This is a genomic window from Haloferax sp. Q22, from assembly GCF_001482285.1.
Classification (GTDB): Archaea; Halobacteriota; Halobacteria; order Halobacteriales; family Haloferacaceae; genus Haloferax.
Genome location: NZ_LOEP01000005.1, coordinates 55,008 through 110,750, shown reverse-complemented (window position 1 = coordinate 110,750; position 55,743 = coordinate 55,008). Strand labels below are relative to the sequence as shown.

General features: G+C 67.6%; 54 protein-coding genes (2 of these 54 running past the window's edge). 24 read left to right on the top strand and 30 right to left on the bottom strand.

Annotated elements, in window-relative coordinates; all coding sequences use genetic code 11:
• Positions 1 to 875 carry the 3' portion of an NOG1 family protein gene (locus tag AM590_RS01480; RefSeq protein WP_058825894.1) on the top strand. Its footprint begins 103 nt before the window's first position, so 875 of the gene's 978 nt are visible here — the last part of the coding sequence; its start codon lies beyond the left edge, outside the window; its stop codon occupies positions 873 to 875.
• Between the two features lie 141 nt (positions 876 to 1,016).
• Here AM590_RS01480 and AM590_RS01475 read toward each other — a convergent pair whose 3' ends face one another.
• The 4 genes from AM590_RS01475 to AM590_RS01460 all read right to left on the bottom strand — a co-directional run bounded on the left by AM590_RS01475 (position 1,017) and on the right by AM590_RS01460 (position 4,706).
• Positions 1,017 to 1,751, bottom strand: a complete 735-nt coding sequence (locus AM590_RS01475; RefSeq protein WP_058825893.1) for an SIMPL domain-containing protein — start codon at positions 1,749 to 1,751, stop codon at positions 1,017 to 1,019.
• Between the two features lie 138 nt (positions 1,752 to 1,889).
• Positions 1,890 to 3,194 carry a TIGR00341 family protein gene (locus AM590_RS01470; RefSeq protein WP_058825892.1) on the bottom strand — a complete coding sequence of 435 codons (1,305 nt, stop codon included), beginning with the start codon at positions 3,192 to 3,194 and terminating at the stop codon, positions 1,890 to 1,892.
• A 42-nt stretch (positions 3,195 to 3,236) separates the two neighbouring features.
• Complete coding sequence (locus AM590_RS01465; RefSeq protein WP_058825891.1) at positions 3,237 to 3,959, bottom strand: 5-formyltetrahydrofolate cyclo-ligase; 723 nt, start codon at positions 3,957 to 3,959, stop codon at positions 3,237 to 3,239.
• A gap of 84 nt (positions 3,960 to 4,043) precedes the next feature.
• The gene (locus AM590_RS01460; RefSeq protein WP_058825890.1) at positions 4,044 to 4,706 is read right to left on the bottom strand and encodes a helix-turn-helix domain-containing protein; all 663 of its coding nucleotides are present in this window, start codon (positions 4,704 to 4,706) and stop codon (positions 4,044 to 4,046) included.
• 478 nt (positions 4,707 to 5,184) lie between these two features.
• Here AM590_RS01460 and AM590_RS01455 point away from each other — a divergent pair, with 478 nt between their 5' ends.
• The gene (locus AM590_RS01455) at positions 5,185 to 5,517 is read left to right on the top strand and encodes a hypothetical protein (RefSeq protein WP_058825889.1); all 333 of its coding nucleotides are present in this window, start codon (positions 5,185 to 5,187) and stop codon (positions 5,515 to 5,517) included.
• 139 nt (positions 5,518 to 5,656) lie between these two features.
• The gene (engB, locus tag AM590_RS01450; RefSeq protein WP_058825888.1) at positions 5,657 to 6,274 is read left to right on the top strand and encodes a GTP-binding protein EngB; all 618 of its coding nucleotides are present in this window, start codon (positions 5,657 to 5,659) and stop codon (positions 6,272 to 6,274) included.
• A 54-nt stretch (positions 6,275 to 6,328) separates the two neighbouring features.
• Here the strand turns inward: engB and ddh are convergent, their stop codons facing one another.
• The 10 genes from ddh to AM590_RS01400 form a co-directional block, all read right to left on the bottom strand.
• Positions 6,329 to 7,255, bottom strand: a complete 927-nt coding sequence (gene ddh / locus AM590_RS01445; RefSeq protein WP_058825887.1) for a D-2-hydroxyacid dehydrogenase — start codon at positions 7,253 to 7,255, stop codon at positions 6,329 to 6,331.
• Positions 7,256 to 7,356: 101 nt separating this feature from the next.
• Positions 7,357 to 8,127: a DUF3179 domain-containing (seleno)protein gene (locus AM590_RS01440; RefSeq protein WP_058825886.1), complete on the bottom strand. Its 771-nt coding sequence runs from the start codon at positions 8,125 to 8,127 to the stop codon at positions 7,357 to 7,359.
• Positions 8,128 to 8,246: 119 nt separating this feature from the next.
• Complete coding sequence (locus tag AM590_RS01435) at positions 8,247 to 9,305, bottom strand: TrmB family transcriptional regulator (protein WP_058825885.1); 1,059 nt, start codon at positions 9,303 to 9,305, stop codon at positions 8,247 to 8,249.
• A gap of 122 nt (positions 9,306 to 9,427) precedes the next feature.
• On the bottom strand, positions 9,428 to 9,883 hold the full coding sequence (locus tag AM590_RS01430) for a universal stress protein (protein WP_058825884.1): 456 nt from the start codon (positions 9,881 to 9,883) through the stop codon (positions 9,428 to 9,430).
• 32 nt (positions 9,884 to 9,915) lie between these two features.
• The gene (locus AM590_RS01425) at positions 9,916 to 10,122 is read right to left on the bottom strand and encodes a hypothetical protein (RefSeq protein WP_050459284.1); all 207 of its coding nucleotides are present in this window, start codon (positions 10,120 to 10,122) and stop codon (positions 9,916 to 9,918) included.
• Between the two features lie 30 nt (positions 10,123 to 10,152).
• The gene (locus tag AM590_RS01420; protein ID WP_058825883.1) at positions 10,153 to 11,313 is read right to left on the bottom strand and encodes an ABC transporter ATP-binding protein; all 1,161 of its coding nucleotides are present in this window, start codon (positions 11,311 to 11,313) and stop codon (positions 10,153 to 10,155) included.
• A complete protein-coding gene (locus AM590_RS01415) occupies positions 11,310 to 12,362 on the bottom strand; it encodes an ABC transporter ATP-binding protein (protein WP_058825882.1) in 1,053 nt (350 codons plus the stop codon). The genes AM590_RS01420 and AM590_RS01415 overlap by 4 nt, the downstream gene beginning before the upstream one ends.
• A 1-nt stretch (position 12,363) precedes the next feature.
• A complete protein-coding gene (locus AM590_RS01410; RefSeq protein WP_253805810.1) occupies positions 12,364 to 13,344 on the bottom strand; it encodes an ABC transporter permease in 981 nt (326 codons plus the stop codon).
• A 172-nt stretch (positions 13,345 to 13,516) separates the two neighbouring features.
• Positions 13,517 to 14,527 carry an ABC transporter permease gene (locus tag AM590_RS01405; protein WP_050459288.1) on the bottom strand — a complete coding sequence of 337 codons (1,011 nt, stop codon included), beginning with the start codon at positions 14,525 to 14,527 and terminating at the stop codon, positions 13,517 to 13,519.
• A 9-nt stretch (positions 14,528 to 14,536) separates the two neighbouring features.
• Complete coding sequence (locus AM590_RS01400; RefSeq protein WP_058825880.1) at positions 14,537 to 16,414, bottom strand: ABC transporter substrate-binding protein; 1,878 nt, start codon at positions 16,412 to 16,414, stop codon at positions 14,537 to 14,539.
• A 261-nt stretch (positions 16,415 to 16,675) separates the two neighbouring features.
• Between AM590_RS01400 and AM590_RS01395 the strand changes: the two genes are divergently transcribed.
• Positions 16,676 to 18,388, top strand: coding sequence for an alpha-glucosidase (locus AM590_RS01395; protein WP_058825879.1), 1,713 nt, complete (start codon positions 16,676 to 16,678; stop codon positions 18,386 to 18,388).
• Complete coding sequence (locus AM590_RS01390; protein WP_058825878.1) at positions 18,385 to 20,097, top strand: alpha-glucosidase; 1,713 nt, start codon at positions 18,385 to 18,387, stop codon at positions 20,095 to 20,097. The genes AM590_RS01395 and AM590_RS01390 overlap by 4 nt, the downstream gene beginning before the upstream one ends.
• Before the next feature lie 249 nt (positions 20,098 to 20,346).
• On the opposite strand, the gene AM590_RS01385 is transcribed toward AM590_RS01390, so the two are convergent.
• The gene (locus AM590_RS01385) at positions 20,347 to 21,606 is read right to left on the bottom strand and encodes an NUDIX domain-containing protein (protein WP_058825877.1); all 1,260 of its coding nucleotides are present in this window, start codon (positions 21,604 to 21,606) and stop codon (positions 20,347 to 20,349) included.
• Positions 21,607 to 21,666: 60 nt separating this feature from the next.
• Between AM590_RS01385 and AM590_RS01380 the strand changes: the two genes are divergently transcribed.
• The 3 genes from AM590_RS01380 (at position 21,667) to AM590_RS01370 (ending at position 24,069) form a co-directional block, all read left to right on the top strand.
• The gene (locus AM590_RS01380) at positions 21,667 to 22,161 is read left to right on the top strand and encodes a metallophosphoesterase family protein (protein WP_058825876.1); all 495 of its coding nucleotides are present in this window, start codon (positions 21,667 to 21,669) and stop codon (positions 22,159 to 22,161) included.
• 135 nt (positions 22,162 to 22,296) lie between these two features.
• Positions 22,297 to 23,052 carry a coenzyme F420-0:L-glutamate ligase gene (locus tag AM590_RS01375; RefSeq protein WP_058825875.1) on the top strand — a complete coding sequence of 252 codons (756 nt, stop codon included), beginning with the start codon at positions 22,297 to 22,299 and terminating at the stop codon, positions 23,050 to 23,052.
• A 30-nt stretch (positions 23,053 to 23,082) separates the two neighbouring features.
• Positions 23,083 to 24,069: a 5,10-methylenetetrahydromethanopterin reductase gene (locus AM590_RS01370; RefSeq protein WP_058825874.1), complete on the top strand. Its 987-nt coding sequence runs from the start codon at positions 23,083 to 23,085 to the stop codon at positions 24,067 to 24,069.
• Here AM590_RS01370 and AM590_RS01365 read toward each other — a convergent pair.
• Positions 24,023 to 24,259, bottom strand: coding sequence for a hypothetical protein (locus AM590_RS01365; RefSeq protein ID WP_058825873.1), 237 nt, complete (start codon positions 24,257 to 24,259; stop codon positions 24,023 to 24,025). The genes AM590_RS01370 and AM590_RS01365 overlap by 47 nt on opposite strands.
• A 153-nt stretch (positions 24,260 to 24,412) precedes the next feature.
• Between AM590_RS01365 and AM590_RS01360 the strand changes: the two genes are divergently transcribed.
• The gene (locus tag AM590_RS01360) at positions 24,413 to 24,790 is read left to right on the top strand and encodes a hypothetical protein (protein ID WP_058825872.1); all 378 of its coding nucleotides are present in this window, start codon (positions 24,413 to 24,415) and stop codon (positions 24,788 to 24,790) included.
• A gap of 123 nt (positions 24,791 to 24,913) precedes the next feature.
• Here AM590_RS01360 and mutL read toward each other — a convergent pair whose 3' ends face one another.
• Both mutL and mutS read right to left on the bottom strand, forming a co-directional pair.
• A complete protein-coding gene (gene mutL, locus AM590_RS01355) occupies positions 24,914 to 26,605 on the bottom strand; it encodes a DNA mismatch repair endonuclease MutL (RefSeq protein ID WP_058825871.1) in 1,692 nt (563 codons plus the stop codon).
• Entirely contained in the window at positions 26,602 to 29,370 is a 2,769-nt protein-coding gene (gene mutS, locus AM590_RS01350; protein WP_058825870.1) for a DNA mismatch repair protein MutS, read from the bottom strand. The genes mutL and mutS overlap by 4 nt, the downstream gene beginning before the upstream one ends.
• Before the next feature lie 184 nt (positions 29,371 to 29,554).
• Here mutS and AM590_RS01345 point away from each other — a divergent pair, with 184 nt between their 5' ends.
• The 6 genes from AM590_RS01345 (at position 29,555) to yciH (ending at position 36,725) form a co-directional block, all read left to right on the top strand.
• Positions 29,555 to 30,511, top strand: coding sequence for a MoxR family ATPase (locus tag AM590_RS01345; RefSeq protein WP_058825869.1), 957 nt, complete (start codon positions 29,555 to 29,557; stop codon positions 30,509 to 30,511).
• Positions 30,512 to 30,516: 5 nt separating this feature from the next.
• The gene (locus AM590_RS01340; protein ID WP_058825868.1) at positions 30,517 to 31,545 is read left to right on the top strand and encodes a DUF58 domain-containing protein; all 1,029 of its coding nucleotides are present in this window, start codon (positions 30,517 to 30,519) and stop codon (positions 31,543 to 31,545) included.
• 31 nt (positions 31,546 to 31,576) lie between these two features.
• Positions 31,577 to 33,877, top strand: coding sequence for a transglutaminase domain-containing protein (locus AM590_RS01335; RefSeq protein ID WP_058825867.1), 2,301 nt, complete (start codon positions 31,577 to 31,579; stop codon positions 33,875 to 33,877).
• Positions 33,878 to 33,929: 52 nt separating this feature from the next.
• A complete protein-coding gene (locus AM590_RS01330) occupies positions 33,930 to 35,195 on the top strand; it encodes a hypothetical protein (protein ID WP_058825866.1) in 1,266 nt (421 codons plus the stop codon).
• Between the two features lie 147 nt (positions 35,196 to 35,342).
• The gene (locus tag AM590_RS01325) at positions 35,343 to 36,365 is read left to right on the top strand and encodes a hypothetical protein (protein WP_058825865.1); all 1,023 of its coding nucleotides are present in this window, start codon (positions 35,343 to 35,345) and stop codon (positions 36,363 to 36,365) included.
• A 66-nt stretch (positions 36,366 to 36,431) separates the two neighbouring features.
• On the top strand, positions 36,432 to 36,725 hold the full coding sequence (gene yciH, locus AM590_RS01320; RefSeq protein WP_004976316.1) for a stress response translation initiation inhibitor YciH: 294 nt from the start codon (positions 36,432 to 36,434) through the stop codon (positions 36,723 to 36,725).
• Positions 36,726 to 36,848: 123 nt separating this feature from the next.
• On the opposite strand, the gene AM590_RS01315 is transcribed toward yciH, so the two are convergent.
• The 8 genes from AM590_RS01315 to AM590_RS01280 form a co-directional block, all read right to left on the bottom strand.
• Positions 36,849 to 37,199 carry a rhodanese-like domain-containing protein gene (locus AM590_RS01315; protein ID WP_058825864.1) on the bottom strand — a complete coding sequence of 117 codons (351 nt, stop codon included), beginning with the start codon at positions 37,197 to 37,199 and terminating at the stop codon, positions 36,849 to 36,851.
• Positions 37,200 to 37,763, bottom strand: coding sequence for an NUDIX hydrolase (locus AM590_RS01310; protein ID WP_058825863.1), 564 nt, complete (start codon positions 37,761 to 37,763; stop codon positions 37,200 to 37,202).
• Positions 37,760 to 38,272 (bottom strand): DUF5809 family protein, encoded by a 513-nt coding sequence (locus AM590_RS01305; RefSeq protein ID WP_058825862.1) that lies wholly within the window; start codon positions 38,270 to 38,272, stop codon positions 37,760 to 37,762. The genes AM590_RS01310 and AM590_RS01305 overlap by 4 nt, the downstream gene beginning before the upstream one ends.
• Positions 38,273 to 38,296: 24 nt before the next feature.
• A complete protein-coding gene (locus AM590_RS01300) occupies positions 38,297 to 38,800 on the bottom strand; it encodes a DUF5810 domain-containing protein (protein WP_058825861.1) in 504 nt (167 codons plus the stop codon).
• A 251-nt stretch (positions 38,801 to 39,051) separates the two neighbouring features.
• A complete protein-coding gene (locus AM590_RS01295; RefSeq protein WP_058825860.1) occupies positions 39,052 to 39,399 on the bottom strand; it encodes a HalOD1 output domain-containing protein in 348 nt (115 codons plus the stop codon).
• A 161-nt stretch (positions 39,400 to 39,560) separates the two neighbouring features.
• Positions 39,561 to 42,773, bottom strand: coding sequence for a bacterio-opsin activator domain-containing protein (locus tag AM590_RS01290; protein WP_058825859.1), 3,213 nt, complete (start codon positions 42,771 to 42,773; stop codon positions 39,561 to 39,563).
• Positions 42,774 to 42,855: 82 nt separating this feature from the next.
• Positions 42,856 to 43,344 carry a ribosomal protein S18-alanine N-acetyltransferase gene (gene rimI / locus AM590_RS01285; protein WP_004976308.1) on the bottom strand — a complete coding sequence of 163 codons (489 nt, stop codon included), beginning with the start codon at positions 43,342 to 43,344 and terminating at the stop codon, positions 42,856 to 42,858.
• 177 nt (positions 43,345 to 43,521) lie between these two features.
• Positions 43,522 to 45,489: an aconitate hydratase gene (locus AM590_RS01280; RefSeq protein ID WP_058825858.1), complete on the bottom strand. Its 1,968-nt coding sequence runs from the start codon at positions 45,487 to 45,489 to the stop codon at positions 43,522 to 43,524.
• A 272-nt stretch (positions 45,490 to 45,761) separates the two neighbouring features.
• On the opposite strand from AM590_RS01280, the gene AM590_RS01275 reads away from it, so the two are divergent.
• The 6 genes from AM590_RS01275 (at position 45,762) to AM590_RS20685 (ending at position 50,205) form a co-directional block, all read left to right on the top strand.
• Positions 45,762 to 46,235 carry a deoxyuridine 5'-triphosphate nucleotidohydrolase gene (locus tag AM590_RS01275; protein WP_058825857.1) on the top strand — a complete coding sequence of 158 codons (474 nt, stop codon included), beginning with the start codon at positions 45,762 to 45,764 and terminating at the stop codon, positions 46,233 to 46,235.
• Between the two features lie 398 nt (positions 46,236 to 46,633).
• Positions 46,634 to 47,872: a proteasome-activating nucleotidase Pan2 gene (gene pan2, locus AM590_RS01270; protein ID WP_008096396.1), complete on the top strand. Its 1,239-nt coding sequence runs from the start codon at positions 46,634 to 46,636 to the stop codon at positions 47,870 to 47,872.
• Between the two features lie 94 nt (positions 47,873 to 47,966).
• On the top strand, positions 47,967 to 48,440 hold the full coding sequence (locus AM590_RS01265) for a pyruvoyl-dependent arginine decarboxylase (RefSeq protein ID WP_058825856.1): 474 nt from the start codon (positions 47,967 to 47,969) through the stop codon (positions 48,438 to 48,440).
• Positions 48,441 to 48,533: 93 nt separating this feature from the next.
• Positions 48,534 to 49,379 carry a sensor histidine kinase KdpD gene (locus AM590_RS01260; protein WP_082677631.1) on the top strand — a complete coding sequence of 282 codons (846 nt, stop codon included), beginning with the start codon at positions 48,534 to 48,536 and terminating at the stop codon, positions 49,377 to 49,379.
• Positions 49,380 to 49,477: 98 nt separating this feature from the next.
• The gene (locus tag AM590_RS01255; RefSeq protein WP_042661733.1) at positions 49,478 to 49,861 is read left to right on the top strand and encodes a DUF5811 family protein; all 384 of its coding nucleotides are present in this window, start codon (positions 49,478 to 49,480) and stop codon (positions 49,859 to 49,861) included.
• A gap of 182 nt (positions 49,862 to 50,043) precedes the next feature.
• On the top strand, positions 50,044 to 50,205 hold the full coding sequence (locus AM590_RS20685) for a hypothetical protein (protein ID WP_172795730.1): 162 nt from the start codon (positions 50,044 to 50,046) through the stop codon (positions 50,203 to 50,205).
• A gap of 29 nt (positions 50,206 to 50,234) precedes the next feature.
• On the opposite strand, the gene AM590_RS01250 is transcribed toward AM590_RS20685, so the two are convergent.
• Together AM590_RS01250 and infB are read right to left on the bottom strand one after the other, a co-directional pair.
• Complete coding sequence (locus tag AM590_RS01250; protein ID WP_058825855.1) at positions 50,235 to 50,558, bottom strand: hypothetical protein; 324 nt, start codon at positions 50,556 to 50,558, stop codon at positions 50,235 to 50,237.
• A 117-nt stretch (positions 50,559 to 50,675) separates the two neighbouring features.
• Entirely contained in the window at positions 50,676 to 52,478 is a 1,803-nt protein-coding gene (infB, locus tag AM590_RS01245) for a translation initiation factor IF-2 (protein WP_058825854.1), read from the bottom strand.
• Between the two features lie 200 nt (positions 52,479 to 52,678).
• On the opposite strand from infB, the gene AM590_RS01240 reads away from it, so the two are divergent.
• On the top strand, positions 52,679 to 52,924 hold the full coding sequence (locus AM590_RS01240) for a PRC-barrel domain-containing protein (protein ID WP_004976296.1): 246 nt from the start codon (positions 52,679 to 52,681) through the stop codon (positions 52,922 to 52,924).
• A gap of 18 nt (positions 52,925 to 52,942) precedes the next feature.
• Positions 52,943 to 53,401: an NOB1 family endonuclease gene (locus tag AM590_RS01235; RefSeq protein WP_058825853.1), complete on the top strand. Its 459-nt coding sequence runs from the start codon at positions 52,943 to 52,945 to the stop codon at positions 53,399 to 53,401.
• 45 nt (positions 53,402 to 53,446) lie between these two features.
• Here AM590_RS01235 and AM590_RS01230 read toward each other — a convergent pair whose 3' ends face one another.
• Together AM590_RS01230 and AM590_RS01225 are read right to left on the bottom strand one after the other, a co-directional pair.
• Positions 53,447 to 54,184, bottom strand: coding sequence for a CPBP family intramembrane glutamic endopeptidase (locus AM590_RS01230; protein ID WP_058825852.1), 738 nt, complete (start codon positions 54,182 to 54,184; stop codon positions 53,447 to 53,449).
• A gap of 62 nt (positions 54,185 to 54,246) precedes the next feature.
• Positions 54,247 to 55,539 carry a hypothetical protein gene (locus AM590_RS01225; RefSeq protein WP_058825851.1) on the bottom strand — a complete coding sequence of 431 codons (1,293 nt, stop codon included), beginning with the start codon at positions 55,537 to 55,539 and terminating at the stop codon, positions 54,247 to 54,249.
• Between the two features lie 72 nt (positions 55,540 to 55,611).
• On the opposite strand from AM590_RS01225, the gene AM590_RS01220 reads away from it, so the two are divergent.
• Positions 55,612 to 55,743, top strand: partial view of a hypothetical protein gene (locus AM590_RS01220; protein WP_058825850.1) — the 5' end (the start) only. It continues 402 nt past the right edge of the window; 132 of the gene's 534 nt are visible here — the first part of the coding sequence; it begins with the start codon at positions 55,612 to 55,614; the stop codon falls past the right edge of the window.

Sequence of the window (55,743 nt, the reverse complement as noted above, 5' to 3'; positions counted from 1 at the left end):
AGGCTCAGCAGTCGATGCTCCAGACGGCGTCGAACATCCTTTCCGACAACCTCGAGAACATCGTCGTCGAGTGGCCCGACTTCGAGACGGTTGACCCCTTCTACTACGAACTCGCCGACGCCATCGTCGACGTTGACGAGGTCCGAAAGAGTCTCTCGGAAGTGATGTGGGCCTCCCGGCAGGTCGACAACATCGCCCGCGAGTACCAGCCGAAGCTCCGCAAGACCGACGCGGACCTCGCGCGAAAGCACCGAAAGCAGGCGTTCGCTCGCATGGCGAGCGTCGTCGAGGAGGTCGAAGACGACCTGCTCCGCATCGGCGAGGCGCGCGACGCCCTGAAAGACCTCCCCGACATCCGCCCGGGCGAACCGGCAATCGTCGTCGCCGGTTACCCGAACGTCGGCAAGTCCTCGTTCGTCAACGACGTGACCCGCGCGTCGAACGAAATCGCCCGCTACCCCTTCACGACGAAGGGCGTCCAAATCGGGCACTTCGACCGCGACCGCATCCGCTACCAGATTATCGACACGCCGGGGCTGCTCGACCGGCCCGAAGACGAGCGCAACGACATCGAGCGGCAGGCCGTGAGCGCCCTCGAACACCTCGCGGACGCCGTCATCTTCGTCGCCGACGCCAGCGGGGCGTGTGGCTACCCCATCGAGTCGCAACTCGAACTCCGCGACGCCGTGAAGGCGCGCTTCGAGGAGCGCGACATCCCCGTCCTCACCGTCTGTAACAAGAGCGACCGCTCGACCGACATGGAGGCCGACCTCTACATGAGCGTCGAGACGGGCGAGAACGTCGAGGCCGTCCTCGACGCTGCGGTCGAGGCCATCGGGTTCGAACCCGACATCCCGCCGTCGCGCAACGAGTAAGCGACGCGGGATTTTTCGGTTCTGTCGGTTCTGTCTTGCCGCAGTACCTCGACGGGAGAGCCGCGGCTACGGGGTAGCTATCGGAGAAATGAGGGCGCGGGTGGGTTGAACCGCGAGTTCAGTCAGCGGGGCGTGGGGTGCTTACTCGGCTTCGTAGACCATCTGGACGGTCGCCGAGACGGTCACGGGGCCGGGCGAGAGTTCGGTCGACCCGGAGGCGCGGGCGGCGTCCTCGGCGTAGGCGACCGGGTACGGGCCGGGTGAGGCGCTGCCGCCGACGGTGGCGGTGTGGACGCCCGTGACGGTCAGGCCGGAGGCGCTGGCGACCGCGTCGGCGTCGGCCTTCGCGGAGTCGACGGCGCGGGTCAGGGCCTCTTCGCGGAGTTCGGCGCGCTTCTCGTCGGTCAGCGTGAAGGCGACGCCGCGGATTTCGCTGGCACCGGCACCGACCGCGAGGTCGATGACTTCACCGGCGCGGTCGGGGGCGACCTCGACGCGGAGGGTGTGGGTGGCGCGGTAGCCGAGGAGTTCGCGCTCTTGGCCGCTGTAATCGTACTCGGGGTAGATGTTGAAGCCGGTCGTCTGGATGGCGTCCTCGGCGATACCGGCGTCGGTGAGGGCGGCGCGGACGGCGGCCACGTCGTCGGCGACGGTGCCGCGGGCCTCATCCGCCGAGTCGGCGGTGGTCGTCACGGCGATGGAGACCACGGCGAGGTCGGCGTCGGCGGTCACTTCGCCGGTGCCGGTCGTGGAGATGGTCGTCGCGTTGGTCGCGTCTACGCCGCCGTCGGTCGTCGCCTGTAGGGGTGCCGAGAGACAGCCCGCGAGGAGGACGAGGCCAACGAGGAATATCGGAGCAATCGTGCGTCGTTGCATACCCATCGTACGTCGGTTCAGCTATTCAAGCCGCGCTAGAGACAAAGAGCGACTGTAGCCTTCGAGACGGGGGACAACGCGCCCGGCGCGTGCCGGCTGGTCGCACGGCGACGCGCCGAGAGCGAGGGTAAACTCGACCTACTCCACGACGGCGACGTAACGCACTTCGACGTCGATTTCGCCGGTGGCCCACGGCGACAGCGGCTCGGGGGCGACGGCGTTCACCCGCCTCGTGAGTTCGCGTTCGACCATCGGTGGGTCGGAGGCCGGGTCGTAGCCGACGGTCACGACGACGCCGTCCGGCTCTTGGAGCGGCCCGCTGTCGTACTGCAGTTCCATCGACAGCAGCCGGGCGTCGGTGTCCGAGAGCGCGTCCTCGATGGCGTCGCGCGCGTCGGACTGGAAGTCGGCGTTCCGGTAGGTCGTGTAGGTGACCGCGCCGAGGAACGACGAGAGGACGAGCAGTCCGACCCCGATGACGACGATACGGAACAGGGCGGCCCGGCGGGCCTCGTCGCGGCGAATCCAACGTTCCGGCCGGTAGCCCTGCTGCCAGAGGACGCCGATGGCGACGAAGTTGACGGAGAGGATGTTGACGAGGACGAGGATGGCCGAGCCGACGACGGCCTCGGGCGCGCCCCACGCGATGCCGATGCCGACGACGGCGGTCGGCGGGACCAACGCGGCGGCTATCATGACGCCGACGAGCGCGGTTGAGACGCCGGAAGAGAGCGAAATAGCGCCCGCAGCCCCCGCGCCGAGCGCGATGACGAGCGACAGCACGTCGGGCGCGAGGCGCTCGTCCACCTCGGGAATCGACAGCACCTCCGCGGGCGACAGCGGGACCGCCCCGGTCTGCCTGAGCAGGAAGGCGAAGACGGCGGCCGCGCCGACCGCGAGGAGGCCGCCGAGCGCCTGTAGGCGAACCCCGCGGACGAACATCTCGTCGTCGTCGACGACGGTGCCGACGCTCGCGGACATCGCGGGCCCGACGAGCGGGGCGATGACCATCGAGCCGACGACCACGGCCGGCGAGTCGAGAAGCAGGCCCGCGGTGGCGACGAGCGCAGAGATGACCGTCATGAGCACGTAGGTCGGCACCGACGGCGCGAGGTCCGCGGCCTTCGAGGCCAACTCCTCGCGGGCGATGCGGTCGCCGTTCTCGTCGTCTTCCTCGTACTGCTCGCGCAGTTGGTCGAACCGCTTCGAGGCGACCGTCTCGGCGGCGACGACGACGGTGTAGGCGTCGCGCTCGACGCCCGCCTCGCGGAGTCGCGCCAACACCGGTTCGACGGCCTCCTTGGGGACCGGGAAGGTGACGACGGCGACGAAGCCCCGCCCGGAGGTCTCTTCGGAGACGGCGTAGTCCACGCCCTCCTCGTCGAGCGTCCGCAGGACGGCCTCGCGCTTGCCGGTCGGCACCAACACCTGTACGAGTCGCACGGCCTCACGTCGGCCCGGGCGGTGAAATAAGCAGGGGCTCGGCTACGCGTCCGACTCGTCGTGCAACCGTCGGAGGACGGGCATCTCGTCGAGGCGTTCGTCGGGGAGCGCGTCCCAGTCGATGCCCGTCGGGCGCGGATACGGGGTCTCGGTTCGGACCAGCCGTTCGGGAGTGACGACGAGGTCCATCGGCACGTCGTGGGCGTCCGGCACCGGCAGGTCGTCGCGGACCTGTCGCTCGTGGACCGTCGTCGCCACGGTCGTCTCCGCGGAGACGGCTCCCAGCCCTCGCAACACCGCGTATTCGAGGTCGCTGAATCCCTCGCCCTTCCCGACGCGAGCGCCCGCCTCGGAGACGGCGACCGACCCCGAGACGACGAGGTCGATGGGCGGCAGAGCGTCGGGACCGACTTTGTCGGCGTAGGTCTCGACGTGCGAGACGGTCGGCGCGCTGTCGAGGTGTTCGTCGTCGATGCGGGCGGGGTCGAGCTCGTAGAAGCACTTCTCGTCGCGGAGCCGCGGGACGGCCATGTAGACGGTCTTGCCCTCGCGGAGCGCCCGCCGCCTGACGGGGAGTTGCGGGGCGTCCGGATTGGCCTTCACGGCGTCGGCGTCGGCCCACTCGGGCGTTGCCGCGAGTCGCTCGGCGGCCGCGCTCGCGTCGGCGAAGTTCGGAATGCGGCCGTGCGGCGGGAAGGGGAACCGGGCCGCGCCCGACGATTCGAGGTCGTCCCACACCGTCGTTCGGAGCGTCGCTTTGTCCATCGCGTCGCCGTCGCGTACTCGCGGCGGACCAATAGCTCCCCCGTTCGGGCCGCGGGCGAACCGTGTCTCGGCGCGAGCAGCCGCCTATGAGAGGTCGGCCGCCGACTGCGACAACAGTACCTTCCGCAGGACGGTATCGGCCCCGCGGCGGACGCGCTCGGAGGCGGCCTGCGGGCTGATTCCGAGTCGTTCGGCCACCTCGCTGAGCGTGGTCTGCCGCGGCACCTCGAAGTAGCCCTCCGAGACGGCGGTGACGAGCGCCTCCTGTTGTTCGTTGGTGATGTCGAAGTTGTAGACGCCCGGTTCGCCCTCCGCGAGGGTGTAGATGCGCTCGACGTGGAACTCCAGTCCCTCCTCCTGACAGCGGTTGTGGAACTCGGTCAGCCCGGTGTGGTCACTGAACCGGAGGCGGAACGTCCACGGGTCGTTGCCGTGGGCTTCGAGAATCGTCGCCTCGCTGTCTGTGAGAATCCGGGTCAGACTCGACGTGGTCCCACCCCAACTGACTCTGTACAACACGCGGTTTTCGACGCGGGCGACCGCGGTCAGCTCGTCGACGATGCTGTTGTCTCGAACGGCGCGTTCGAACGCCTCGAAGTCGGTGCCGCGCGCCCAAAAGAACGGCATGACCTCACCGCCGGTCGGGACGACGCGCTCTAGCTCGATGTGGACGCCGTTCGACACGGCGGTGACCCTCCCGAGGTCGAAGCTCTCAGAGTCGATCGTCAACTCGACGATTACGGCCATTACTGGCTGCCATTTCGCCGCCGCCGTATTGAACTCCCTTGTCAAGACACTGCTAAAAATCGGGTGTTGGGTTGTTCTGGGAGCCGGTATTCACTCCATTCAGCTAGTATTCCGCCCGAAAGAACTCGCTCGTGACCAGATTCGGTTCATAACATGTAACGGAGGTTCCGATTGGCTACTTCAATGACCGGACTGTGAAAGCAGAAAGAGAATGCTGACTTGCTAGCTATGCTCTCTCGGGGGACGTAGTTGTGAACGCACACAGACATCGACAGCCGTACGCCGCCCGACCGCGTCGTGATGGCGCAGAGGCGTACGGACGTGTGAGTGACGGGCCGCGCTCTCGACGGTACCGGTATCGGGTGGTGTCCACCGGGTGCCCGGAGCGGGGCCTTCCGGCGACTCGCGGGAGACGCTTTGCCTCGGCGTCTCGCGCCCGTCGCGCGACGCCTGTTCGGATCCAACGGGGGTCGTGCCGATGGTAGCCGCGACATCCCCCCGCCTCGACGAGGCGTTCGACGCCCTCGGAAACGTCCATCGGCGGCAGTTGCTGATGGGCCTGCGCCGACGGAGACGCGCGCGCCTCGAAGCGGCAACGCGGGACGCGGCCGTTGGTGGCGGCTGCGACCGCGACCGACTGAAGGTGGAACTGTTCCACGTTCATCTGCCGAAACTCGCTGACGCCGGCTTCGTCGAGTGGAATCGCCATCTCGGTTCCGTCGCGCGCGGCCCTCGATTCGACGAAATCGAGCCGCTGTTGCGATTTCTCGACGAGAACGCGGGCGAGTTCTCGGCGAGCGGCTGTGACTGACGCGGCCGCCTCATTCACGCGTCGTCGGCGAGCCGTCGTGGGGGCGACTCGCCCGGAGACGTGATTTTTTCGACGCCGACGCCTCGCAGCGCGGCGTCCGTACCGCCCACCTTATCCGTCACGGCGGCGAACCGCCGGTATGTTCGAAGACCGACCGAACCGCGACGAAATCGTCCTCGTCGGGCGGTCGAACGTGGGGAAGTCCACCCTGATGCGAGAGCTGACGGGTCACAGCAAGTTCACGACGGGGAAGAAGCCCGGCGTCACCCGCAAACCCAACCACTTCGACTGGAACGCGGAGCACTTCATGTTCACCGACCTCCCCGGGTTCGGCTTCATGTCCGGCGTCGACCGCGACACCCGCGAGGCAATCAAGACCGACGTCGTCCAGTACATCGAGGAGCACGCGGACGACATCCTCGCGGCGGTCCTCGTCGTCGACGGGAAAAGCGTCATCGACATCATCGACCGCCACACCACCGAGGACTCCATCCCCCACGACGTGGAGATGTTCTTCTTCCTCGATGAACTCGACATCCCGACCGTGGTCGCGGTCAACAAGATGGACAAGGTCGACGACCGCGACGAGCGCCTGAACGACCTCTGTGACCGCCTCGGTCTCTTCCCGCCGTGGAAGCAGTGGCGGAACGTCATCGCGCCCATCACGGCCAAGCGCGGCGACATCTCGCACCTCGAAGAGGCCCTGCGGTCGCACCTCCACGAACAGGGCCGCGACGACCTGTTCAAGTTCCTCTGAGCGGCTCGCCGACGCGCCGGCCGTTTCGCCCCCGGTTCGGACCACGGCGGCCCCTCACACCACGCGGTTCGTGAGCGATTCGCCGGCGGCTATCTTCTCGACGTTCTCCCGCACGAGCGCCGCGATGTCCTCGTGGTACTTCCCCGTCGCGGCGCTCACGTGCGGCGTGACGAGCACCTCGTCGAAGCTCCACAGCGGCGACTCCGCGGGGAGCGGTTCCTCGGCGAACACGTCGAGCGCCGCGCCCGCGATGTCGCCGTCGTCGAGCGCCGCCACGAGGTCGTCTTCGTCGACGACGGGCCCGCGCGCGACGTTCACGAGGTAGGCGTCCTCGCGCATCGCCTCGAACGCCGGCGCGTCGACCATGCCCGTCGTCTCATCCGTCAGCGGTAGCGCCAGCACGACGAACCGGGCGTCGGCGATAGCCTCGTGGAACCGGTCGGGCGTGAACACGGTCGAGACGTTCTCGACCGGGTCGCCGGAGCGCCGGACGCCGACGACCTCCATGCCGAGGGCGGCCGCGCGGTCGGCGACGCCGCGCCCGAGCGTGCCGAGCCCGACGACGCAGACGCGCTCGCCGTCGAGGGTGAACGGTTCTTTGTAGCGGGGCAGATCCCACTCCCGGTCGCGCTGGGCGTCGCGGTAGGCGTGGAGGCGGCGGGCGAGCGTCAGCATGTAGGCGACGACAGTCTCGCCGACCGTCGTCCCGTGGACGCCGGTGCTGTTCGTGAGCGCCGTCCCGGCCGCCTCGTAGGTGTCCACGGGGAACTCGTCGTAGCCGGCGCGAACGCAGTGGACCCAGTCGGCCTCGACGAACGCGTCTCTGTGGCCGAACGAGACGACCGCGTCGCCCGGACCGAACGTCTCTCCCTCGGCGACGAGTTCGACGGGGACGTCGGAGCTCGAAAGCGCCTCCACGAACAGGCCCGGCGGCATCACGCGACCGACCGACTCGTCGACCGCGATGCGTTCGATGTGCATGGCCGAGCGGTCACCGCGGCCCACGAAGGAAGTTGCGCCTTCGGCGTCGGTGTCCGGTTTTCCGGCGTCCGATTTTCTGCTGTCCGGTCTCAGTCCCCGACTTACGTCGTCTTCGACCACGGCGGCGGGAGGAGCACGTCGGTGTCGGGGTGGTCGGCACGCCACTCGGCCCACGTCGTCACCGACGATGGGAGAATCGCCAGTTTCTCGCCGGCCTGCGACCCGCAGATGCCCGTCGCCAGCAGTTGGCTCCAGTAGCTCCCGGTCGCCTCGTCGTAGAGCACGAGGTTCGCGGCGTTGCGGAGTTCGGTGTCGCCGGTCAGGACCGACGCGCCGAACACCCGGCCCTCGGCGGCACTCGTAAAGCCGTAAGCCGCGGGCGGCTGCCACAGCTGTCCCGATGGGAGAAACGTCGTCGGAACGCCCTCGACGAGTCGCTCAGCGACGAGGCCGGCCTGACACATCGGGCAGTACGCCACGAACAGCGGCTCGCCGCCGAGGCTGTCGTTGACGACCTCGTGCCACCAGAGGACCGAAAGCGGGTACGCGCGGGTCGCCCCGCCGCGCTCGACGCCGACGACGTACGTCTCGTCGTACAGTCCGGGTTCGGGGTCGTCGCCGAAGCGGTACTTCGCGTCCACCCGCCGGCCCGCCCACCCCGAAGCGACCGCGGGTTCGACGATGGCGTGGATGCCGTCGACGATGTTCGGCGGCGCGCTACAGACCGTCCGCGGGAAGCCCTGCGCGACGACCGGGTCGGGGTTCTCCGGCGCGGGGAATCCCACCATCGGCGGCCGCATCCCTCCGACGGTACAACCCGCGAGGCCGGCGGTCGCCGCGCTCACGAGTCCGAGAAAGGCACGGCGGTACATACAATAATTCGGTGCGGAGATAGCAAGGACCTTGCGGAGGTTGTGTGTCCGTGTCGCACGGGACGACGGGGAACGATGCCTCTCGATTCGTCAGTCTTCGCGGGGTGAGGGTACGGCGCTCACGGATTCGCCCGGAGCGTCACGCTCTCAGCCCGGTGGTCCTCAATGAACGCGCCCGGCCCACCGAAACTCACCTCGCCATCGAGGGTCTCGAGAACGAGGCTCGTCTCTAACGTGTAGTCGTTCGACGCCGGTTCGACGAACGCCTGTCTGATGTCGATTATCTTTCCGAAGAACTCCTCTCCGCTCTCCGTCACGACGTCTGCCCAGAGGTCGGTCCCCGCTTGCCGATGGAGGAACGCGTGGAAGACCGCCTCGCGGAACCAATCATACGACGCCGGAAGCGGGTCGGGGTCTGTCACGTACTGAAGCTTCGAGGCGGGCCAGTAGGCGCTGAGATACATTCCGAGAACGGACCCCGCGAGATGGTTCTGTGTGACGGTGACCGCGTCCTTGTCGTTGTGTGGTAGTTCGAGGACGTGGGGGTCACCGATCATCGCGGATTTGTCGTCGACGGTGTAGAGGAACGGGAGGCTCGCGTCCCAGTAGCGGACGGCGTCCGCGACGTCGGCGAATTCGTGGGTATCGTCGTCCACCTCGTCCATCTCGCCGAGCAGGAGGAAGATAAACACGCCTCTGGCGGCCGCGTCCTTGAGTTCCGCTTCTATCTCGGGATAGACGTGTTCTGGCACGGCGACTAACGCCTCGACCTCCGCCTCCGAGAGGGCGGTCCGCATCCGTTTGAGCGCGGTCTCGCGGGACTTTATGATTCGTATCTCGGGTGCCTGCTCGGTACTATCGTCGAACCGCTCCTTGAGCGACGGCGTTATCGATTCGATGCGAGTGGAGAGGTTCTGCATCGCCTCCTCGGGCGGTAAGGCGCTGATTGTCGTCGGCGACGCGTGTTTCTTTACCCGGACGAGCCCCCGCCGTTCGAGTCGCTCGGCGATGCCGTAGACTCCCCGTTGGCTGACGTCTGCGGCTTCCGCGATGGCACGGGTCGTCGCCTCTCCCAGCGAGAGGAGTGCGAGATATGTGTCGATCTCCGTATCGGACAGGCCGAAGACGCTCAGTTCCTCTCTGAGCGTCGCATCGTCCAGTCCACTGGACCGAGTCATTTCGTTCACGTAAGGTAGCTGTTCATTCATATAGATACTTTGTGTCGTGTGCGGTGTCTTCGGGCGGTCGGAGCGGTATCGGACACCACGGAACCGGACGTGAAACTGTCACATACTGTTTTTCAGCTCACTGCAACGGTCACGTAGCCCTCGAAATCGAGGATGACCCGCTGGGTGCGGTCACCGAAGAGCGCCTTCTTGGTCGGTGACCGGCGCGGTCCCGAAAGGAAGACGTGGTCACAGTCGGTCTGTTCCGCGATATCGACGATTGCGGCGGCCTGTTCGTTCGCCTCCGCGACGACGGTTCTGAGTTCGTAGTCGACGGCCGACCCGAGGACCTCGCTCGCAGCGTCTTCGACCTCGCCGGACACGCCGTCGAGGACAGCGTCTTCGTCGTAGCTCGTGTGCTCTGCCCGGCCGATGGCATCGAGCGTTCGTTCGACTTCTTCGTACTCGTCCGGCGTCGCGAGTGCGACGACGACGAGGTCCGTCCCGCCCCCGACGGCGAACGTCCGGGCGCGTTCCAGCAGGTTTCGGTCACGGTCTATCCGGTCAATTGCGACAAGTGCGCGTGGCATTGTTGTGTATGGGTTTGGGTGTGTCTCGTGTCTCACCGGCTCAGCTCGATTTCTTCGAACGGGTCCCAGTCGAAGTAGATGAACGCGGACGAACCGACGACCGTCACGCCGAGCATTCCGAGGCTCAAGAGGGTGACAACGGACGTCGCCGTCCCCGGTTCGATGTACGGGAGCGAGAGCGCGAGGAAGGCGAGCAAGACCACGCCCGAAACGAAGAACGCGCGCCAGACGGCGGTCATCGGTGGCACCTCTCGCGGGAGTCCACGGTTTCAGTCATCGCTCTCTCCCCGTGGTCGCGGTGCATCCGTCGGTTCGACGCCATCGAGCGGGTCGCTGTCCCAGTACTCGTGGTCCGGGTCCGTCCGGTGACAACCGGCGCAGTGAGCCCCCGGTTGGCCCGCCTCGTCGCCGAGTTCGGGCGCTTCGGTCGTACACACCTCGCGTGCCTCCGGGCAACGCGTGTGGAAGTGGCAGCCAGATGGTGGATTCACCGGGTCGGGGATATCGATAGAGCGGACCGGCGGGTCGGTCAGTTCCTGTTGGCTCGGGTCGAGGTCGGCTGTCGCCCACCGGAGGACCTTCGAGTAGGGGTGTTTGGGGTCGCGTAGCACCTTCTCCGGAGGACCGATTTCGACGATTTCCCCGAGGTACATGATGGCGACGCGGCCGCCGGCCTTCTCGGTGAGGTACCGGGCGTTCGACAGCGTGTGCGAGATGAAGACGAACGACGTGTTGAACTGCGATTGAAGTTCGAGGAGCAGGTCCATCGTCTCGACGCGCAGCGAGACGTCGAGCGCGCTGACGGCTTCGTCAGCGAGGATGACATCTGGGTTCATCAGCAGTGCACGCACGAGTGCGACGCGCTGTTGCTCCCCGCCGCTCAGCTGGTGCGGGTACCTGTGTGCGTACTCCTGGGGCGGCTGCATCCCGACTCGATCCAGGAGCGCGAAGATTCGCGCGCGCCGGTCCTCGGTAGACAGCTCGGAGTTCCACCGCTTGAGCGGCGCTTCGAGCGAGGTCAGCACCTTCCGATTGGGATTGAGCGCTGCGCCGGGGTCCTGATGGATTATCTGGAGTGCCTTGCGGATGTCTCCGTACGAGACGCTCGCGTCTCTGTTTCCGTCCTTGGCGTCCCACACGTCTTGGCCTCGGTAGGTCACCGTCCCGTCCGTGGGCCGTTGAACGCCGATTATCGTCTTTCCGAGAGTCGTCTTTCCGCACCCGGACTCGCCGACCAGCGCGAGGACTTCGTTCTCCGGGATATCGATAGAGACGCCGTCGACTGCCTTCACCCGCTGTGCGTCGTTGAACAGCGAGTCGACGAGCCCTTGTTCTTTCTCGAAGTGCACGGAGACGTCTTCGAGCGAGACGACAGTCTCGTCGTCCCGGTCGGTCGTTTGACTTCCCGTCGAGTTGCGTTGGTCGCTCATGACTCGACCACCTCCAGTTCCAGCGGAACCGCATCGCCGGCGTCGTCGTGGTTGAAACACGCCGTCCGCTGATCGTCTGCGGTGTCGAACCACGGAGGGGTCTCTTCGTGACACTCGTCGGTCGCGAGGGGACACCGCGGCGCGTAGTGACAGCCGTTCGGCGTATTCGCCGGGTTCGGCGCGCTGCCCGGTATCGGTCGCATCGTCTCCAACGGGGCATCGAGGCTCGGGACCGCTCTCAGGAGCGCCCGCGTGTACGGGTGTTGGGAGTTTCGAACGACCTGTTCGCTCGGGCCGACCTCCGCGAGTTCGAACGCGTAGAGGATGGCGAGCCGGTCGGCCAGCCCGGACACGAGCGGAAGGTCGTGCGTGATAAAGAGGATAGAGAGGTTGTACTTCTCCTTGATATCGTCGAGCAGGCTCAGGATGGACCGCTGCATCAGCAGGTCCAGCGCCGCCGTCGGTTCGTCCATCAAGAGCACCTGCGGCTCTAAGACGAGCGAAAGCGCGATGAGCGCTCGCTGACTCATTCCCCCGGAGAGTTCGTGGGAGTAGGAGTCCAGCACTCGGTCGGGGTCCAGATACAGGTCTTCGAGGAGTTCCCGCGCCCGTTCCATTCCCTCCTCGACGTCGTAGTCGTGGGCGTCGAGGGTCTCCTCGAAGTGACCGCGGACGGTCATCGTGGGGTTGAACGAGGAGAGTGCTCCCTGGAACACCATGGATATCTCTTCCCATCGGAGCGACCGCAGTTCCTCGTCCGAGAGGTCGAGGATGTTCACGGGCTCGCTTCCGCGCTCGGGGTAATATCGAATCTCACCGGTGGTAATTCCGGGTTCTTCGACCGCGTCCATCATCGCGTTGGCGAGCATCGACTTCCCCGACCCCGATTCGCCGACGACGCCGAGTATCTCCCCGCGTCTGAGGTCGATACTCACGTCGTCGAGTACCATCGCGTCCCTGTACTCTAAGTCGTAGGTGACGCTCGCGTTTCGGACCTCTATGATAGGGTCGTGCGCGCCGCGTCGTTCTGTCTGGCTGTCTCGTGGCATGTTAGATATCACCCGTGTTTGGGGTGTCGCCGTCGCCGCTGGCGACGGATTTCGCGTGTCGAGCACGGACTCTCGGGTTGAAGATGCGGTCTGCTCCCTGTGCGAGGAGGGTCAGCCCGAGTGCGAGGACGATGATCGTGAGCATCGGCATCAGCAACCAGTGGAAGGCCGATGGCGAGGAGGTGGCGCCGGCCCGGTTGACCGCCGCGTTCATCATGACGCCCCAGTTGACCTTGTTGTACGGGAGCACGCCGAGGAAGTACAGCCCCACGGAGCCGAAGATGACCGCGCGGGCCTGTTGGACGAAGTTCATCGTGATGTACGGCATCAGGTTCGGGATGATGTCGCCGGCGACGATGGTCGGCGTGCTCATCCCCATGATGCGGGAGGCCTCGACGTACTCGTCGTCTCTGATGGTGAGCACCTGCGAGCGAATCGCGCGGGCCAGCCCGGCCCAGGCGTTAATCGTGATGAGGACGCCGATGACGGCCGGATTCCCTTTGATCTGCAGCGCCGTCGCGAGGACGATGGTCAGCGGGAGTCCGGGAACGGTCATCATGATGTCCGTAACGGTCATCAAGACGCTATCCGTCTGGCCGCCCTTGTAGCCGGCAAGCGTGCCGATGGCCGTGCCGAGAACGACGGTGAACACCGCACCCGCGGTGATCATGACGAGCATCGACGGCGTGGCGTGGACTATCTGCGAGAGGATGTTCGTTCCCGACGCGGTCGTTCCCAGCGGGTATTCGAGCGTCCGGAACGCGCCGACGAGAAGCGGCCCCTGGTTCGGTTTGGGTTCACTGACGAACAGCGGTCCGACCGTTCCCAGCAGCAGGTAGGTGACGACGACGAGCAGTCCGGCTCTGGCGCGCCAGTCGTCCCACACGATTCGCGCGGGTGCGAGCACCGCCTCGTCGAGCCACTGGCGGCGACGCTCGGCGTTGGTCATCGAGACCTCCGCCATCCGCTCGAACTCGGACACAGTCTTTCCGCCGTCCGCGACTGGTCGCCCCGTTCCGTCGTGTCCGGTGACGGCAGATCGCCGATCTCTCTCACGCGAAGCGGAACCTGCGTCGGTGTCACAGCTGAGTGCTTCGACGAGCGGGTCCGCGGTCTCGTCGCCCGACGAACCGCCGGACGCGCCGTCTGTCGGCTCAGTAGGACTCACGCGAAGCACCTCCTTTGGCGCGGGGGTCGAGCCACCCGTACGTCAGGTCCGCGACGGTGATGCCGATGACCATCGCGACGGTGATGAGGATGAACGCACCCATCATCAGCGGCGAATCCCGCGCGTTGATGGCCTGAATCAGGTAGAAGCCGATACCGGGGTACGCGAAGATGTTCTCGATGATGACCGCGCCGCCGAAGACCGTCCCGATGGCGATCATCAGCCCGGTGTACATCGGCAGAATCGCGTTCCGAGCGACGTACCGGAGCGCGATACGGCGGGTGGGAAGCCCACGGAGCCTCGCGACCCTGAGGTAGTCCTCGCCGAGGACGCGGATACTGTTTCCGCGCATGCTCAGCGCCCATCCGCCGAACGCCACAATTGCCATCGACAGAATCGGGAGCGTCCCGTGATACAGCACGCTCGCGAGGAAGGGGACGTTGAGTCCGGGCGTCAGTTCCGAGGCGTACCGCCCGCCCGTCGGGAACAACTGAAGCCGGTAACCTAGGAAGGCGATGAACAGCAAGGCGACGACGTAGCCCGGCGTCGAGTTGAGAACGAGCCCGACGCCCGTGCTGCCGACGTCGAACGTCGAACCCTCCTTGTAGGCCATGAACGCGCCCAGCGACACCCCGACAGTGAACGCGAGGAAGAGCGCGGTCGCCGTCAGGAACACGGTCCATGGGATGGCCGGTCCGATCACACCTGCGACCGATTGGTCGTACCAGATCGACTGACCGAAGTCTCCCCGGAAGATGGCGGTCATGTAGTCGATGTACTGAACGTACACCGGTTCGTCGACCGCGATGTTGGTCTGGGCCGCGATTCGTCGGTTAATCTCCGCGGTCGACAGGTCGCTTCCGCCCTGTTGAATCATCTGCGCCCGGAGGTAGTCCAGCGGTCCGCCGGGGAGGAGCCTGATGAGACCGAAGCTCGCCGACACCACCACGAAGATGGTGAGAAACGACCGACCGAGTCGCTTGAGTACGTAGCTCATCGGTCCGCCTCACTCACCAGCCGTGGATAGTTCCGTCACGAGTTCCGCGGGCGTGACCGCCTCTCCGTCCCGGAGTTGGTCGTGGAGAACCGGCGAGTCGATCTGTTCGGGCATGTTCCAGTAGTCCGCCGCGTCGGAGCTGTCGTACAGGAACTTGAAGTGGAAGTACGGGTGCGAGTTTTCGTACGACGCCCACCCTTGCAGGGCGACCACGAAGTCGCCGTTCACGTAGTCCTGCCCCCAGTAGGCGGAGTTATCCTTCATGACGGACTCCGATTTGATACCGAACTGGTTGAGTTGGGAAACGGCGGTCTGTGCACCGGCGACCCAGTCAGAGAACCCCGACGGCCCCTTGATGGGGATGCGGAGCGGTTCGCCGTCTTTCCGCCACGTTCCGTTCTGTTTCTGGTAGCCCGCCTCTTCGAGGAGCGCGGCGGCTTTGTCGGTCTGGGACTCCCCGCGACCGTACGTCTCGAACTTGTCGAGGACGCCGTCGAGCCACGTTCCCTCGACCTGGCCGCTCAGTTCGCTCGTCAGGCCGCTCGGGTACGTGACCGCGATTTTCGAGTTAGTCCCCGCACCGGAGTTCATCGCGACGTCCTCACGGTTGATGACGTGGGCGATAGCTTTGCGAACGCGCGGGTCGGACACGGGTTCACGCTCGTGGTTGAACAGCAGGCCGAGCCCCCAGTGCCGCGGAATAAGCGACGTCTGGACGGAGTCCGGGAGTTGGTTCAACTTGTTATTGGGCATGAACAGCGTCGCCGACCCGTCGGTCTCCTCGTTGATGAGCGAGTTCCACCGGCTCTGGTTCGACGGCTTGTAGAGGTACTCCACCTCGTCGAAGTTGATGTTCGCCGCGTCCGGGTGGTCCTCGTACTTCGACACGAGCGTCCGCTGGGTGTCGGCGTCCTCGAACGTGAACGGTCCCGACCCGACCGGTTCCGAGACGACTTTGCTCGTGAGTTCTCCCAACACCGAACTCCGCTCGTCGGACGACTCGGCCTCGTCGAGTCGCGTCACGAACTCGCCGTACGTCTCCTCGTGTGCGACGAGGTACTTCGGCTGGAGATACGCCAGTAAGATGTCCTCGTTGACCTGAGTCGCCAACGATATTTCGGCCGTCGACTCGTCGGTCGCGGTCACCCGGTCGGCGACGTTACCCTCGTCGTCCGGCGCGACGAACCGGCGGAGACTGCCGCCGTTGTAGATGTCGAGTTTGATCTGGTTCACCACGTCCGTCGCGGTGACGGCTGTCCCGTCGTGCCACGTCTGTCCCTCTCGCACGCTCAGGGTCAACGTCTCCCCGTCGAGTTCCCAGTCCGAGACGAGGTAGCCGGAGTACTCCTGCGTCTCGAGGTTGTAGTTCATGAACCGGTCGAACAGCGTCCGACGCGGCTCCGCGAAGTTCTTGGCGTTCCACGGGTTGTACTGCGAGTCCTTCGGAACGGCCCACTGAGCCAGCGTCATCCGCTCGTCTGAACTCTCGTCCGAGGACGTCCACTCACCGTACCGCGGAAGCCAGTCAGTCGGCCAGTACGTCTGGATCTGCTCGCTGTCTTTTGACGGAACGTTCCAATCGTCGGTCGTCTGGAACGACTGTGCCAGTTTCTCCTGCAGTGGGAGCACGGGAAGCGTCTGGTTGGTGACGTACGCCAACTCTTGGATGAGCGCGAGCGACTCGCTGTCGACCTCGACCGGCGTCGTCGTTTCGGTCGCGGTGTCCGCTCCACCACCTCCGTTCTCGCTTTCAGTCGTCGTTTGAGTCGCTTGCTGTCCGCCACAGCCCGCGAGCCCCGCTGTTACCCCTGCTGCGCCGAGTGCCTGCACGAACTGACGCCGCGAAACCGGCGAACGCTCCGTGCTTCCCATGTCATCATTCGTCATGGTTCACCTACGATTGTTACACACTAGAGTAAATAATTTCGGGTAGAAACCGTTCTTCGCGATTTTACTCTCTTTTAAGTGTGTTCTCGGTTACCGTCTGAGGTAGCGACGGGAGAACATCCCGCAGACACGAACAATGAACGCAATAGAACCACGCTACGGGCCCCAAGCGGCGAACGAACTCCCGCATCGAACGTTCACGAAGGCGACGCGGTACGCGTGCGGTTCGCGGTACGGACCGAGCGACAGCGGTGAGGAGCAATGAGTTCCGTGGAGACGAAAGCGGCAACGGACAGTCAGTGGTGGAAGGAGGCGGTCGTCTACCAGATCTATCCGAAGAGCTTCAACGACGCCGACGGCGACGGTGTCGGCGACCTTCGGGGCATCGAGCGTCGGGTCGACTACCTCGACGAACTCGGGGTCGACGCCGTCTGGCTCTGTCCCGTCTACGAGTCGCCGCAGGCGGACAACGGCTACGACATCAGCGACTACCGGTCGATACACCCCGCCTATGGCGACATGGACGACTGGAGGCGACTCCTCGGTGCCCTCCACGAGCGAGATATCCGGCTCGTCATGGACCTCGTGGTCAACCATACCTCGAAAGAACACGAGTGGTTCCAGCGCTCTCGGCGGCGCGACGGGGAGTACGAGGACTACTACATCTGGCGCGACGGGAGTCCGGACGAACCGCCGAACAACTGGGAGTCGTGCTTCGGCGGCCCCGCGTGGACCTACGACGACGAACGCGAGCAGTGGTATCTGCACCTGTTCGACGAGAACCAACCCGACCTCAACTGGCGCAATCCGGCCGTCCGCGACTCCGTCTACGAGATGATGGAGTGGTGGCTCTCGCAGGGCATCGACGGCTTCCGAATGGACGTCATCAACCTCATCTCCAAGGCCGAAGACCTGCCCGACGGCGAGCCGGGGGCGGGACAAACCGGTACAGAGCACTTCTTCAACGGGCCGAACATCCACGAGTACCTCCGAGAGATGCGCGACCGAGTGCTCTCGGACGATTCGCTCTTGACCATCGGCGAGACGCCGGGTGTCGGCGTTGACGACGCCAAGGAGTACGTCGGCTCGGACGGGGACGGTCTCTCGATGGTGTTCCAGTTCGAACACGTCACGTTCGACCACGACGAGCACAAGTGGGACGCCGGTGACTGGTCGCTCGTCGAGTTCAAAGAGATTCTCTCGAAGTGGCAGACCGGCCTCGAAGCCGACGGATGGAACAGCGTCTATCTGAACAACCACGACCAACCGCGGATGGTCTCTCGGTTCGGCGACGACGGCGACTATCGCCGCGAGTCGGCGAAACTCCTCGGAACGCTCACCCACACGCTCCAGGGGACGCCGTTCATCTATCAGGGCGAGGAGATCGGGATGACGAACGCCTCGTTCGCGTCTCCGGACGACCTCCGAGACGTCGAGTCGCTGAACTTCATCGAGGAATCTCTCGAACGAAGCGACGTCCAGTCCTACGAGGACGTTCGGGACGCCATCGAGTACGTCGGCCGGGACAACGCCCGCACGCCGATGCAGTGGTCGGACGACCCGAATGCCGGATTCACCGAGGGCGAGCCGTGGATACAGTGCAACTCGAACTACGAGACGGTCAACGTGGAGCGGGCCCGCGCGGACGAGGACTCGGTCTTACACTACTACCGCGACCTCATCGAACTGCGCGACGAGCGCGACGTCTTGGTGTACGGTGAGTTCGAACTCCTCCTCCCCGACCACCCCGCCGTCTTCGCGTACACGCGAACGCTCGGCGATGAACGCGGTCTGGTGGTCCTCAACTTCGAATCGGAACCAGTCGAGTTCGTGGCAGCGGGTGTCGCCCTCGATGGGCTCGAACTCGCCATCGCGAACGCCGACGCTCCGACCGTGCCGAGCGACACGTTCGAACTCGGGCCGTACGAGGCCCGCGTCTACCTCACGCCGACACAGCACACCCAGACACGATGACGACACACGACTCCCAGACGATAGCACTGCCCCGAGACACGAACGTCGACCGAGCGTGGTGGAAGGAGGCGGTCGTCTACCAGATTTACCCACGAAGCTTCAACGACAGCGACGGTACCGGCGTCGGCGATATCCCCGGCATCACCGAAAAAGCGGACTACCTCGACGAATTAGGTGTCGACGTCGTCTGGCTCTGTCCGGTGTACGACTCACCGAACGCCGACAACGGCTACGACATCCGCGACTACCGCTCGATAATGGACGAGTTCGGGACGATGGCGGACTGGGAAGCGCTCCGCGACGCCCTCCACGAACGAGACATCCGCCTCATCATGGACCTCGTCGTCAACCACACCTCGAAACAACACGTGTGGTTCCAGAAGTCCCGGCGTTGCGAGGACGGCTACGAAGACTATTATCACTGGCAAGACGGCGACCCTGACGAACCGCCGAACAACTGGCAGTCGATTTTCGGCGGTCCCGCCTGGTCCTACGACGAGGAACGCGGACAGTGGTACCTCCACCTCTTCGACCCCGAACAACCGGACCTGAACTGGCGCAACCCCGACGTCCGAGACGCCGTCGCGGACGTGGTCACGTGGTGGCTCGAGAAGGGTATCGACGGCTTTCGCCTCGACGCCATCGACCACCTCTCGAAGGCCGACGGATACCCCGACGGGGACTCCGACGAACCGATTACCGGGCTGGAACACTTCAGCCACGGCCCTCGCCTTCGCGAGTATCTTACTGAACTCGCGACGGCGTTCGAGGGATACGACACGATGACCGTCGGTGAGATGGGGGGCGCAGACATTGAGCAGGTGGACGAGTACACCGGCGAGGACGGGCTCAACACGGTCTTCCAGTTCGAGCACATGGGGGTCACCGCCGGACCGGACGGCCCGTGGGACCCGGAACAGTTCGGCGAGTGGGACCTCACTGATCTCAAGGAGATTATCGGCCAGCAGCAGGGCGAAATCGACTGGCCCGCGCTCTTCTTCGGGAATCACGACCAGCCCCGACTCGTTTCCCACTTCGGCGACGACGAGGCGTATCGCGAAGAGAGCGCGAAACTCGTCGCGACGTTCCTCTTGACGCTTCGCGGAACGCCGTACATCTATCAGGGCGAAGAGATTGGCATGACGAACGACGTGTTTTCGAGCCTCGACGAACTCGACGACCCGATGACTGTCGGCATCGTCGAGGAACTTCTCGAAGAGGGTGCTATCGACACCTACGACGACGCCGCGGACCTGGTTAACCACCGAAGCCGAGACCACGCCCGCACACCGATGCAGTGGTCGGACGAACCGAACGCGGGGTTCACCACCGGCGACCCGTGGTTCGCCGCCAACGAGAACTACACCGACATCAACGTCGAATCGTCGCTCACCGACCCGGACTCCGTCTGGAACCACTACCGGCGGCTTATCGACCTCCGTCACGACGAAGACGCGTTCGTCTACGGTGAGTACGACGACGTGCTCCCGGACGACGAGCAGCTATACGCGTATACGCGAACGCTCGGCGACGAGCGGATGCTGGTCGTTCTCAACTGGTCCGACGACACCGCGACCCTCGACGACCTCGTGGTGGAGACGAGCCACGCCGAAGTGGTGCTCAGTAACTACGACGGCGTTTCCGACGACCCGTCCGCCGGGTCGTTCGAACCCTACGAGGCGACGGTCTACCGAGTCGGTTCCACCTGAGGGGACGCCGAACCGGCGCTCCCGTCTCTCTGTTCTCACTCGCGTTCTCTGAGTAGCGGGTCGCAGGCGAAACACACGCGATACTAGAGGATGCGTCGTGTCGACTCGGCGCGGTAGTAAGATGGTGGCTCAGTTGTAACGTGTCATCACAAGGGGCTGAGTGGGGGTAACCTTCGTCATCGCCACCGTGTCGCCGTCAGAGTCGGACGCTCAAGAATCCACCCTTTTCGGCCTGCGACTGGTCCGCAATCAGCCGGTCTCCTCAGCCGCCCCGTCTCGGAAGTCCCACTCGGCGAGCGCGGCGTGTTCTTCCGCAATCGTAGAAACCGCATCGGCGTCTAACACGCCGCCCTCGGTGACGACACCAGTCACGAGATCCGCGGGGACGACCTCGAAAAGCGGGTTCTCGGTTCCTACCGCGGCCTCGCCGTCGTACAGCGCGCCCGCGTCCTCGCCGACGAAGCGGTCGTCGCCGCGAATCTTGTCGCGGGCGCAGACGGCGAACACGGGGACGTCGGCGCGGGCGGCCGCGAGCGCCACGGGGAGGCTTCCGACCTTATTGACGACGCCGCCGGACGCGAGCACCGAGTCGGCCCCGAGGAGAACCGCGTCTGCTCTTCCGCCCGCGACGAGTCCGGGGAGTGCCGCGTCGGTCGTCAGCGTCGCATCCTGGCCGCCTCGGGCGAGGCTCTCGGCGACGCCGACACCCTCGCCGCCCGGTCGGGATTCGGAAACGAGGACGCTCGCCCCGGCGGCTTCGAGCGCGGCGAGGACCGTCCCCGACCGCGAGAGCGTGGCGAGTCGGTCGAACCCGCGTTCGCGGACGAGTTCGGCGGCGCGGGCGGCCGCCGTGTCGTCAGCCTCTGCCGCGGTGTCGATGGCGGCCTCGGCGCGGCGGCGGACCGATTCGGGGTCGGGGTCCGCTTCAGCCATCACGCGATTGACGCGGTTCTCGACGGCGGCCATGCTCGGGCGGGCGTCGCGGAGTCGCCGGGCGACCGACGCGGCCGCCTCCAGCGAGTCCGCCTCGGCGGCGGCGTCGCGAAGGACCTCCAGCGCCCGGAGCGAAACCCACGCCGACCCGTGAGTCTCGTCGGCGGCGACGGTCTCGACCCCGGGTGCGACCCGGCGGTAGGCCGTCCAGAGTCCGGGAACCGTCTCGCGCGCTCGAATCTCGGTCGGGTGGACCCACTCGACCGCGGCGAGTTCCTCGTTCGGGTCGACCTCGCGGCTCCGGGCGTCGAACAGGAACGGGTGGACGGTCCACTCGTGCCCTCCGTCGGCGACTGAGACGGGTGCTCCCGCACGGACGAGGTCGGCGTCGGCCTCGCGGACGCCGACCTCCTCGGCGAGTTCGCGCCGGGCGTCGCCCTCGGCGTCGACCGGGTCGCCCTCGACGTAGCCGGAGATACCGGCCCAGCGGCCCTGATACGTTCCGACCGCCTCGCTCCGGCGGGCGAGGAGGACGCGGCCGCTGTGTCGGAGGAAGACGGTGACGACGTGTGGCATATCGTGACTTACGTCCGCGACTGACAAAACGACTATTCAGGCCGGTCGCGTGGTGTCGGTATGCGACTCGCTATCCTGAGCGACACGCACGTCCCGGGGCGGGCCGACGGAATTCCCCAGTGGGTGGAAAAACGGGTCCGCGAGGCCGACCTCGTGATTCACGCGGGCGACTTCGACTCGCCGGACACGCTCGACCGCCTCCGCGACCTCTCGGCGCAGTTCGTCGGCGTTCGCGGGAACATCGACCCGCCGTCCATCGACCTCCCGTTCGTCGAGGTCGCGGAGGTCGACGGGCTCACGTTCGTCGTCACCCACGGCACGGGCACGAGAACGGGCTACGAGTCCCGCGTCGCCGACGCGGTCAGGGACGCCGCGGGCGACGGCGCGGTCGGCGTCGCGGGCCACATCCACGAGGTGGTCGACGAAGTGGTCGACGGCATCCGCGTCCTCAATCCGGGCACTGCGACGGCGGCGAATCCGGGCGATGACGCGACGATGATGGTCGGCTCGATCGTCGACGGCTCGCTGTCGGTCGAGGTCGTCCGCAGCGACTGAATTCAGCGCGTTGTCGCACCACGTCCACAGTGGGTGAGTCGCCCTGACGAGTCGCACCTTCGATACCCGCCTGCGATACCGGCCCGGTTCGCCAGCATCCCGTCGTTTTTCACCGCCCTCGCCCTCCGACTCGGTATGGAGCTGTTTCCCGTCCCCGACGTGCCTGAGATTCGTGAGGGCGACGACCTCGCCGCCCTCGTCTCGGAGCGCGTCGACCTCCGGCCCGACGACGTGGTCTGCGTCGCCTCCACCGTCGTCTCGAAGGCCGAAGGGCGGTTCGCCGACCTCGACGACTTCCCGGCCGGCCCGCGGGCGCGCGAACTCGCCGCCCGCCTCGCCGAACTGACCGGCGACGAGAAGGACCCGCGGTTCGCGCAGGCGGTCCTCGAAGAGAGCGTCGACCTCGTCATGTCGGAGCCGTTCCTCCTGACCGAGACGCGGTTCGGCCACGTCGGCGTCAACGCCGGCATCGACCGCTCGAACGTCCCCGACCACGACCTGCTGTTGCTCCCGAAGCGCCCGAGCGAGTCGGCCCAGCGCATCCGCGCCGGTATCGACGCCGACCGGGTAATCGTCACCGACACCTGCGGCCGGCCGTTCCGACACGGCCAGCGCGGGGTCGCCATCGGCTGGGCGGGGCTGAGCGCCTCGCGCGACTGGCGCGGCGAGGCCGACCGCGACGGCCGCGAACTCGGCGTCACTGTCGAGAGCGTCGTGGACGAACTCGCCGCGGCCGCGAACCTCGTGCAGGGCGAGGGCGACGGCGGCACGCCCGTCGTCGTCGTCCGCGGCTTCGAGTGGGGCGATCACGGCGAAAGCGACGCTCACTTCCGCGACATCGACGGCGACTTCGTGCGACAGGCGCTCCGCGAGTGGCGCTACGACCCCTGACGACTCGCATCACCATTCCACGCTCACACCATGCTCGGACTCGAACTCACTCCGGAACATCCCGTCGACGACCTCGTCGAACTGGGCACGCAGGCGGAACGCGAGGGCTACGACTCGTGTTTCGTCTCGTGTCACTACAACAACCGCGACCCCTTCGCGGTCCTCGCGCGGCTCGCGGCCGAGACCGACGACATCCGCCTCGGCCCCGGCGTCGCCAACCCCTACGAGCTACACCCCGTGACGCTCGCCGGCAAGGTGGCGACCGTCGCCGAGGCGTCGGGCGGCCGCGGCCTCCTCGGTATCGGCCCCGGCGACCCCTCGACGCTCCGCAACCTCGGCCTCGAAGACGAGCGCGGCCTCCGCTCCGTGCTGGAGGCGTTCAAAGTCGCACAGCAGCTCTGGGACGGCGAGCGCGTCACCCACGACGGCACGTTCGAGGCGACCGACGCCGGCCTCAACTTCGACGTGCCCGGCGAGGTGCCGGTGTACGTCGGCGGCGAGGGCCCGCACATGTGCCGCATGGCCGGCAAGCACGCGGACGGCCTGCTGTTCAACGGCTCGCACCCCGACGACCTCGCGTGGGCCAGAGAACAGGTCGATATCGGCGTCGAGGACCGCCCCGACTCGCGCGGCGAGTTCACCCTCGCCGCCTACGCCAGCGTCTCCGTCTCGGAGGACGCGGACGCGGCCCGCGAGGCCGCCCGCCCGCCGGTCGCGTTCATCGCCGCGGGGGCAGCCCCGCCGGTCCTCGACAGACACGGCATCGACGCCGACCGCGCGAGCGACATCGGCGAGAAGATTTCAGCCGGCGCGTTCTCCGAGGCGTTCGGCCTCGTCACGCCGACGATGATAGACGCCTTCTCGATGGCCGGCACGCCGGACGACGTTGCCGATCAGATGGACGCGGTGCTCGAACACGCTGACGGCGTTGTGGTCGGGTCGCCGATCGGCCCCGACCTCGAAGAAGCGATTACTCTCGCTGCGGCGGCTTACCGGTCGACGAACCGACGCCGATAATTCCGAGTTCCGCGCCGATTGCGCCGAGGGTGACGTAGGCGAACGCGCCGACGGCGAGGAGGATGAAGATGTTGCCGAAGAGGAAACTCACCGTGGAAAGCGGGTCGCTCAGCGCCACGTCGGCGAAGGTCACCACCAGTTCGAGGACGCTCGTGAGGAGCGCGATGACGAAGTCCGTGAGTGTTGCCATGCGCGACTCTCGGGAGTCGGGGGTATTGATTGTGTGGGTTTCGCACGGCGCTCACGCGACCGGTGAGTCCCGCACCGACCCGCGGTTCGCGGCGGCCGTCAGCGGCGTGGCTCGGTCGGCACCGATAAGGACCGCGCCCACGGACGCTGAGTCATGCCGAACCGCTCGCTCGACGACTTCGCCGGCGGCGACGACGGCGCGGTCGACGACGCCGATTCAGTCGATGGCTCCCCTTCAGCCGACGACTCTGAACTGACCGACGCCGCGGCTACGGACGCCGAGACAACCTCGGACACCGAATCAACTTCGGATGACGAATCAGCTTCGGACCCGACTCCTGCCGACGATGTTGACGACTCACCCGATGCCGGCGACACCGATGCCAACGATACCGACGACCGCGACGTGAGCACACTCGCTACCTATCGGTGGACACCCGAGGCCGCGGCGTGCCCCCGGTGCGGCGAGTCGGTGCAAAAGCGGTGGCTCGACGGCGACGAGTACGTCTGTTTGGACTGTAAGGACTGGTAGCGGCCGGGCGCGCAACGCTAGTCGCTATCTGGTAACTATTTCTGTCCGAGCCACCGCGCCACTTCGAACGACTCCGTCGGGGTGGCTCGGCAACGTTGCTCCCGCTGAGGCCTCCCCCGAGCCCTACCCGAGCCGACCGCTTCGCCGGCCGAAGCCGCGGACGAACGTCTTCTCGTCGATGGCGAGCACCGTCGGCCGACCGTGCGGGCAGGTGTAGGGCGTCTCGCACGAGCCGAGTCGCTCGACTAACCGCGCGGCCTCGTCGTCTCCGAGGTCGTCGCCGGCTTTTATCGACGGATGGCACGCGAGGTCTTTGAGCAGCGCCGTCCGCGGGTCGGCGTCGTCGCCGGTGGCGACATCGGCCACCACGTCCGCGAGGGCGTCCGGGGCGAACGGCCGGCCGAGCGGCGCGGGAACGGCCTCGACGCGGTACGTTCCGGTCCCGCTCCCGCCGCCGAACTCGGCGACGCGGAAGCCCAGTTGCTCCACGAGGTCGCGGTTCGCGTCGAGGAGCGCCGCGTCGGTTGGCGACAGCGAGACGGTCGCCGGCGGGTCGACGGAGACGGCGTCGATACCCGCCGACTCGACGGCCTCGCGGAGTCGCTCGTAGTTGATGCGCTCGTGGGCCGCGTGCTGGTCGACGACGAGGAGTTCGTCGTCGGCCTCACAGAGCAGGTACAGACCGCGGAAGCGCCCGATGACGCGGAGGTCGTCGAACACCGACGCGGCCTCGACGGGCGCGAGCGAGCTATCGAGGTCCATCGCCACCTCGCCGCTCCGGCGGAGGTCGGCCGTCGAGAGCGCGTCGCGGACGCTCGCCTTGACCGCCTCGGCGACCGCGTCGGCGTCTCTGAATCCCACCTCGTCCTTCGCGGGGTGGACGTTATGGTCGACCCACGCGGGCGGCAGGCGGAGTCGGACGACGCCGACCGGTTCGCGCCCGTCGGGCAGCAGCGTCCCGTAGCCGTCGGCGACCGCCCGGCGGAGTCGCGGTTCGGCGAGGGCGCGGCCGTTGACCGAGACGTGGACGTGGTCGCGTCGGGATCGCGTCACCTCCGGATGACAGAGCGCGCCGTCGATTTCGACCGTGGCCGCCTCGCCGGCCGCGGAGACCTCCCGCGACGCGTCGAACGTCGAGGCGTGGCTCGCGGCGTCGCGGCCGTACACCGCCAAGAGCCCGTCGGCGAAGCGGTCGGTACCGGGCGTCGTGAGCGTCTCCCGGCCGTCGTGTCGCAGGACGAACCGCACGTCCGGCCGCGTGAGCGCGTAGCGGGTGGCGACCGCCGAGACGCGGGCGAACTCGGCTTTCGGCGAGGCGAGCGACTTCTTCCGCGCCGGCCGGTCGGAAAACAGGCCGGTCACTTCGACGGTCGTCCCACGCGCTCGACCCGCCGGCGAAACGGTCTTTCCGTGTTCGCTGCCCGTCGCCTGCTCGCCGCCGTCAACGACGACTCGCGTCCCGCGCGGGCCGCCGTCGTTCGTCGTCAGTTCGAGGTGGGCGGCGGCCGCGGCGATGCTCGGCAGCGCCTCGCCCCGGAAGCCGAGCGTCTCGACGGTTTCGAGGTCGCCGGCCGCCGAGAGTTTGCTCGTCGTGTGCCGCTCGACCGCGAGCGCGGCGTCGGCCTCGGCCATCCCGCGGCCGTCGTCGGAGACGCGGATTCGCTCGGTCCCGTCGCCGCCGACCTCGATTTCGACGGTCTCAGCGCCGGCGTCGAGGGCGTTTTCGACCAGTTCGATCACGACGCTCGCGGGCCGAGCGACGACCTCGCCGGCGGCGATTTTCGAGCGCGTCTCCGGGTCGAGTCGGCGAATCATTCGAGCGTTCCTTTGAGGTCTGACAGGAGATTCAGCGCCTCCAGCGGCGTGGTGTCCGCGAGGTCGGCCTCGCGGAGCGCCTCGGCGACGGCTTCGAGTTCGGGGTTCGGTTCGGCTGCCGCGGCCGTTGCGGTCGTCGCGGTTGCCGCGGGCCCCTGCTTCCGGTGCTCGTTCTCTCGGTGACCGTTCTCCAACCCATCGATGTAGGCCGCGAGCGTGCCGTCTTCGGCGGTCTCGTCGACCTCGCCATTCGTGGCGGCGACGCCGTCTGCGTCGGCGTCGTCCGCGATTCCGGCGTCGGTCTCATCCACGAGGTCCCGAGCGCGTGCCACCACGCTCGCCGGCACGCCAGCCAACTGCGCCACTTCGACCCCGTAGGACGACGAGGAGGGGCCGTCGGCGACGCTGTGGAGGAACGTGACCTCGCCGTCGCGCCGCGCGGCGGTGAAGTGAAGGTTGAACACGCCCTCGCGGTCGTCGGCCGCGTCGGTGAGGTCGTGGTAGTGGGTCGCAAACAGCGTCGTCGCGCCGACCTCGTCGTGGAGGAACTCGGTGGCCGCGCGGGCGATGGCGAGGCCGTCGGCGGTGGAGGTCCCCCGGCCGACCTCGTCGAGGAGGACGAGCGAGTCGCCGGTGGCGTTGTGGAGGATTTCGGTCAGTTCGCTCATCTCGCGCATGAACGTGGACTGGCCGCCCGCGATGTCGTCGGACGCGCCGATGCGGGTGAACACGCGGTCGAGGACCGGCAGTCGGGCCGATTTCGCGGGGACGAAACTCCCGACCTGTGCGAGGACGCAGACGAGCGCGACCTGCCGCATGTACGTCGATTTGCCGGACATGTTGGGGCCGGTGACGAGGGCGACGCTCCCCCGCGGGAGGTCGGCGGGGTTCGGGACGAACTCGTCCTGTGCGCGCTCCACGACGGGGTGTCTGCCGCCGTCGATTCGGATGCCGCCGGTCTCGTCGCCCGCGTGGAACTCGGGGCGGGCGTAGTCGTTCGCGACCGCAACGTCCGCGAGCGTTCGGAGCACGTCGAGGTCGGCGAGCGCGTCGGCGACGGCCTGAATCCGGGCCGACTCGGTCGCCACGTCGGCGCGAACCTCACAGAACAGGTCGTATTCGAGGGCGTCGGCGCGGTCCGAGGCGCGGAGAATCTCGTCCTCGCGCTCCTTCAGTTCGGGCGTGTAGAACCGTTCTGAGTTCTTCAGCGTCTGGCGGCGCTGGTAGTCGTCGGGGACGCGGTCGAGGTTCGGGTTCGTCACCTCGATGTAGTAGCCGTGGACCTGATTGTAGCCGACTTCCAGCGAGTCGATGCCGGTGCGCTCCTGCTCGCGGGCTTCGAGGTTCGACACCCACTCGCGCCCCGCCTCGGCGGTGCCGCGGATGTCGTCTAACTTCGCGTCGAAGCCGTCGGCGATGACGCCGCCGTCGGTAATCTCCTGCGGCGGGTCGGAGACGACCGCGTCGCCGACGAGGTCGCGTACGTCTTCGAGTTCGTCCAGCGAGTCGCGGAGCTCCGCGAGGAGGGCGGAATCGGTTCCGGCGAGCGCCTCGCGGAGCTTCGGAACCCGGTCGAGCGTCGTCTTCAGGGAGCGCAGGTCGCGGGCATCGGCGCGCTCGCGGGAGACGCGGGCGACCAGCCGTTCGAGGTCGTACACCGACGAGAGGTGCTCTCGGAGGTCGGCGCGGGCGAGTGCGTCGTCGCAGAGGGCGCCCACGGCGTCCAGTCGGGCCTCGATTCGGTCGCGGTCGACGAGCGGGCGTCGGAGCCACGCCTCCAGTCGGCGTCGGCCGAGCGCGCAGGCCGTCTCGTCGAGGACCGAAAACAGCGTGCTCCCCGCGCGGGCGCTCCGTGACTCGAACAGTTCGAGGCTCCGGATGGCCGTCGCGTCGAGTTGGAGGAACTCGCGGGGGTCGAACCGCGTGACGCGGGTGACGTACGCCAGTTGCGAGTCGCCCTGGGCGTACTCGGCGTAGGCGAGCGCCGCGCCGACCGCCCGGAGTTCGGCGTCCGATTCGACCACGGCGTCCGGCTGGGGCGCGTAGGCCGACAGCGTCTCGCGGGCGGCGTCGGCGTCGAACGCGTCCGGTTCGAACGGCGTCTCCATCGGGTCGAACGAGAGGTCCGGGAGGCCGCAGTCGGGGCCGACGACGAGTTCGGCGGGCGCGAGGCGCTCCAGTTCTTCGAGCGCCAGCGCGCGGTCGGCCCCGGTGACGAGGCACTCGCCGGTCGAAACGTCCACGACGGCGAGGCCGTAGGTGTCGGTGTCGCCCTCGGCGTCGCTGTCGCTGCTCCCGCCGTCGCCGCCACCTCGGGCGACCGCGCCGAGATAGGTCGCCCGCCCGGCGTCGAGTAGTTCCTCGTCGACGACGGTGCCGGGCGTGATAAGTTGGGTGACGGCGCGGTCAACGAGGCCGGACGCCTCCTCGGCGTCTTCGACCTGCTCCGCGAGCGCGACCCGGTAGCCGGCGTCGAGCAGGCGTTCGAGGTAGCCCGCGGCGTTGTCGATGGGAATGCCGGCCATCGGCCACGTCCCGGTGGAGTCCTCGCGCTGGGTCAGCGTCACCTCGCAGGTGCGGGCGACGGCCTCCGCCGCGCCGCAGAACGCCTCGTAGAAGTCGCCGACCTGAAACAGCACGACCGCGTCGTCGTGTTCCTCGCAGAGGTCGGCGTACTGCGAGAGCATCGGCGTCAGGTCGTCTCGCACTTCCAGCATCTCCGGCGGCGCGCCGTACACCGCCTCCCGCTGGGCGTCCGCGTTCATACCCACAAGGCGGGCGGCCGAGCAATAAAAACGGCCGGGAACGACGCGGTCGGCGGCCGCTCACCCGAACCACCGCCCGGGCTGGTTCGTGCACACACCCAGCAAGGTTAGGTAGACTGAGGCAATACTAACACACAGAGTCCCGCCGCCCCGCGGCACGGTCGGTGGGAAATCCGGGATATCAATGACTGATGCACATGCAGACGCCGACTTCGACCCCGCGCTCTCGGTCGAGGCGGTGTCGGATCTCGCGACACGAATCTCCGAGAACGTCGAACGGGTCATCGTCGGCCACCACGACGCCATCGAAGACATCATCGTGGCGCTGTTCGCCCGCGGCCACCTCCTCTTGGAAGACGTGCCGGGCGTCGGCAAGACGATGCTCGCCCGCGCCATCGCCACCTCGATAGAGGGGGAGTTCGAGCGCATCCAGTTCACGCCCGACCTCCTCCCGTCGGACGTGACGGGCGTGAACGTGTTCAACCAACAGACCAGCGAGTTCGAGTTCCGCGAGGGACCGGTCTTCGGGAACGTCGTCCTCGGCGACGAAATCAACCGCGCGCCGCCGAAGACGCAGGCCGCGCTCCTCGAAGTCATGGAAGAACTGCAGGTCACGGTCGACGGCGTCACCCGACGCGTCCCCGACCCCTTCACCGTCATCGCCACGCAGAACGACGTGGAACCGGACCGGACGTACGACCTCCCGCTGGCCGAACTCGACCGATTCATGAAGAAGATTCACCTCGGCTACCCCAACGAGGCCGAGGAGACGGAACTGCTCGGCCGCGTCTCGGGCCACCATCCCATCGAGTCGCTCGAACCCGTCGCGTCGGCCAGTGACGTGCGCGACGCCCGCGAGCGCATCCTCGACGTGACGGTGAGCGAGCCGGTCCGGCGCTACGTCTCTCGGCTCGCCGCCGACACCAGAGCACGCGCCGACCTCGGCGTGAGCCCCCGCGGTTCTATCGCACTCGTCCGCGCCGCGCAGGCCCGCGCCGCCCTCGACGCCCGCGACTACGTCGTCCCCGACGACGTGCAACGCGAGGTGCGGAGCGTCTGGGCTCACCGCGTCCGGACGACCGACGAGCGCTCCGGCCGCGACGTGGTCGAGCGGGCGCTCGATACCGTTCCGGTCGAGTGAATCCGATGAGGCTCACCCTCCGCGGCTGGGTCGCCGTCGCGGTCGTGGTCGTCGGCGTCGCCAACGCCGTCGCCTACGGCCCGCGGGCGCTCAACGCCGTCGTCGTCCCGGTCGCCGTCGGCCTCGTCGTCGGCGCGGTGCAGGTCTGGCGCGTCTCGCCGCCCCGCGTCGAGCGCGTCGCACCCGACGACGGTTTCCCCGGCGAAACGCGCACCGTCTCGCTCGACCTCGACGCCGACAGGCCGTTTCCGGCGACCACGACCGACGCGCTCTCGCCCGGCCTCGACGGCGACACCGCGGTCGACTCGGTCGTCGGCGACGGCCGCATCGACTACGAGGTGACCTATCGCGGTCGCGGCCCGGCGACGCTCGGCCCGACGACCGTCGTCGCCCGCGACATCCTCGGGCTGTTCTCGAAGTCGTTCACCGCCGGCGGGACGTCCGAGGTGCTCGTCTTCCCGCGGGTCCGGTCGCTCGGGGCGGCGGCCCGACGAGACCTTTCGGCACTCGCGGACGCGGGTCGCACCAACGAGCGCGCCGAGTTCGACCGCCTTCGCGAGTACGTCCCCGGCGACCCGCTCCGCGACATCCACTGGAAGTCGAGCGCCAAGTCCGGCGACCTCGTGGTGAAAGCCTACGACGACCGGGTCACGGCCGACGCAGTGCGCGTCTCGGCCGGCGCGACGGACGGCCACGAGGACGCCGCGGCGGAGGCGGCCGCGACGCTCTGCTGTGCGCTTCTCGACGCCGGCGTTCCGGTCCACCTCACCTCGCCCGCGGGGGTCGTGGAAGCGACGCCCGGCGACCGCCGGCGCGTCCTCGTCCACCTCTCGCGGCTCCGCTCGGGGTCGGTCCCCGACGAGACCGCCGAGGTCGTCGTCAGCGGCGACGCCGGAAAGACCCGCGTCGCGCTCGGCGGGCGCGAGACGACGTTCGACCGCCTGCACGCCGAGCGTGACGCGGCGGATTCATCGCCCCGACGCGCGGCGAGTCCCGCCGGCACCCGCAGTACCGACTCGGGGGTGTCGGCGTGAAGTCAAGTCTACTGCGCCCGGAGGTGCCGCGATGAGCACCGACACGAACCGGCGCGGCTCGGACTCGTCGCGCTCGGCTGCGAGCGCGCCGGCGTCAGCGTCGGGGTCGGCGTCGTCATCCGCGACGACCACCGTCTTCGGCGTCCCCGCCAACCTCCTCGCGACGGCGGCCTCGCTGGTCCTCATCGGCACGTTCCTCGCGGTCGTCTACGACATCACGAACGTCGTGGGTCGCCGCGACCAGTTCGTTCTCCTCGCCGCGGGGACGCTCGCGCTCGCGACCGTCGTGGGCTGGACGCTCCGCCCCAGATACGCACTCGGCCTCGCGGTCCTCATCGCCGGCGGCGGTTTCGCGGCGTACTTCCTCGCGCTCCCCGAGAGCCAGGTCGCGTTGCTCTCGCCGGAGCGCCTGCTTGCCGACACGTTCGCGCTCCTCAGCGGCCTCTCGGCGCTCCGACTCCTGTCGGCCGACGTGTGGGCGCTCGCGGTGACGCCCGGCCCGGTGTTCCTCGCGTGGTATCTCGCCGTCCGCGGGCGAATCGCGCCGGCCGTCGCAGTCGCCGGGAGCGGTCTCGGCCTGTTCGTCCTCACCACCGACGCCACGGGGACGCTCACGCTCCTCGGCGTCGGCGCGGGCATGGCCGCGGTCGGCTTCGACGGCATCGACCGCTTCGGGAGCGCCGGCGGCCAACTCGACGTGCTGACGGTCGTCCTCGCCGCGATGGTCGTCCTCTCGGCCACCGTCACGGTCCTCCCCGGTGCGGGCGGGTCGCCGGTCATCCCCGACGAGGGCGTGGCCGAGCAGCCGACCGTCGAGGCCAGTCTCGTGAGCGCGGACGACCGCATCTCCATCGTCGGGAGCATCAGCCTCTCGCCGCAGGTCCGCTTCGAGGTCCAGAGCACGTCGCCGGACTACTGGCAGACGGCGACGTTCGACCGCTACACCGGCGACGGCTGGGTCAGGACCGGCGACACCCGCGACTACGAAGGCGGCCGGTTGGCCGGCCCCGAGGGGCCGTCGCGGCTGGTCCGCCAGACCGTCACGCCGGCGACGCCGCTCGATTCGATGCCTGCGGCGTGGCGGCCCGTCGCCGTCTCCGGAGCCATCGAAAACGAGACGCTCGTCACCCAGCAGGGGAACCTCCGCCCCGACCGAGCCGTCGAAATCGGCGAGACCTACAACGTCACGAGCGCCGTCCCGCAGTACACTGCCGCGTCGCTCCGGCGGACCGGCACCGACTACCCCGACGAGATTCGCGAGCGGTATCTCGCGCTCCCCGACAGCACCTCCGACCGCGTCCGCGACCGCGCCGCCGAGATAACCGGCGATGCGGAGACGCCGTACGACAAGGCCGTCGCGGTCGAGGAGTGGCTCGAAGCCAACAAGGAGTACTCGCTCCGCGTGTCCCGCCCCGACGGCGACATCGCCGAGTCGTTCCTCTTCGAGATGGACGCCGGCTACTGCACCTACTACGCCTCGACGATGGTGGTGCTGCTCCGCTCGGAGGGCGTCCCCGCGCGCTTCGTCACCGGCTACACGACCGGCGAGCGCGTCGACGGCGACCGCTACGTCGTCCGCGGGCTCGACTCCCACGCGTGGGTCGAAGTCTACTTCGAGGACACCGGCTGGGTCCGCTTCGACCCGACGCCCGCCGGTCCCCGGCAGGACGCGGAGTCGACCACCCTCAGCGACGCCCGAAACGAGGGTCGACCGGACGTCGATACCAACGAGACGAACGTCGAGTCCAACGAGACCGAACAGCCCACGACGACCGCGAACGACACCGAGACGCCGACGGAAAACGGGACCGAGACGAACTCGACGCCCGTCGACAGCAGCGCGCCGGGTCCCAACATCGACGAGCGCCTCGGCATCACGCCGACCGGCGACGGCGCGACAGCAGACGACGAGGACGACGGACTCGTCCCCGAGATGCCGTCGCGGGAGACGGTTTTCGTCGGTCTCGTCGGCCTCCTCGGCGTCGTGGCTGGCGTCAGGCGGACCCGGCTCCCGGCGCACCTCCGCTTTGCGACCGCGGCGTATCAGCGGCGCACCGACTCGCCCGCAGACGACGTGTTCCGGGCGTACGACCGCCTCGAACTTGCCCTCGAACGCGACTACCGCCCGCGTCGCCCCGGCGAGACGGTCAGGGCGTACCTCGATTCGCTCTCCCGCGTCGGCGTGGACGAGCGGACCCGACAGGTCGGCCGACTCTACGAGCGCGCCAAGTACGGCGACGGCGTCACCCGCGCCGACGCCGATGAGGCCGTGGCCGCGGCGAACGCCGTCGTCCGCGCCCGTCTGCCGCTCGTCAGACGCTGGGCGGACTGAACGGCGGGAAGAACCGCGTCACTTTTTCTGCGTGCGCTCGCACGAACGGTCAATGGCGACACGAGACGCTGTCTTTGCAGTCCTGTGTGCCGCCCTCTGTGTGCTCGCCGTGGTCGCGCCGACCGCGGCCGCACAGGAGGGCTCCGCGAGCGGTCCGGGCGTCGAACCGCTCATCCAGCAGGGCGTCGAACCGGACAGCACGCGAATCGTCGTCGAGGTCTCCGAGAGCGGCGACGCCCGCTGGGAGATTCAGTACTGGACCCGGCTCGACGACGAGAACACGACCGAGGCCTTCCAGTCGCTCCGAGACGACGTGCGGGCCAACCCGGACGACTACACCTCGGCGTTCGCGGAGCGCATCGCCTCGACCGTCGGGGCCGCCGAGAACGCCACCGGCCGGGAGATGAACGCGACGAACGTCTCGGTCTCGGCGGAGACGCGGTCGCTCCCCGATAGCTTCGGCGTCGTCTCCTACTCCTTCGAGTGGTCCAACTTCGCGGCGGTCGACGGTGACCGCCTCGTCGTCGGCGACGCCATCGAGGGCTTCTTCCTCGACAGTAGCTCCCGGCTCATCCTCTCGTGGCCCGACGAGTACGGCGCGACGACCGTCGAACCCGCGGGCGACGAGACGCGCGAACACACGGTCATCTGGCGCGGCTCTCAGACCGAGTTCGTCTCGGGCGAGCCGAACGTCGTCCTCGGACGCGGCGCGGGCGGTCCGGGAACGACGGCGACGGCGACCCCGACCGACTCGGAGACACCCGCCCCGGGTGACGACCCGTTCCCGACGACGACCGCGCTCATCGCGCTCGCCCTCGTCGTCCTCGTCGGAGCCGGCGCGCTCTACCTCCGCTCGCGGGGCGCGCTCGGCGGCGGCGACGGCGGTGCAGACGCGGCTGACACGGCCACCGGGACAGTCGCCGAAGCGTCCGCCGACTCGACCACCGCGAGCGCGGACGAAGGCGGTTCGGAGGCGGCGGCGAGCGACGACGCAGCGGCCGCCGCAGCGAGCGCCGGTGCTGGTGCGGACGCGGCCGCCGACGATGCCGACGCGGGCGACGACGGTGAGCCGAGTCCGCCGCCGGAACTCCTCAGCAACGAAGAGCGCGTCCTCCGGCTCATCGAGTCCCGGGGCGGCCGCATCAAGCAACAGGAGGTCGCCGGCGCGCTCGACTGGACCGACGCCAAGACGAGCAAGGTCGTCCGCGGGATGCGCGACGAGGGGACCATCGAGGGCTTCCGACTCGGCCGCGAGAACGTCCTCCGGCTCCCAGAAGACGACGAGGATGGCGACGACGGCGACTCAGAAGAGGTATAAATTTCTTACGACCGTTTCGGTCGGTGGTCGGTCCCTAATCGGGGGGCGGCGACGACCTGACCGCGACGTTCAAACTGCCGTTGACTGGGGTTGATTCGGGGGCACGACCGCACGTTTATATCGGAACGGGGTTCCAAAACGAGAGTGATGAGTCGACGAACCGCTGCGCTCGCCGTCGTCGCCGCCGTGGTGCTGGCGACGGTTGGCGCACCGCTCGCTCTCGCCGCCCCGGCCGGACCGATAGGAATAACGGCCACCGATGGCTCGGCCGCCGCTCCCGTCGCACAGACGACTGCGAACGACAGCGCGACCAACGACAGCGCCGCGTCGTCGGAGACGCTCCCCGGTCAGCGCCTGTCCGCCGTCATCGGCGTGCAGGGCTCCGAGACCGACGGGGAACTCGAACGCCGTACCTTCGAAGCGCGCTTCGCGAACGCGAACTCGAACGCCTCGAAGGCCGCGGTCGTTTCCACGCAGGTCGAGACGGTACGCGAGCGCCTCACCGAACTCGAACAGCGCAGGGACCGCCTCGAAGCCCAGCGCGCAAACGGCACCCTCTCGGAGGGTCAGTACCGCGCGCGATTGACGCAAACAGTCGCCGACATCGAGCGCACCCGGAGCATGCTGAACCAGACGGCTGACGCCGCCTCGACGGTCCCTGCCCAGGACCTCTCGGCGCGCGGCGTCGACACGGCCGAACTCGACAGGCTCCGCACGAACGCGAGCGAACTCACCGGCCCCGAAGTCGCCGAAATCGCCCGCGAAATCGCGGGGAATCCCGGCAAGGGAATCGGCCGCGACCGCGCCGAAAACGAGTCGGAAACCGACCGCAACGGGCGGCCGGACGAAGCGGGACGGAGCGATGCCCCGGGAAACTCGCGTTCTGAGGCGAGCGGCCGCGCCGATGACGTTCGGGAGGACATCGGAAACGCGACCAACGAGACCGGCACGACTGACGACGCCTCCGAGGGTTCGTCCGGCGACAGTGACCGCGGCAACGCCCCGGAGACGCCGCCCGGCAACGACAAGCGGGCGAAGGACGCCGACGGGAGCGCCCCCGCGGTGACCACCGACGACGTGCAGTCCGACGACGACGGCACGACCACGACCGACGACGCGACGACGGACGACGAATCGGAAACGTCGTCCACGGACGACTCGGGCGCTTGAAGCCGGGGACGGCGACCCCGCCTCCCGATACTGTTTAATATCCCCATCCTGTAGGTCCACACTGTAATGTCGGAAGTCTGCTCGACGTGCGGGCTCCCTGAAGAGCTCTGCGTCTGCGAGGACGTGGCGAAAGAGTCTCAGGAGATAGTCATCCGCATCGACGAGCGCCGCTACGGAAAAGAGGTTACAGTCATCGAGGGATTCGACCCGAAGGACGTCGACATGGACAGCCTGTCGTCGGACCTGAAGTCGAAATTCGCTTGCGGTGGAACCGTGGAAGACGATTCCATCGAACTCCAAGGCAACCACCGCGGCCGCGTGGAGGACTTCCTCCGCGAAAAGGGGTTCAACGTCGCGTGACCGACCTCTGAGTTAGCCCGCCGTCGAGATTTTTCGAAGCAACTCAGCGCACACGAGCTGTTAGTCCGCCAGTCGCCCGACCGCTCGTGTCCGCGGCCGCGTCAGGCGTCAGCGGCGCCGCCGTCAGCGGCGTCCGTCGTCGCGTTCGCTATCGTCGATGCCCTCTTCGAGCGGGCCGTCCCACGCGTCGAGTCCGCCGGCCATGCTCTCGATACGGGCGTCTTCGGTCCCCTCGTAGGCTGACAGCAGGCGGACGGCCTGCACGCTCGCCTCGCCCCGCGGGCAGACGGTGACGATGCGCTCTGCGCCCGCGACGCGGTCGAGGTGCGAGACGAGGTCAGAAAGCGGGACGTTGATGCTCCCCGGCACGTGCCCGAGCGCGAACTCGGCCTCGGTGCTCACGTCCACGACGAGCGGCGGGTCCTCGCCGGCGAGGAGTTCTTCGACCGCCGCGGGGGAGATCTCGTCGACCATCTACAGCAGACCCTCGTCGCGGGCGAGGAGGACGCCCTCGACGGTCGCGTCGTTCGTCGGCGGTTCGGTCGCCCGCTCGATGGCCTCCTCGACCGGCACGGCGCGGACCGAGAGGAACTCGTTGTCGTCGAGGTCGCGTTCGACCGGCGTGAGCCCCTCGGCGAAGACGAAGCCGCGGCGGTGCCGGAGGACGCCCGTCGAACACCACACGTCGCCGATGACCGACGCGGAGTCGGCGGCGAAGCCGGTCTCCTCGCGGAGTTCGCGCAGTCCGGCGTCGGTGAACGACTCGCCCTTCTCGACGACGCCCGCGGGGAGTTCGAGCTGGGTCTGGCGGATGTTGGGCCGGTACTGCTCGACGAAGACGACGTGGTCGTCCGCGACGGCGACGACGACGACCGCGGTCGCCAGTTCGGCCCAGTAGTAGCGCTTCGTGGTCCCGTTGGGCTGTTCGACGAGGTCGTAGCCGCCGGTGAACCAGCCGGTGTCGTACTCGAGTTCGGATTCCAGCACGCGCCACTCGGGGTCGGGTAGGCGCTCGTGACGGCGGCCGTCGTCGGTCATCGGTCCGCTCCGGTCGCGCCGTCGTCGGTTCCGGCGGCGTCATCGCCGGCCGCGCCCGCGGCGGCGTCGCCGTCGCTCTCGGCTTCCTCTCCGAGGAGCGCGTCGCGGTAGACGCGGCCGAAGGCGTTGCGTCGGAGCGTACTGACGGCGGCGTCCCGCTCGTTTTGGAACGTCGTCGCCAGCACCGTCTCGGCGAAGGGAACCGCGTGCCACGCGACGCGGTCCACGTCGGGGTTGCCGAGTTCGACGACCTCGTAGCCCTCGTGGGCCGCGCGCCAGTCGTCGAACTCGCCGCGCGTGCCGACCGTGACCGAAAGCGACTCGGCGAACAGCGCGTTGCGAACGGTCTCGATTACGTCGCCGGTCACGCGCGCTCGGTACTCCTCGCGGTCGAAGTCCATCGCCTTGGCCGTCTCGCGGACGACCACCTGTGCGGTCGGTCCAACGCGGTCGAAGGCGGCCTCGGCCTCGTCGAGCGACGCCGGAGCAATCGTCCCGTGGGTTTCCATCGCCAGTCGGTTCGGGGCCCGGACTTACGACTCTTTCCTGTCCGCGTCGTCGGAACCGTCGGCGTCGTTGGCACTGTCATCGTCGGCGTCGCCGGGGTCGTCGCCCCTCGCGTCGTCGCCGTCTTCACCCTCCTCGTACATCTCGCGGGTGAGCGACTGCGCCTCCTCGAAGATGCGCGCCGCGTCGCCAGACAGCGACTGTGACCCGCCGGAACCGCCGAACTGTTGCGGCTGTCGGTCGGGGATGTCGTGGCCGTGGTCGTGGTCGTGGCCGTGGCCGTGGCCGTGCCCCCGGCCTCCCGTGCGGTCGACCGTATCCTCGAACACCTCGTCGAACTCCCGTTCCTCGGCGAGGTCGGAGACGAGCGGGCCGAGCGAGTCGGCGTTCAGGTCGGCCCACTCAGGGGCGTGTTCGTCCAGCCACGTCTCGTGGTCGTCGCCGTGGACGATGGCCTGCAACGCGAGGTGGTTTGCGAGGTGCGTCTCGTCGCGCTGCGGCGCGTCGCAGACCGGACAGGCGTATCCCATGGCCTCCGGTAGCGGCTCTGTGTACCAAAACCCGTCGCACTCTCGCGTCGCCCTGTGTCGCGTTGCGGCGCGTTGTGTCCTGTCGTATCGCACCGCGTCGGCGTCGTCGGTCGTCAAAGGAAATGTGGCCGCGTCGCCCGCGCGGTGGTGGGTGGGTCGCGGGCGACAGGCGGCTCTCGCGGCACCGAACGAGGTGCCGCGTCGTGTGGTGGTGGGTGGTGGTGATACCGATTCGTTCGTGTGTCGATGCGTCAGGCGGACTTGACGATGACCGTTCCGTCGGCCCAGACGGTCACGTCGCAGGCAGCGTACCGGAACCCGATTCGACCGCGCGAGGGGACGACCGACCCGCGGGTGCCGCCGTCCGTCGCCGGTGCCCGCGCCAGCGGAGCGAACAGTTGGCAGAGTGCGTCGGGGTCGATAGTCTCGGACAGCGGCGGGAGGTCGACAGCGTCCACGTCTGTCAGTTGAGCGGTCGCGGTGACGACGGTCACCGCGAGGGTGTCTCGTCCGCTCCAATCGTGTCGGGCGACGACCTCGTCGGTCGACCCCGTGTTCCATCCCACATCGTTGCCCGGTAACACGCGAGTTTCGTCCATGGTTCGGTTCGCGTCGGCGCCTCGCCGACACCCGTGCCGACGACGCTCGTGGATATATCGGTCGCTGCTATCCAACTAGTGGTGGCGCGCGCGCCACCTCTAGGTACCTAGAACCGTAACTGAAAATCAGCTGGTATCGCTGGTTCTCATGTGGTACGTTGTCATTTGAAGACGCGCCCGACCAGTTTTCGCTCGGCCGCGCGCAGGTGGTACTGGTAAGTCGGCGCGCTGATGTCGAACGTCTCGGCGAGCGTCTCGGCGGTGCTGCGGCGCGGCCACTCGTAGAATCCGGCGAGGTGGGCCGCCCGAATCGACTCGTACTGCCGACTCGTCCACGCCTCGCGCATCTCGGCGGCGAACGTCTGCGGCGACTCGGTGCCGTCGTCCGCGGTCCGCCGCGACAGCAGACTCGTCCCCGGGTAGTTCGAGTCGAGCGCGTCGACGAACGACCGGACCCGGATTCGCTCCGGCACCTCGGCGGTGAGCGTGGTCTGGGTCGGCGTCGCGTCGAGCGCGCGCAGGGTCGCCTCCGAGGCGTACAGCGTCTCGAACAGCGACTCCCGCGGGAGGCGGAGTTCGAACAGTGACCCCGAGTCGTCGGTCGAGACGTGGCGCACGCGCGTCGCGATGTCCCGTCCGGCGGCGACGACTTCCTCGGGTTCCGCGTCGCTGGTAACGAACGCGATGACGGAGCCGTCGGAGTTCGGGATGACGCCGCCGAGGCTCACCGCGCGGCCGACGCGCCGGGCGAGCCGCGACAGCGACAGCCGGTCGCCGCCGAGCTGTACCTGCACGTCCGTCCGGCGCTCGGTCAGCATGGCGTCGGCGCGCCCGGTGGCCGCGAGGGCGTAGCCGACCGTCTCGCCCAGGTCGGTGAGCAGGCCGTCGTCGTCGGCGAAGGCGTCCGGGTCGGTTGCGTGGATGACGAACAGCGCCTCCACTCGGTCGTCGGCGACCGCGGGGATGGCCGCGATAGCGCGGAACCCGTAGCTGAGGGCGTCGCCGCGGTGGTCGGCCCACGCGGGGTCATCGAGCACGTCCGCTATCACCTGTATCTCCTGGGTCTCCACGGCGGCTTTGAGCAGGGGAAACAGCGGCTCCGCGGACGCCACCTCTCCGAGCCGGTCGGCGTAGGCGGTGTCAGCACCGTGAACCGCGTCGCTCGTCGGCCGGTACGTCTCGTCCACGTCCCTGGCCTCTGCGTGCCAGACAATGGCGTAGTCGTCGGCGTCGACGAGGTGCTCGGCGACGGCCGAGAGCGCCTCGCCACGGGTCGGCGCGCGGATGAGCGACTGGTTGATGTTCCGGATGGTCGCGTTGATTCGGTCGAGTCGGGTGAGCGCCTCGTTCTGGGCCTCGAGCCGGCGGTCGCGCTCGCGTAGCTCCGCCTCGGCGTCGATTCGGTCGAGCAGCTCCTCGACCGTCGCAGAAAGCAGGTTCACGAGCTCCACGTCGACCTCGTTGGGCGCGACGGTGCCGGGGTGGCCGGTGACGAGAACGCCGTGGCGACCGAGCGGCGCGGCGATGACGCGCTCGACGCCGTCGACGACGCCCCCGTCGGGCGCGAGTTCGACCACGCGGACCTCGCCGGAGACGAACGCGTCCCAGACTCCGCCGCGGTCCAGGCCGCCACCGACCGGTTTGTCGCCGAGGCCGGTTCCGGCCGCGCCGACGCGGACGAGGCTCGTGTCCGCCTCGTCGAAGACGAAAAGCTCCGTTCGGGCGTCGCCGAGCACCTCGTCGCAGGCGTCGACGGCGGCCCGGAGGACCGCCTGTCGGTCGGTCGCGCCCATCATCTCTCGGGTCCGGTCGTGGAGCGTCGCGAGCAGGCGCTCGTAGCGGTGTCGCTTCGTCACGTCGCGGAGGACGCCGACCGAACCGACCTCCTCCCCGCCGACGACCAGTGGCGTCCGGTGGTCCTCGACTCTGACGACCCCTTCGTCGGGCGTCCGCAGGTCCAATTCCACGATTCCCTGCGAGGTCGACACGAACGCCTCGTCGCTGCCGTCGGTCGCACTCGCGTTCTCGGTGAGCAACGCCGTGGACGACCCGATGACGCGGTCGCGGTCGAGTCCGGTGAGTCGCTCGAACGCGGGGTTGACCGCCGCGAACCGCCCCTCGTCGTCCAGCGCGTACACCGCGTCGGCGACGGTCGCCAGCATCCGCCCGTACTGCTCGGCTTCGACCTCGTGTTCCAACTGCTCCGTGATGTCGGTGAAGTAGACCGAGAGCCCCGTCTCGGAGGGGTACGCCCGAACCGCGTACCACGTTTCGAGGCGGTCGTAGTACTGTTCGAAAGTCGTCGGCTCCTGTCGCTCCATCGCGCGCTCGAACTCCTCGCGAAAGACGGTCGCCTCGGGCACCGAGTCCCAGATGCGCGTCCCCAACACCGCCGCGGCCGACATCCCGAGGCCGTGTTCGGCCGTCGAGTTGACGTAGGTGACGCGCCAGTCCGCGTCGAATCCCATCACCGCCTCGTCCATCCGCCCTAAGACCTCCGAGAGGGCGCTTTTCAGTTCGTGCCGCTCGGTCGCCGCGCCGACGACGGCAGCGATGTTCTCCAAGAAGAGCACGTCGTCGTCGGTGAACTGCCCGCGGGCGACGCCGTGGACGGCGATGACTCCCCACCGGGTGTCGTCGCCGCCGATGGCCGCGCTCATTCCGCTTTTCGGTTCCGACGGGCCCGCGCCGCTCACGTGCTCGAAGCGCTCGTCGTCGTCGAAGTCGTCGACGAGCGTCGAACGCCCAGTCCGGTACGTCTCGACCGCCTGCGTTCCCCCGGCCGCGGCGAGTCCGTGGCCACGATTCGCCGACCAGCCCGCGGCGGCGGCGACGCGGAACGCGCCGTCGTCGAGGCCCTCGAAAACCGTGACCGAACTGGCGTCGAGCACGTCGCGGACGCGACTCGCGGCGTGGTCGAGCGTCGAGTCGAGGTCGACGGCGGTCAGCGCCCGCGTTCCGATTTCGGAGACGACGCGCTGCTGTTCGATTCGGTCCCGGTGGCTCCGCGCGAGGGTGCATTCGCCGAGCGCCCGCTCGACGCGGAAGGCGAGCCACGACATCGTCTCGGGGTCGTCGTCGCGGACGACGTAGTCCGTCGCACCGGCTTCGACTGCACGGGTCGCGGTCTCCTGGTCGGCGGCCGCGACGACGACCGGGACGTCGATACCCTGGGCGTAGATGTCGCGGACGAACGCCCCCTCGTCGCCGGCCGCCGTGGGGGCGGCCAGGACGATACAAGAGATGGCCGCCGAGGCGGAAACGAGTTCCGCGCGCGCCGCGGCGGGGGTGCGGACGTGCCGGACGGTCGTCGCTCCGTCGAGCGACGACAGCGACGAGTCGAGAGACGCCGCGAACTCGCCGTCGTCACTCACACAGAGCACGGTGGGGGACGGTAACACAACTCGTGTACGTGGCTCGTCGTGATAAGCGCTCCTTCGGCCGCGAGCGGTCCTGTCAGGCGCGCTGCCACTCCGCCACGTCGAGGACCATGATGTACGCGTCCTCGCCGTCGCCGTAGTAGCCCGGCACCCGGCGAGCGGGTTCGAAGCCGAGGCTTCGGTAGAGGCCGATAGCCGGCTCGTTCGAGACGCGGACTTCGAGCTTCACGACCGTGGCGCCCGCGATGGCCATCGCCGTCAGCGACTGGACGAGCAGCCGCCGGCCGAGGCCGTTCCCGCGGGCCTCCGGACGGACCGCGAGGTCCTTCACGTGGCCGATGTCGTTGCCGTGGTTCGGCATCACGTCGGCGACGACGTAGCCGAGCACCTCGTCCCCGCGGGCGGCGACGAGAAACGCCGGCTCGTCGACGAACATCTCGAACGCGGAGTACGGCCACGGCTCGGAGAAACACGTCCGCTCGATGCGGAGCACGTCGAGGAGGTCCGCCCGGTCGACCCGCCTGACGACCAAGTCGCCGGCGAGCGCGTCGTCGAACGCCGTCACGCCCGGCGCTACGTGGTTGGCACGCAAAAGCCCGACGGCACGGGCGCGGACGGTCGTCGGACGGACGCGGAAGCGACGCTAGGACAGACGCGCACGGGAGCGGACGGTGCACTACCTCGGGCCGCGCGATAGCCGCCGCTCGCCGGGCGAAAAAGTGAGAAGGTGTGTTGGTCGCGTTCAGTCGTCCGCGGGGGCAGCGCCGCCCTCAGCCTGCTGCTTCGTGAGGGGGAGCTTGCCGCCGGCGGTGAGGATACGACGCTCGCGCTCGGAGGCGTGCAGGTTCGCCGTCGCTTCCCAGTCGTCGTTCACGCGGATGGTGAACTCTTCCTGGCCGGATTCGACGGCTTCGGCAACGTCGTCGACGATTTCGACGTCGTCGCCCTGCTCGATCTTCTCGTACGTTTCCTCGTCGATGGCGAGGGGGACGATACCGAAGTTGAACAGGTTCGCCTTGTGGATGCGAGCGAACGACTGCGCGAGGACCGCCTCGATGCCGAGGTACATCGGACACATCGCGGCGTGTTCGCGGGAGGAACCCTGACCGTAGTTCTCGCCCGCGACGAGGACGCCGGTACCGGCGTCCTTGGCGCGCTGGGCGAACGTCTCGTCGACGCGCGAGAGCGTGAAGTCCGAGAGGCGCTCGATGTTCGAGCGGAACTTGAGGATGTCGGACGTCGCCGGGATGATGTGGTCGGTCGTGATGTTGTCCTCCATCTTCAGGAGGGTCTCACCCGAGATGTTGGAGCCGAGGGGGTCCTGCAGCGGGACCTCGCCGATGTTCGGGCCCTTGATGAGCTCGTCGTCGATGGCGTCTTCGGCGTAGATGAGGTCCGTCTTCGAGCCGTCGTACTTCTCGGGGAGTTCGACGCCGGGGGCGTCGAGGTCACCGAGTTCGTCGGCGAGGTCACGCGGGTCGATAATTTCGCCCTTGAGCGCCGCGGCGGCGGCGACCTGCGGCGAACATAGGTAGACGTTGTCGTCCTCGATACCGGAGCGACCCTCGAAGTTGCGGTTGAAGGTGCGCAGCGAGATGGAGTCGGAGGCGGGCACGTGGCCGATACCGATACACGGTCCACAGGTCGCCTCGGAGACGTTGACACCAGCGGCCATCATCTCTGCTGTCCAGCCCTGCCGAGCGAGAATCTCGCCGGCCTGCTTCGAACCGGGCGCGACGATCATCTCGAGGTGCTTTGCGACTTCGCGACCCTTGAACATCTTCGCGGCCGGGAGGATGTCCTCGTAGCCGCCGTTCGTACAGGAACCGACGAGGACCTGTTCGACCTTCTCGCCGGCGACTTCGCGGACGGGAACGACCTTGTCCGGCATCGACGGGCAGGCGATGAGCGGTTCGAGGTCGCTGAGGTCGATGACGATTTCGTCGGCGTATTCGGCGTCCTCGTCGGCCGTCAGCTCGATGTACTCGTCGCCGCGACCCTGGCGCTCGAGGTAGTCCTTGGTCTTCTCGTCGGTCTCGAAGAGCGACGAGGTGGCACCGAGTTCGGTCCCCATGTTGGTGATGGTGGTTCGCTCGGGCACGCTGAGCGACTCGGCACCGGGTCCGGTGTACTCGAACACCTTGCCGACGCCGCCCTTGACGGTCTCGCGGCGGAGCATCTCGAGGATGACGTCCTTCGCGGAGGACCACTCGGGGAGTTCGCCTTCGAGGCGAACGTTCACGACCTCCGGCATCTCGACGTAGTACGCGCCGCCGCCCATGGCGACAGCGATGTCGAGGCCACCGGCACCGATGGCGAGCTGGCCGAGGCCGCCGGGAGTCGGCGTGTGGGAGTCCGAGCCGAGGAGCGTCTTGCCGGGCGCGGCGAAGTTCTCCTTGTGGACGTTGTGGCAGATACCGTTACCGGGGCGGGAGAAGTGGGCACCATATGTCCCGGCCGCGGAACGGAGGAAGCGGTGGTCGTCCGTGTTCTTGAAGTCGAACTGGTAGGTCTGGTGGTCGCAGTACTGGGCGGCGAGTTCGGTCTGCGCCTCGTCGAGGTCGAGCGCCTCGAACTGGAGCCAAACCATCGTCCCAGTCGTGTCCTGCATCAGGACTTGGTCGATTTCGATTCCGATCTCCTCTCCGGGGGTGAGGTCACCCTCGACGAGGTGGTCCGAGAGAATCTTTTCCGTGAGCGTCTGTCCCATAACACCCGAACCTCGATGGTCCTCGGATATAAATCCCGCGTACTTCCCTATCTTCGAACGTGAAAGATAGCGCTGTCTCGGGGTTTGTAGCGTCTAAGGGCCATTAAACTCCTTGTTGGTTCTCCTATGTGACTTGTCACCGCGGGGGTCGTCACCGCCCCAAGCAGGGGGGCAGTTTGGACTCCTCTCACGACCCCAAACGCGGGGCGACTATCGGGGAGACGACGGGCGCGGTCCGGCACAGTTTTGCGCCCGCTAAACAGGGTTCGGATATGCACCGCGCTGGCTCGTTCGTCGCACAGCACATCTCGCCGGTCACGGCCGAACAGGTCCAACCCAACGGCGTCGACCTGACGCTCGAAGCGGTCCTCGAACAGGTCGAACCGGGTCGCCTCGGCCGCGAGGGAAAGACCGTCGGCGAGCGTCGGGCCCTCGAGTTCGCCGACCCGGACACCGAGACGTACCGACTCGACCCCGGCGGGTACGTCCTCCAGTACGCCGAGACGGTCCACATCCCCGAGGACCACGTCGGCTTCATCTACCCGCGGTCGTCGCTCATGCGGAACTCCTGTATGCTGAACACGGCCGTCTGGGACGCCGGCTACGAGGGGAAAGGCGAGGGACTCCTGCAGGTCCACCACCCGGTCGAACTCGAACGCGGCGCGCGCGTCGCCCAAATCGTCCTCGCGGACGCGAACCACGACGAGACCTACGACGGGAGCTATCAGGGCGAGCGGACTCGGTGACGGCTTTCGGTCGATGGCTTCCAGGCATCGCCCGGCAGATAGTACCGGATGAATACCGACATCCCGAGTTACGGGACGTTCTCGGCGATGACGAATTCCTTTCAAGTCGATGGGCGCCGTATTTGTTCTCGCGGAGGGCATGTCGGGCCGAAACGAGGGGCGACCTGTACACACCGAACCTCCGCAACTTCCTCCTTCCATATCTTCTTGATACGCGAGTGCTCTTGCTGGGCCCGTCCGCTTCGCGCGAGTCGCAGACACCGCCCGCGGGCCGCCGATTCGCCTGGAAGACGAACCGCCACGGAGTCGCTGTCACCTAAAACCGCTTCGAGCGGCGCACTCGTGTTCTCTGACCCAAAGGCACATTTACGCGCATGCCTAAGTGTGGCCAATCACTGATGTCACGGAGTCCATCTCTCCCGGAACGTCCTCATCTCGATCTGGACCCCGAGATGTCGGATGCAGAGCGTCTCTCTGCACTCCGCCAGCACTTCGAACGCATGGTCGACGTCAACCGCGAACTCGACCAGCGGCTCCAGAACGCCGACGACCGTCACGCCGAACTGGTCGACGAGGTCGACCAGATGAAGGCGCGAAACGAGGCCCTGAAGACGGCCTCGTACTACATCGCCACGGTCGAGGAGTTGACCGACGACGGCGTCATCATCAAGCAGCACGGCAACAACCAGGAGGTCCTGACTGAGTTCGCACCGAGCCTGAACATCGACGACATCGAACCCGGCGACCGCGTCGCCATCAACGACTCGTTCGCCGTCCAGACTATTCTCGACGACGAGACGGACGCGCGGGCGCAGGCGATGGAGGTCGTCGAGTCGCCGACGGTCACCTACGACGACATCGGCGGCATCGACGAGCAGGTCCGCGAGGTCCGCGAGGCCGTCGAACAGCCCCTCGAGAACCCCGAGATGTTCGAGGAAGTCGGCATCGACCCGCCCGCGGGCGTGCTCCTGTACGGCCCGCCAGGGACCGGTAAGACGATGCTCGCGAAGGCCGTCGCCAACGAGACCAACGCCTCGTTCATCAAGATGGCCGGCTCCGAACTCGTCCAGAAGTTCATCGGCGAGGGCGCGCGGCTCGTCCGCGACCTGTTCAAGCTCGCCGCCGAGCGCGAGCCCGTGGTCATCTTCATCGACGAAATCGACGCCGTCGCCTCGAAGCGCACGGACTCGAAGACCTCCGGCGACGCCGAGGTCCAGCGCACGATGATGCAGCTCCTCTCGGAGATGGACGGCTTCGACGACCGCGGCGACATCCGCATCATCGCGGCGACCAACCGCTTCGACATGCTCGACGAGGCCATCCTCCGCCCGGGGCGGTTCGACCGCCTCATCGAGGTGCCCAAGCCCGCCGTCGAGGGCCGCCGCCGCATCCTCGACATCCACACCCGCGACATGAACGTCGCCGACGACGTGGACCTCGACGCGCTCGCCGAGGAACTCGACGACTACTCCGGCGCGGACATCGCGTCGCTCACGACCGAGGCCGGGATGTTCGCTATCCGCGACGGCCGGACCGAGGTGACGGGCGCGGACTTCGACGCCGCCCACGAGAAGCTCTCGAACGTCGAGGAGTCCGGCACCGGCCCCATCTCGGGCTTCACGGACTACCAGTACTGAGTCACCGACACCCGTTACCGACGACGGTCGGTCGCCTCGGCTTTCGAGCGCCACTATTCGTAACCCCCTTTTCCGCCGCCGCGAGAGTTCGGACATGAACACGATTCGCGTCGTCCGCGGGGTCGGCACCGCCCCCACCGAGATGGCGTCGTACGACGCCGCCCTCGCCGCCGCCAACGTCCACAACTACAACCTCGTCACTGTCTCCTCGGTCGTCCCCGCCGACGCGACCGTCGAGGCGGTCGACGTGGCCCCCGACCTCGGCCCGGCGGGCAACCGACTGACCGTGGTGCAGGCCCGCGAGACCACCTCGACGCCCGGCGAGACGGTCGTCGCCGGCCTCGGTTGGGCGACCGGCTCCGGACCCGGTCTGTTCTACGAGGCGTCCGGAACCGACGAAGCGAGCGTTCGCGCGGCCGTCCTCGACGGGCTCGAAGCGGGCCGGAACCTCCGCGAGTGGTCGTTTGACGACGAGGATGTCGCGCTCACGACCGGGACCCACGAGGGCGACGGCTACACTACCGCCATCACGGTCGCGGCCTACGGACAGAGCGAATCCGTCTTCTAAACCGCCCATGTGCTGACCGACGGACTCATCAGCTTTTGTGAGAATCTCTCCGGCATGAGTGGTGACGCGCCGTTCGACCTGTCTTCCGGGCGAGTGGCGCTTATCTACGCCGCCTTCGGCTTCCTTTGGGTCGCGACGAGCGACAGTCTCGTAGAGGGACTCCCGAACCACGAACTCATCCAGACGGCGAAGGGATGGCTGTTCGTCGGCCTGTCGGCGCTGTTGGTGTACGCCCTCGTCAACCGGAGTCAGTCCAAACTGAACCGGACCTCCGAGCAACTGGAATCGACGCTCGCACACACGAGCGTCCTCCATCGAATCCTCAGACACGACATCAGAAACGCCTGCACCGCCATCCTCGGCTACGCCGAACTCGTCGAGTCGAAAGGCGACGCGAGTTCGAACATCGATCCGGTCGAGGCGATTCAGGAGCGCGCGAACCGGCTGGTCGAAGTGAGCGACGAGGTCGCGCTCCTCCGCACCGTCGAACTCGCTGAGGGGAACGAGGTCGACGTCGACCTCTCCTGTGCGGTCGCCGACGCCGTCGAGGACCTCGAAATGGAGTACCCGGCGGTGCAGGTCTCGGTCGCCTCGCCGGAGGCGCTCGTCGTGCGGGCGCACCCGGCGCTCCCGCGGAGTCTCGCGGAGTTACTCGACAACGCCGTCGTCCACGCCGACTGCGACGAACCGGAGGTGCACGTCGGCGTCTGGCAACTCGGCGAAGTCGTCGGGGTTACCGTCACCGACAACGGCCCCGGTATTCCCGATGCCGAGCGCGATGCCCTCCTTTCCGGGGCTGAGACGCCGCTTTCGCACACCAGCGGCGTCGGTCTCTGGCTCGTCCGCGCCATCGTCGACGCCTCCGGCGGGTCGCTCGACATCTCGAAGCCGAAGGCCCACGGGACCGTGGTCACCGTGTCGCTCCCGCGACCGGCCTGACGGCGGCGTCGCCGCGCGGCCAGCCGGTTTTTGATTCGCTCACCACATCACCGCCGACGACGGCTTTTTACACGTCCTACCCGTATCGCAGACGACTGATGAACGGGAACAACCCATATGCGGGCGCTCCCGGCGTGGCTGGGGCCGGCCAGCCGTCGGCCAACCGAGAACTGACCGTCGAGCAGATGGACGCACTCCGGCGGGCCGTCGCCGGCATCGTCTCGCGGACGGAGTCGTACCTCCCCGAGGGGTTCGCCGTCGGCTCGGAGCTCTCGACCGGGGCGAACGGACCGCTGGCGACCGTGGCTGTCCACCCGCCGGTCGGCCACCCCGTCAGCGCCGGCTTCTCGCCGGACGCCGACGACCTCGACGCCGGCCTCACCGACGAGGACCGCAACGAGGTCGCTCGCGGCCTCGCCGCCAGCGCGGCGTTTCAGGTGATGAGCGCCGTCGGTGACGACCTTACGCCCGCCGCTCGGTAATCCCGACAGCCCCCGTCGCCGTCGGGGTCCGAGTGGCGACTGACGCGCGGTCGCGGTCCACCGACTGATTCTTCGCCGCCGCTCGTTCCACCCTCCGTCTCGCTCTTGCGCCTCGTCTCAGAGTTCTCTCGTCACTTCAGAACGAGAACAATACACTTCACGGAGGCGGTCGAAGGAGAGGTATGGCTTCGATTTTCGACTACGCGGACGAGATTGGTCCGACGACGCTCATCATCGTCGGCTTCCTGCTGTTTGTCTTCCCGGAACCGGCGACGTCGGCCTTCGGCGCGGGGCTGATGCTGTTCGGCGCGGCGTACTGGTTCTGGGAGTGGAACCGCCCCTGAGCGCGAGACGAGCGAGCGAGTGACTCCGCTCAGACGCTCCCGCGACGGCGGTTTCGACCGGTGTCGTCGCGGACGCGAGACGTAACGCCGTCGAGCGGTGCGTCGGTCTCGGCGGACGCGCCCGACCCGCCGGCCGGACCGGTCACCGACCGTGGTGTCGCAACGAACAACCCGTAGGCGAGGACGGCCGCCGAGACGAGTCCGCTCGCGCCGACGACGAGCGAGAGGGGGAGCGGCGAGAGCGTGCCGACGACGGTTCCGGCGGCAAGTGGGAGCGGAAGTGTCGCGAGGATGGCGTCGTACCGCGTCGCTTCCGAGACGATGCTGTCGCTATGGGATGTTCGTGTGCGCATGATACCACTCGAAAACGAGTAGGAACGTCTGAATATTAGTTATTTCGCCGGACGGGACGGGCCCTGCGGGTCGCAGATGCAGTAAGTCAACGGGACGCCCAGGGCGAGATGAGTTGCCTACTTCCCCCAGAAGGGGTCGCGGCGGCGGTGCTTTTCGAGGTAGCCCGACAGCGCCTCCAGTTCGTCGGTGGGGATGTCGTCGCGGAGCTCCTGTTCGAGAATCTTCGCGTGCTTCTCGGGGAGTTCGATCCAGAGTTCGTCGCCCTCGTCTATCTGCCGGCCGACCGTCGGGCCGTCGATGGCGACGCTGACGCGCGACCCCGCGCGGGCGCTCGACACGTCCTCACCGTTCTCTTGGATACCCGAGAGCTGACCGACGCGGTTGGGCTCGCCGTCTTCCCACTTCACGACGTTCATGTTGTTCTTGATGGTCCCGGACATGATTTCGACGCCGACGACGGCGGGGTTGTTCTGCCGGAAGACGTGGTCCTGGAGGATGCGGAAGCGACACGGGCGGACGATTTTGTCGAGAATCGTCTCCTGTTGGGCGCGCTTCATCTCGTTGACGTGCTCTTCGTACTCCTCGACGAGCTGATAGATGACGTCGTCTTCGAACAGCTTCACGTCGTTCTTTTCGAGTTCGGCCTCCGCGTTCGAGAGCACGTCCACGTTGAAGCCGAGGATGACCTTGTGCTCGGGTTCGCGGGCGGTCGAGGCGACGGCCACGTCGCGCGGGGCGATGTCGCCGACCTCGGCGCGGAGGATGGGGACTTCGGCCTCCTGTAAGGCGTTCGCCATCGCTTCGAGGCTGCCGAGCGTGTCGGCCTTGACAACGACGCCCTCTTCCTCGGTCGTCACTTCGATGTCGGCGAGTTCGGCTTCGACCTCGCGGATGACCTCGTCGAGGTCGCGGTCGCCGACGACGCGGACCGGCGCGCCGGCCATCGCGTCTTCGAGGTCGGGCGCGGCGATTTTCACACCGGCCGCGGCGCGGACCTCGTCGACCTTGTCGAACCGTTTTTCAGTACGAATCTCGGCGTTCGGGCGGGGCTGGAGGAGCGCGCGGACCTCGGTGACGATGGGGTCGTTCGCGCCGCCGACGACGACGGTGTCGCCCGCGCGAATCGTCCCGTCGTAGAGGACTACGTCGAGGGTCGCGCCGAAGCCGCGTTCCTCCTTGACTTCGAGGACCGTCCCGGAGCCGGGGCCGGCCACGTCGATGGCCATCTCGTCTTTCATGTAGCGCTGGGAGAGGCCCATCAGGACGCCCAGCAGGTCCGGAATGCCCTCGCCGGTGAGCGCGGAGACGGGGACGACGCCGATGTTGGACTGGAAGTTCTGAACGCGCCAGTAGAAGTCCGAGGAAAAGCCCCGGTCGGAGAGTTCGCCGATAATCTCGTACAGTTTCTCGTCGAGTTTCGAGCGGGCGCGCTGGGACTGTTCCTCGTACGTTTTCTGGATGGGTTCCCCCTCTTGGGGGTTCCAGCCAGGCGTCGTGTCTATCTTGTTCGCGGCCACGATGAACGGCGTCCCCGTTCGTTTGAGGATGTCGATTGCCTCTTCGGTCTGTGGCTGGAAACTGTCGTTCACGTCGACCACGAGGATGGCGATGTCGGCGAGCGCCCCGCCGCGCGAGCGGAGGGTGCTGAAGGAGTGGTGGCCCGGCGTGTCGATGAACAACAGCCCCGGAAGGTCGAAGTCCTCGGGTTTGACCAGGCTGCCGGCCATCTGCGAGACAGTGTCTAAGGGGACCGCGGTCGCGCCGATGTGCTGGGTGATGGCACCGGCCTCACCCTCGCTGACGGCGGAGCCGCGAATCTTGTCGAGAAGACTCGTCTTCCCGTGGTCCACGTGGCCGAGAACGGCCACGATGGGTGTGCGAAGCGTATCGGATTGTGACGTCGAATCAGTGTCGGACATGGAGAATCGCCCCGGAGAAAGCTCTTACCGGAATCGAGTCGGTGACTCAAGTTAAGTCCATCGTCACGGCCGTGCGCACGAGTCCCACGATTTTGCCGTGTCGACTGTTCTCGCGGCCCGTAGTGGGATTCGGCTCGCTCGTCGGCCGCCCGTCAGACGTGCCCGTGCCGTTTATGTGAACCGACGAGGAAGGGGTGTGTATGGCCGACATACTCGCCGAGAACCTCTCCGGAAAGGCCGTCATGGGGTCCGACGGGACGGAACTCGGGATGCTGTACAACATCACGATGGATCTGAAGTCGGGCGAGCTTCACGACCTGCTCGTCCAGCCGAACGAACAGGTCGCCCCGAGCCGCGTGGCATTCGACCAGGACGACCGCGGTCGGTTCCGAGTCCCGGTGAATCGCGTGCAGGCGGTTAAGGATTACATCGTCGTCCAACGGTAGTTTCAGGATAGATTCTCAATGCGGATTCTCGACGCTTCTGCGTTCATCCACGAGTACCACACCGACGACGAGACGGCCTCGATTCCCCTCGTCAAGGAAGAACTCACCGGCGAGCACGCCTTCCGGTTCGACGCGCTCGAAGGCGCGGGCATGTACGTCCACATCCCCGGACAGGGGACCGTAGACAAGGTGCTTCGCGCCGCGGGTGAGACCGGCGACCGCGACGTGCTCTCGGAGACTGACACGCGCCTCATCGCCGCCGCGTTCGAACTCGACGCGACGCTCGTCACCGACGACTACGCGATGCAGAACGTCGCCGAGCGGCTCAACGTCGGCGTCGAAGTCATCGCCCAAGACGGCATCGCAGAACAGCGGAGCTGGAAGTTCCAGTGTCAGGGTTGCGGCCGCGAGTTCGACGAGAACAAAGAGCGCTGTCCCATCTGCGGGATGGAGCTGACGCGGAAGAATCCGGCGTAAGCCGGTCGACCCGGCCGACTCGACTCGGCTGTCCGACGTTCTTTTTCAGACCATGCCGGTCGCCTGCGCGTAGCTCACGAGGAACTGGACCGCGTTGTACAGCCCGTGGACCAGCGCGGCGACGAGCAGGTTTCCGCTTTTCTCGTAGACGAGCGCGAGGACGCTCCCGAGGAGGAACACCATTCCGAGCGAGACGAAGGCTCCCTCGCCGGAGAACGACCAGACGTGAACCGACGCGAACACCAGACTCGACAGGACGACCGCCGGCGCGGGACCCCAGAGTCGGCGGAGTTCACCGAAGGCGACGCCGCGGAAGATAAGCTCCTCCGCCGGGCCGACGAGGACGATGGTGACGACGGTGAGATACAGGAAGTACACCGGGTTCTCGCGGCCCTGTTGGGCGATGACGCTGTCGCCACTCTGGATGCCGAGCGCGGACATCAGCGCCGACGCGCCGAGGTAGACGCCCATCACGGCGACGAACCCGCCGACGATCCACAGGGCGTCGCGGGCGGTCGGTCGCTCGAACCGAATCAGATCCCAGTCGTCGCGGGCGGCGAGGTAGCCCGCGCCGACGACGCCGAAGCCGATGAACTGTCCGGCGCTCTGTATCGCGCCGATGAGTGCGGTGTCGCCCGGAACCACGCCGCGAGCGAGACCGCCGGCGAGCGAGCCGAACGTCGCGCCGACGATGAGCGAGAGGGCGACGACGATGATGATGCCACCGTACGCTTGGAGGTGGTCTGCGGGGCTCGCAGACGCGCGGGCGGTGTCGTGTGCCATTGCCCTCCCCTTCGGAACGGGGTCGGATAACCGATTCGGGTCGGTTCGTGGGGCGCGTTTCGTTACTCGACGACCAGCCGAGATTTCTCTTCGACCGCGTCCGCTTCCCCGAAGTCGCCGCCACCGAGCAGGCCGCGGGCGGCGCGCTTGCCCCACTCGACCGCCGGCTGGATGAACGTGTCCACGCTGGCGAGTTCGCCGTAGAGGACGCAGGCGGCCTCCATCGCGTAGAGCAGTTCACCGAGTCCGTACTCGTCCACGCGGTCGAGTTCGATGCGGACGTTCGGACAGCCGGCCGCGGCGAGGCTCGCTTCGGTCGCCTCGAACTCGGCGTCGAGCAGTTCGCCGAGCGACGAGCCACCGAGGTACGCGAGGCCGTCGAGGTCGGTCTCGGGGATGGCCACGTCCTCGCGCTCCGTGGCGCGGACGAGCGTCACGAGTTTGTCGCGCGGGCCGGCGCGGTACAGTTGAAGCTGGGAGTGCTGGTCGGTCGCGCCGAGCGCCCGCAGGGGCGTCTGGCCGAGACCGTCCTTTCCGAGCGACTCGGCCCACAGCTGGGCGAACCACTCGGAGAACGTTTCGAGCGATTCCGCGTAGGGCATCATCGCGTTCTGCCGCAGGCCGCGCTCGGCGAGGGCGTAGGAGACCGCGCCGTAGGCGTACGCGGGCGAGTCGAAAAGCGATTCCGACAGGCGCGCCTCCTGTGCGGTCGCGCCCTCCAGCACCGCCTCGATGTCGTGGCCGCAGAGGGCGGCGGCGGCGAGGCCGACCGTCGAGAGCACCGAAAAGCGGCCGGGGACGCCGTCCGGGACGGGGAGCGACGGGAGGTCGTGCTTGTCGGCGAGGTCGCGGAGGTTGCCCTCCTCGCCGGTCGTGACGAACGTCCGGTCGGCCCAGTCGACGCCCGCGTCGGCCATCGCCTCCTGCACGACGAGGAAGTTCGCCAGCGTCTCGGCGGTCGTGCCGGACCGCGAGACGACGTTGACGACGGTCGACGCGAGGTCAAGCGAGTCGAGGAGGCGGTCGACGGCCTCCGGGTCGACGTTGTCGAGGTAGTAGGCGTCCACGTCTCTTTCGAGGGCGTCGGTGAGGGTGGCCGCGCCGAGGGCGCTCCCGCCGATGCCGACGGTGACGACCGCCGAGGGGTCGTCGAACCGGCTCACCGCGTCGCGAATCGCCGCGGGGTCGGTACTGTTCGGGAGGTTCAGCGATTCGTAGCCGTGTTCGCCGGCCTCTCGGCCGCGTTCGATGCGGTCGTGGGCGGCCGCGACGCGGCCGTCGAGTCGTTCGAGCGCCTCGCGCGAGACGCCGTGGGTCGACGCCGTGTCGAGGACGTTCCCGAGGTCTACCTGCATACAGGATGCCGCGTCGCCCGGCGTCAAAACGACACCGGTCGCTTTAATCGCGGCCGCTCCCAAGGGCGACCGATGGCAGACGACTACGGCGGCGTCATCGGCGCGTTCCCGTACGCCTTCCGGCACAGCGAGTCGTGGCTGTTCAAGTGCTACGTGCTCGTCGGTGCCCTCGCGACGGGTGTCGTCTCGCTGTTCGTCGCCTTC

What these genes read in the sequence shown, in the direction of transcription:
- AM590_RS01475 (WP_058825893.1), bottom strand. Translation starts at nt 1,751, where the DNA reads ATGCAACGACGCACGATTGCTCCGATATTCCTCGTTGGCCTCGTCCTC.
- AM590_RS01465 (WP_058825891.1), bottom strand. Translation starts at nt 3,959, where the DNA reads ATGGACAAAGCGACGCTCCGAACGACGGTGTGGGACGACCTCGAATCG.
- AM590_RS01460 (WP_058825890.1), bottom strand. Translation starts at nt 4,706, where the DNA reads ATGGCCGTAATCGTCGAGTTGACGATCGACTCTGAGAGCTTCGACCTC.
- AM590_RS01455 (WP_058825889.1), top strand. Translation starts at nt 5,185, where the DNA reads ATGGTAGCCGCGACATCCCCCCGCCTCGACGAGGCGTTCGACGCCCTC.
- engB (WP_058825888.1), top strand. Translation starts at nt 5,657, where the DNA reads ATGTTCGAAGACCGACCGAACCGCGACGAAATCGTCCTCGTCGGGCGG.
- ddh (WP_058825887.1), bottom strand. Translation starts at nt 7,255, where the DNA reads ATGCACATCGAACGCATCGCGGTCGACGAGTCGGTCGGTCGCGTGATG.
- AM590_RS01440 (WP_058825886.1), bottom strand. Translation starts at nt 8,127, where the DNA reads ATGTACCGCCGTGCCTTTCTCGGACTCGTGAGCGCGGCGACCGCCGGC.
- AM590_RS01435 (WP_058825885.1), bottom strand. Translation starts at nt 9,305, where the DNA reads ATGACTCGGTCCAGTGGACTGGACGATGCGACGCTCAGAGAGGAACTG.
- AM590_RS01430 (WP_058825884.1), bottom strand. Translation starts at nt 9,883, where the DNA reads ATGCCACGCGCACTTGTCGCAATTGACCGGATAGACCGTGACCGAAAC.
- AM590_RS01425 (WP_050459284.1), bottom strand. Translation starts at nt 10,122, where the DNA reads ATGACCGCCGTCTGGCGCGCGTTCTTCGTTTCGGGCGTGGTCTTGCTC.
- AM590_RS01420 (WP_058825883.1), bottom strand. Translation starts at nt 11,313, where the DNA reads ATGAGCGACCAACGCAACTCGACGGGAAGTCAAACGACCGACCGGGAC.
- AM590_RS01415 (WP_058825882.1), bottom strand. Translation starts at nt 12,362, where the DNA reads ATGCCACGAGACAGCCAGACAGAACGACGCGGCGCGCACGACCCTATC.
- AM590_RS01405 (WP_050459288.1), bottom strand. Translation starts at nt 14,527, where the DNA reads ATGAGCTACGTACTCAAGCGACTCGGTCGGTCGTTTCTCACCATCTTC.
- AM590_RS01400 (WP_058825880.1), bottom strand. Translation starts at nt 16,414, where the DNA reads ATGACGAATGATGACATGGGAAGCACGGAGCGTTCGCCGGTTTCGCGG.
- AM590_RS01395 (WP_058825879.1), top strand. Translation starts at nt 16,676, where the DNA reads ATGAGTTCCGTGGAGACGAAAGCGGCAACGGACAGTCAGTGGTGGAAG.
- AM590_RS01390 (WP_058825878.1), top strand. Translation starts at nt 18,385, where the DNA reads ATGACGACACACGACTCCCAGACGATAGCACTGCCCCGAGACACGAAC.
- AM590_RS01385 (WP_058825877.1), bottom strand. Translation starts at nt 21,606, where the DNA reads ATGCCACACGTCGTCACCGTCTTCCTCCGACACAGCGGCCGCGTCCTC.
- AM590_RS01380 (WP_058825876.1), top strand. Translation starts at nt 21,667, where the DNA reads ATGCGACTCGCTATCCTGAGCGACACGCACGTCCCGGGGCGGGCCGAC.
- AM590_RS01375 (WP_058825875.1), top strand. Translation starts at nt 22,297, where the DNA reads ATGGAGCTGTTTCCCGTCCCCGACGTGCCTGAGATTCGTGAGGGCGAC.
- AM590_RS01370 (WP_058825874.1), top strand. Translation starts at nt 23,083, where the DNA reads ATGCTCGGACTCGAACTCACTCCGGAACATCCCGTCGACGACCTCGTC.
- AM590_RS01365 (WP_058825873.1), bottom strand. Translation starts at nt 24,259, where the DNA reads ATGGCAACACTCACGGACTTCGTCATCGCGCTCCTCACGAGCGTCCTC.
- AM590_RS01360 (WP_058825872.1), top strand. Translation starts at nt 24,413, where the DNA reads ATGCCGAACCGCTCGCTCGACGACTTCGCCGGCGGCGACGACGGCGCG.
- mutL (WP_058825871.1), bottom strand. Translation starts at nt 26,605, where the DNA reads ATGATTCGCCGACTCGACCCGGAGACGCGCTCGAAAATCGCCGCCGGC.
- mutS (WP_058825870.1), bottom strand. Translation starts at nt 29,370, where the DNA reads ATGAACGCGGACGCCCAGCGGGAGGCGGTGTACGGCGCGCCGCCGGAG.
- AM590_RS01345 (WP_058825869.1), top strand. Translation starts at nt 29,555, where the DNA reads ATGACTGATGCACATGCAGACGCCGACTTCGACCCCGCGCTCTCGGTC.
- AM590_RS01340 (WP_058825868.1), top strand. Translation starts at nt 30,517, where the DNA reads ATGAGGCTCACCCTCCGCGGCTGGGTCGCCGTCGCGGTCGTGGTCGTC.
- AM590_RS01335 (WP_058825867.1), top strand. Translation starts at nt 31,577, where the DNA reads ATGAGCACCGACACGAACCGGCGCGGCTCGGACTCGTCGCGCTCGGCT.
- AM590_RS01330 (WP_058825866.1), top strand. Translation starts at nt 33,930, where the DNA reads ATGGCGACACGAGACGCTGTCTTTGCAGTCCTGTGTGCCGCCCTCTGT.
- AM590_RS01325 (WP_058825865.1), top strand. Translation starts at nt 35,343, where the DNA reads ATGAGTCGACGAACCGCTGCGCTCGCCGTCGTCGCCGCCGTGGTGCTG.
- yciH (WP_004976316.1), top strand. Translation starts at nt 36,432, where the DNA reads ATGTCGGAAGTCTGCTCGACGTGCGGGCTCCCTGAAGAGCTCTGCGTC.
- AM590_RS01315 (WP_058825864.1), bottom strand. Translation starts at nt 37,199, where the DNA reads ATGGTCGACGAGATCTCCCCCGCGGCGGTCGAAGAACTCCTCGCCGGC.
- AM590_RS01310 (WP_058825863.1), bottom strand. Translation starts at nt 37,763, where the DNA reads ATGACCGACGACGGCCGCCGTCACGAGCGCCTACCCGACCCCGAGTGG.
- AM590_RS01305 (WP_058825862.1), bottom strand. Translation starts at nt 38,272, where the DNA reads ATGGAAACCCACGGGACGATTGCTCCGGCGTCGCTCGACGAGGCCGAG.
- AM590_RS01300 (WP_058825861.1), bottom strand. Translation starts at nt 38,800, where the DNA reads ATGGGATACGCCTGTCCGGTCTGCGACGCGCCGCAGCGCGACGAGACG.
- AM590_RS01295 (WP_058825860.1), bottom strand. Translation starts at nt 39,399, where the DNA reads ATGGACGAAACTCGCGTGTTACCGGGCAACGATGTGGGATGGAACACG.
- AM590_RS01280 (WP_058825858.1), bottom strand. Translation starts at nt 45,489, where the DNA reads ATGGGACAGACGCTCACGGAAAAGATTCTCTCGGACCACCTCGTCGAG.
- AM590_RS01275 (WP_058825857.1), top strand. Translation starts at nt 45,762, where the DNA reads ATGCACCGCGCTGGCTCGTTCGTCGCACAGCACATCTCGCCGGTCACG.
- pan2 (WP_008096396.1), top strand. Translation starts at nt 46,634, where the DNA reads ATGTCACGGAGTCCATCTCTCCCGGAACGTCCTCATCTCGATCTGGAC.
- AM590_RS01265 (WP_058825856.1), top strand. Translation starts at nt 47,967, where the DNA reads ATGAACACGATTCGCGTCGTCCGCGGGGTCGGCACCGCCCCCACCGAG.
- AM590_RS01255 (WP_042661733.1), top strand. Translation starts at nt 49,478, where the DNA reads ATGAACGGGAACAACCCATATGCGGGCGCTCCCGGCGTGGCTGGGGCC.
- AM590_RS20685 (WP_172795730.1), top strand. Translation starts at nt 50,044, where the DNA reads ATGGCTTCGATTTTCGACTACGCGGACGAGATTGGTCCGACGACGCTC.
- AM590_RS01250 (WP_058825855.1), bottom strand. Translation starts at nt 50,558, where the DNA reads ATGCGCACACGAACATCCCATAGCGACAGCATCGTCTCGGAAGCGACG.
- infB (WP_058825854.1), bottom strand. Translation starts at nt 52,478, where the DNA reads ATGTCCGACACTGATTCGACGTCACAATCCGATACGCTTCGCACACCC.
- AM590_RS01240 (WP_004976296.1), top strand. Translation starts at nt 52,679, where the DNA reads ATGGCCGACATACTCGCCGAGAACCTCTCCGGAAAGGCCGTCATGGGG.
- AM590_RS01235 (WP_058825853.1), top strand. Translation starts at nt 52,943, where the DNA reads ATGCGGATTCTCGACGCTTCTGCGTTCATCCACGAGTACCACACCGAC.
- AM590_RS01230 (WP_058825852.1), bottom strand. Translation starts at nt 54,184, where the DNA reads ATGGCACACGACACCGCCCGCGCGTCTGCGAGCCCCGCAGACCACCTC.
- AM590_RS01225 (WP_058825851.1), bottom strand. Translation starts at nt 55,539, where the DNA reads ATGCAGGTAGACCTCGGGAACGTCCTCGACACGGCGTCGACCCACGGC.